General features: G+C 73.0%; 59 protein-coding genes and 1 CRISPR repeat array (1 of these 60 cut by a window edge). Of the genes, 26 read left to right on the top strand and 33 right to left on the bottom strand.

Translation table 11 applies throughout. The annotated features are described in order from the left end of the window. The 3 genes from ACIBPC_RS20555 to ACIBPC_RS20545 all read left to right on the top strand — a co-directional run. On the top strand, window positions 1-754 hold the 3' portion of the coding sequence (locus ACIBPC_RS20555; protein ID WP_398846511.1) for a serine/threonine-protein kinase. It extends 833 nt beyond the left edge of the window; 754 of the gene's 1,587 nt are visible here — the last part of the coding sequence; its start codon lies beyond the left edge, outside the window; its stop codon occupies window positions 752-754. Between the two features lie 36 nt (window positions 755-790). Continuing rightward, on the top strand, window positions 791-1,777 hold the full coding sequence (locus ACIBPC_RS20550) for a bifunctional lytic transglycosylase/C40 family peptidase (protein WP_362965703.1): 987 nt from the start codon (window positions 791-793) through the stop codon (window positions 1,775-1,777). A 172-nt stretch (window positions 1,778-1,949) separates the two neighbouring features. Continuing rightward, on the top strand, window positions 1,950-2,627 hold the full coding sequence (locus ACIBPC_RS20545; protein WP_362965701.1) for a phosphatase PAP2 family protein: 678 nt from the start codon (window positions 1,950-1,952) through the stop codon (window positions 2,625-2,627). A 40-nt stretch (window positions 2,628-2,667) separates the two neighbouring features. Here ACIBPC_RS20545 and ACIBPC_RS20540 read toward each other — a convergent pair whose 3' ends face one another. Then, window positions 2,668-3,264, bottom strand: a complete 597-nt coding sequence (locus ACIBPC_RS20540; protein ID WP_362965698.1) for an ADP-ribosyltransferase — start codon at window positions 3,262-3,264, stop codon at window positions 2,668-2,670. Between the two features lie 115 nt (window positions 3,265-3,379). Continuing rightward, entirely contained in the window at window positions 3,380-3,565 is a 186-nt protein-coding gene (locus ACIBPC_RS20535; protein ID WP_362965696.1) for a hypothetical protein, read from the bottom strand. An 80-nt stretch (window positions 3,566-3,645) separates the two neighbouring features. Between ACIBPC_RS20535 and ACIBPC_RS20530 the strand changes: the two genes are divergently transcribed. Next, complete coding sequence (locus ACIBPC_RS20530; protein WP_398846508.1) at window positions 3,646-4,476, top strand: hypothetical protein; 831 nt, start codon at window positions 3,646-3,648, stop codon at window positions 4,474-4,476. Between the two features lie 39 nt (window positions 4,477-4,515). Here the strand turns inward: ACIBPC_RS20530 and ACIBPC_RS20525 are convergent, their stop codons facing one another. After that, window positions 4,516-4,863 carry a metal-sensitive transcriptional regulator gene (locus tag ACIBPC_RS20525; RefSeq protein ID WP_362965692.1) on the bottom strand — a complete coding sequence of 116 codons (348 nt, stop codon included), beginning with the start codon at window positions 4,861-4,863 and terminating at the stop codon, window positions 4,516-4,518. A gap of 196 nt (window positions 4,864-5,059) precedes the next feature. Here ACIBPC_RS20525 and pstS point away from each other — a divergent pair, with 196 nt between their 5' ends. The 6 genes from pstS (at window position 5,060) to ACIBPC_RS20495 (ending at window position 10,522) form a co-directional block, all read left to right on the top strand. Continuing rightward, complete coding sequence (gene pstS / locus ACIBPC_RS20520) at window positions 5,060-6,163, top strand: phosphate ABC transporter substrate-binding protein PstS (RefSeq protein ID WP_362965690.1); 1,104 nt, start codon at window positions 5,060-5,062, stop codon at window positions 6,161-6,163. Then, on the top strand, window positions 6,160-7,143 hold the full coding sequence (pstC, locus tag ACIBPC_RS20515; protein WP_398846505.1) for a phosphate ABC transporter permease subunit PstC: 984 nt from the start codon (window positions 6,160-6,162) through the stop codon (window positions 7,141-7,143). Before pstS ends, pstC begins: the two co-directional genes overlap by 4 nt. Next, window positions 7,140-8,222, top strand: coding sequence for a phosphate ABC transporter permease PstA (pstA, locus tag ACIBPC_RS20510; RefSeq protein WP_398846504.1), 1,083 nt, complete (start codon window positions 7,140-7,142; stop codon window positions 8,220-8,222). Before pstC ends, pstA begins: the two co-directional genes overlap by 4 nt. A gap of 42 nt (window positions 8,223-8,264) precedes the next feature. Further along, window positions 8,265-9,044 (top strand): phosphate ABC transporter ATP-binding protein PstB, encoded by a 780-nt coding sequence (pstB, locus tag ACIBPC_RS20505; RefSeq protein ID WP_362965684.1) that lies wholly within the window; start codon window positions 8,265-8,267, stop codon window positions 9,042-9,044. Window positions 9,045-9,140: 96 nt separating this feature from the next. Next, complete coding sequence (locus ACIBPC_RS20500) at window positions 9,141-10,013, top strand: aldo/keto reductase (protein ID WP_398846501.1); 873 nt, start codon at window positions 9,141-9,143, stop codon at window positions 10,011-10,013. 11 nt (window positions 10,014-10,024) lie between these two features. Then, window positions 10,025-10,522: a hypothetical protein gene (locus ACIBPC_RS20495; protein WP_398846499.1), complete on the top strand. Its 498-nt coding sequence runs from the start codon at window positions 10,025-10,027 to the stop codon at window positions 10,520-10,522. A gap of 58 nt (window positions 10,523-10,580) precedes the next feature. Here ACIBPC_RS20495 and ACIBPC_RS20490 read toward each other — a convergent pair whose 3' ends face one another. The 3 genes from ACIBPC_RS20490 to ACIBPC_RS20480 form a co-directional block, all read right to left on the bottom strand. Next, complete coding sequence (locus ACIBPC_RS20490) at window positions 10,581-10,724, bottom strand: hypothetical protein (protein WP_398846497.1); 144 nt, start codon at window positions 10,722-10,724, stop codon at window positions 10,581-10,583. 161 nt (window positions 10,725-10,885) lie between these two features. Continuing rightward, window positions 10,886-11,821, bottom strand: coding sequence for a CehA/McbA family metallohydrolase (locus ACIBPC_RS20485; protein ID WP_398846495.1), 936 nt, complete (start codon window positions 11,819-11,821; stop codon window positions 10,886-10,888). A 25-nt stretch (window positions 11,822-11,846) separates the two neighbouring features. Further along, on the bottom strand, window positions 11,847-12,542 hold the full coding sequence (locus ACIBPC_RS20480; protein ID WP_398846493.1) for a flavodoxin family protein: 696 nt from the start codon (window positions 12,540-12,542) through the stop codon (window positions 11,847-11,849). A gap of 142 nt (window positions 12,543-12,684) precedes the next feature. On the opposite strand from ACIBPC_RS20480, the gene ACIBPC_RS20475 reads away from it, so the two are divergent. Continuing rightward, window positions 12,685-13,569 (top strand): LysR family transcriptional regulator, encoded by an 885-nt coding sequence (locus ACIBPC_RS20475; RefSeq protein ID WP_362965780.1) that lies wholly within the window; start codon window positions 12,685-12,687, stop codon window positions 13,567-13,569. 39 nt (window positions 13,570-13,608) lie between these two features. Here the strand turns inward: ACIBPC_RS20475 and ACIBPC_RS20470 are convergent, their stop codons facing one another. After that, window positions 13,609-14,061, bottom strand: coding sequence for a hypothetical protein (locus ACIBPC_RS20470; RefSeq protein ID WP_398846492.1), 453 nt, complete (start codon window positions 14,059-14,061; stop codon window positions 13,609-13,611). A 338-nt stretch (window positions 14,062-14,399) separates the two neighbouring features. On the opposite strand from ACIBPC_RS20470, the gene ACIBPC_RS20465 reads away from it, so the two are divergent. The 3 genes from ACIBPC_RS20465 to ACIBPC_RS20455 all read left to right on the top strand — a co-directional run bounded on the left by ACIBPC_RS20465 (window position 14,400) and on the right by ACIBPC_RS20455 (window position 17,154). Beyond that, complete coding sequence (locus tag ACIBPC_RS20465) at window positions 14,400-15,236, top strand: alpha/beta fold hydrolase (protein WP_398846490.1); 837 nt, start codon at window positions 14,400-14,402, stop codon at window positions 15,234-15,236. Beyond that, window positions 15,229-15,810 (top strand): TetR-like C-terminal domain-containing protein, encoded by a 582-nt coding sequence (locus ACIBPC_RS20460; protein ID WP_398846488.1) that lies wholly within the window; start codon window positions 15,229-15,231, stop codon window positions 15,808-15,810. Before ACIBPC_RS20465 ends, ACIBPC_RS20460 begins: the two co-directional genes overlap by 8 nt. Window positions 15,811-15,879: 69 nt before the next feature. Next, window positions 15,880-17,154: an MFS transporter gene (locus ACIBPC_RS20455; protein ID WP_398846487.1), complete on the top strand. Its 1,275-nt coding sequence runs from the start codon at window positions 15,880-15,882 to the stop codon at window positions 17,152-17,154. Here the strand turns inward: ACIBPC_RS20455 and ACIBPC_RS20450 are convergent. Together ACIBPC_RS20450 and ACIBPC_RS20445 are read right to left on the bottom strand one after the other, a co-directional pair. Next, window positions 17,093-17,935 carry an SDR family NAD(P)-dependent oxidoreductase gene (locus ACIBPC_RS20450; protein ID WP_398846485.1) on the bottom strand — a complete coding sequence of 281 codons (843 nt, stop codon included), beginning with the start codon at window positions 17,933-17,935 and terminating at the stop codon, window positions 17,093-17,095. The genes ACIBPC_RS20455 and ACIBPC_RS20450 overlap by 62 nt on opposite strands. Before the next feature lie 29 nt (window positions 17,936-17,964). Beyond that, a complete protein-coding gene (locus tag ACIBPC_RS20445) occupies window positions 17,965-18,324 on the bottom strand; it encodes a nuclear transport factor 2 family protein (RefSeq protein WP_398846483.1) in 360 nt (119 codons plus the stop codon). 77 nt (window positions 18,325-18,401) lie between these two features. On the opposite strand from ACIBPC_RS20445, the gene ACIBPC_RS20440 reads away from it, so the two are divergent. Next, complete coding sequence (locus ACIBPC_RS20440; RefSeq protein WP_398846481.1) at window positions 18,402-18,923, top strand: winged helix-turn-helix transcriptional regulator; 522 nt, start codon at window positions 18,402-18,404, stop codon at window positions 18,921-18,923. Here the strand turns inward: ACIBPC_RS20440 and ACIBPC_RS20435 are convergent. From ACIBPC_RS20435 to ACIBPC_RS20410, 6 genes are all read right to left on the bottom strand, one after another. Beyond that, the gene (locus ACIBPC_RS20435; protein WP_398846479.1) at window positions 18,872-19,384 is read right to left on the bottom strand and encodes an AAA family ATPase; all 513 of its coding nucleotides are present in this window, start codon (window positions 19,382-19,384) and stop codon (window positions 18,872-18,874) included. The two genes, ACIBPC_RS20440 and ACIBPC_RS20435, sit on opposite strands and share 52 nt — an antisense overlap. A 46-nt stretch (window positions 19,385-19,430) precedes the next feature. Then, the gene (locus ACIBPC_RS20430) at window positions 19,431-20,300 is read right to left on the bottom strand and encodes a glycosyltransferase family 2 protein (protein ID WP_398846478.1); all 870 of its coding nucleotides are present in this window, start codon (window positions 20,298-20,300) and stop codon (window positions 19,431-19,433) included. A 273-nt stretch (window positions 20,301-20,573) separates the two neighbouring features. Then, complete coding sequence (locus tag ACIBPC_RS20425) at window positions 20,574-20,798, bottom strand: DUF397 domain-containing protein (protein ID WP_398846476.1); 225 nt, start codon at window positions 20,796-20,798, stop codon at window positions 20,574-20,576. Between the two features lie 18 nt (window positions 20,799-20,816). Then, a complete protein-coding gene (locus ACIBPC_RS20420; RefSeq protein ID WP_398846474.1) occupies window positions 20,817-21,041 on the bottom strand; it encodes a DUF397 domain-containing protein in 225 nt (74 codons plus the stop codon). Between the two features lie 22 nt (window positions 21,042-21,063). Then, window positions 21,064-21,288, bottom strand: a complete 225-nt coding sequence (locus ACIBPC_RS20415; protein WP_398846472.1) for a DUF397 domain-containing protein — start codon at window positions 21,286-21,288, stop codon at window positions 21,064-21,066. Beyond that, window positions 21,285-22,151 carry a helix-turn-helix transcriptional regulator gene (locus tag ACIBPC_RS20410; protein WP_362965637.1) on the bottom strand — a complete coding sequence of 289 codons (867 nt, stop codon included), beginning with the start codon at window positions 22,149-22,151 and terminating at the stop codon, window positions 21,285-21,287. Before ACIBPC_RS20410 ends, ACIBPC_RS20415 begins: the two co-directional genes overlap by 4 nt. 85 nt (window positions 22,152-22,236) lie before the next feature. On the opposite strand from ACIBPC_RS20410, the gene ACIBPC_RS20405 reads away from it, so the two are divergent. From ACIBPC_RS20405 to ACIBPC_RS20385, 5 genes are all read left to right on the top strand, one after another. After that, window positions 22,237-22,815, top strand: a complete 579-nt coding sequence (locus tag ACIBPC_RS20405; protein WP_398846469.1) for an ATP-binding protein — start codon at window positions 22,237-22,239, stop codon at window positions 22,813-22,815. Further along, window positions 22,812-23,045 (top strand): hypothetical protein, encoded by a 234-nt coding sequence (locus ACIBPC_RS20400; protein ID WP_362965632.1) that lies wholly within the window; start codon window positions 22,812-22,814, stop codon window positions 23,043-23,045. Before ACIBPC_RS20405 ends, ACIBPC_RS20400 begins: the two co-directional genes overlap by 4 nt. Further along, window positions 23,042-23,245: a hypothetical protein gene (locus ACIBPC_RS20395; RefSeq protein ID WP_398846467.1), complete on the top strand. Its 204-nt coding sequence runs from the start codon at window positions 23,042-23,044 to the stop codon at window positions 23,243-23,245. The genes ACIBPC_RS20400 and ACIBPC_RS20395 overlap by 4 nt, the downstream gene beginning before the upstream one ends. 83 nt (window positions 23,246-23,328) lie before the next feature. Further along, window positions 23,329-23,532, top strand: coding sequence for a DUF5708 family protein (locus ACIBPC_RS20390; RefSeq protein ID WP_398846465.1), 204 nt, complete (start codon window positions 23,329-23,331; stop codon window positions 23,530-23,532). Next, window positions 23,529-24,542, top strand: a complete 1,014-nt coding sequence (locus tag ACIBPC_RS20385) for a protein kinase family protein (RefSeq protein WP_398846463.1) — start codon at window positions 23,529-23,531, stop codon at window positions 24,540-24,542. Before ACIBPC_RS20390 ends, ACIBPC_RS20385 begins: the two co-directional genes overlap by 4 nt. Here the strand turns inward: ACIBPC_RS20385 and ACIBPC_RS20380 are convergent. From ACIBPC_RS20380 to ACIBPC_RS20320, 13 genes are all read right to left on the bottom strand, one after another. Beyond that, window positions 24,526-24,996, bottom strand: coding sequence for a GNAT family N-acetyltransferase (locus ACIBPC_RS20380; RefSeq protein WP_398846461.1), 471 nt, complete (start codon window positions 24,994-24,996; stop codon window positions 24,526-24,528). The two genes, ACIBPC_RS20385 and ACIBPC_RS20380, sit on opposite strands and share 17 nt — an antisense overlap. 90 nt (window positions 24,997-25,086) lie before the next feature. Beyond that, window positions 25,087-25,638, bottom strand: a complete 552-nt coding sequence (locus tag ACIBPC_RS20375) for an EF-hand domain-containing protein (protein WP_398846459.1) — start codon at window positions 25,636-25,638, stop codon at window positions 25,087-25,089. 116 nt (window positions 25,639-25,754) lie between these two features. Beyond that, a complete protein-coding gene (locus ACIBPC_RS20370) occupies window positions 25,755-26,291 on the bottom strand; it encodes a GNAT family N-acetyltransferase (protein ID WP_362965620.1) in 537 nt (178 codons plus the stop codon). A gap of 73 nt (window positions 26,292-26,364) precedes the next feature. Next, window positions 26,365-29,655 (bottom strand): S8 family peptidase, encoded by a 3,291-nt coding sequence (locus ACIBPC_RS20365; protein WP_398846457.1) that lies wholly within the window; start codon window positions 29,653-29,655, stop codon window positions 26,365-26,367. Window positions 29,656-29,817: 162 nt separating this feature from the next. Further along, window positions 29,818-33,084, bottom strand: a complete 3,267-nt coding sequence (locus ACIBPC_RS20360; RefSeq protein WP_398846455.1) for a S8 family serine peptidase — start codon at window positions 33,082-33,084, stop codon at window positions 29,818-29,820. Window positions 33,085-33,250: 166 nt separating this feature from the next. Next, the gene (locus tag ACIBPC_RS20355; protein WP_398846453.1) at window positions 33,251-36,502 is read right to left on the bottom strand and encodes a S8 family serine peptidase; all 3,252 of its coding nucleotides are present in this window, start codon (window positions 36,500-36,502) and stop codon (window positions 33,251-33,253) included. 160 nt (window positions 36,503-36,662) lie between these two features. Then, window positions 36,663-39,920 carry a S8 family serine peptidase gene (locus ACIBPC_RS20350; protein ID WP_398846451.1) on the bottom strand — a complete coding sequence of 1,086 codons (3,258 nt, stop codon included), beginning with the start codon at window positions 39,918-39,920 and terminating at the stop codon, window positions 36,663-36,665. A gap of 214 nt (window positions 39,921-40,134) precedes the next feature. Further along, on the bottom strand, window positions 40,135-41,133 hold the full coding sequence (locus ACIBPC_RS20345; protein ID WP_398846449.1) for an anion permease: 999 nt from the start codon (window positions 41,131-41,133) through the stop codon (window positions 40,135-40,137). Window positions 41,134-41,141: 8 nt separating this feature from the next. Continuing rightward, on the bottom strand, window positions 41,142-41,762 hold the full coding sequence (locus ACIBPC_RS20340) for a DUF47 family protein (RefSeq protein ID WP_362965608.1): 621 nt from the start codon (window positions 41,760-41,762) through the stop codon (window positions 41,142-41,144). Window positions 41,763-41,902: 140 nt separating this feature from the next. Further along, the gene (locus ACIBPC_RS20335; RefSeq protein WP_362965606.1) at window positions 41,903-42,247 is read right to left on the bottom strand and encodes a DUF2516 family protein; all 345 of its coding nucleotides are present in this window, start codon (window positions 42,245-42,247) and stop codon (window positions 41,903-41,905) included. Between the two features lie 107 nt (window positions 42,248-42,354). Next, the gene (locus ACIBPC_RS20330; RefSeq protein ID WP_398846447.1) at window positions 42,355-42,870 is read right to left on the bottom strand and encodes a hypothetical protein; all 516 of its coding nucleotides are present in this window, start codon (window positions 42,868-42,870) and stop codon (window positions 42,355-42,357) included. After that, window positions 42,870-43,232 carry a helix-turn-helix transcriptional regulator gene (locus tag ACIBPC_RS20325; RefSeq protein ID WP_362965602.1) on the bottom strand — a complete coding sequence of 121 codons (363 nt, stop codon included), beginning with the start codon at window positions 43,230-43,232 and terminating at the stop codon, window positions 42,870-42,872. Before ACIBPC_RS20325 ends, ACIBPC_RS20330 begins: the two co-directional genes overlap by 1 nt. 382 nt (window positions 43,233-43,614) lie before the next feature. Next, window positions 43,615-44,511, bottom strand: a complete 897-nt coding sequence (locus ACIBPC_RS20320) for a hypothetical protein (RefSeq protein ID WP_398846445.1) — start codon at window positions 44,509-44,511, stop codon at window positions 43,615-43,617. 251 nt (window positions 44,512-44,762) lie between these two features. On the opposite strand from ACIBPC_RS20320, the gene ACIBPC_RS20315 reads away from it, so the two are divergent. Then, window positions 44,763-45,419, top strand: coding sequence for a maleylpyruvate isomerase N-terminal domain-containing protein (locus ACIBPC_RS20315; protein ID WP_398846444.1), 657 nt, complete (start codon window positions 44,763-44,765; stop codon window positions 45,417-45,419). 13 nt (window positions 45,420-45,432) lie between these two features. Here the strand turns inward: ACIBPC_RS20315 and ACIBPC_RS20310 are convergent, their stop codons facing one another. Together ACIBPC_RS20310 and ACIBPC_RS20305 are read right to left on the bottom strand one after the other, a co-directional pair. Beyond that, on the bottom strand, window positions 45,433-46,017 hold the full coding sequence (locus ACIBPC_RS20310) for a DinB family protein (protein WP_398846443.1): 585 nt from the start codon (window positions 46,015-46,017) through the stop codon (window positions 45,433-45,435). Window positions 46,018-46,210: 193 nt separating this feature from the next. Then, window positions 46,211-46,864: a TetR/AcrR family transcriptional regulator gene (locus ACIBPC_RS20305; RefSeq protein ID WP_398846442.1), complete on the bottom strand. Its 654-nt coding sequence runs from the start codon at window positions 46,862-46,864 to the stop codon at window positions 46,211-46,213. 143 nt (window positions 46,865-47,007) lie between these two features. Between ACIBPC_RS20305 and ACIBPC_RS20300 the strand changes: the two genes are divergently transcribed. Further along, entirely contained in the window at window positions 47,008-47,616 is a 609-nt protein-coding gene (locus ACIBPC_RS20300; protein ID WP_398846587.1) for a CatB-related O-acetyltransferase, read from the top strand. A gap of 116 nt (window positions 47,617-47,732) precedes the next feature. Here ACIBPC_RS20300 and ACIBPC_RS20295 read toward each other — a convergent pair whose 3' ends face one another. Continuing rightward, the gene (locus ACIBPC_RS20295) at window positions 47,733-48,083 is read right to left on the bottom strand and encodes a winged helix-turn-helix transcriptional regulator (RefSeq protein ID WP_398846440.1); all 351 of its coding nucleotides are present in this window, start codon (window positions 48,081-48,083) and stop codon (window positions 47,733-47,735) included. A gap of 68 nt (window positions 48,084-48,151) precedes the next feature. Here ACIBPC_RS20295 and ACIBPC_RS20290 point away from each other — a divergent pair, with 68 nt between their 5' ends. Next, window positions 48,152-49,057 carry an NAD(P)-dependent oxidoreductase gene (locus tag ACIBPC_RS20290; RefSeq protein ID WP_398846438.1) on the top strand — a complete coding sequence of 302 codons (906 nt, stop codon included), beginning with the start codon at window positions 48,152-48,154 and terminating at the stop codon, window positions 49,055-49,057. 9 nt (window positions 49,058-49,066) lie between these two features. Here the strand turns inward: ACIBPC_RS20290 and ACIBPC_RS20285 are convergent, their stop codons facing one another. Together ACIBPC_RS20285 and ACIBPC_RS20280 are read right to left on the bottom strand one after the other, a co-directional pair. Beyond that, complete coding sequence (locus tag ACIBPC_RS20285) at window positions 49,067-49,711, bottom strand: LysE family translocator (RefSeq protein ID WP_398846436.1); 645 nt, start codon at window positions 49,709-49,711, stop codon at window positions 49,067-49,069. Next, complete coding sequence (locus ACIBPC_RS20280; protein WP_398846434.1) at window positions 49,708-50,160, bottom strand: DinB family protein; 453 nt, start codon at window positions 50,158-50,160, stop codon at window positions 49,708-49,710. Before ACIBPC_RS20280 ends, ACIBPC_RS20285 begins: the two co-directional genes overlap by 4 nt. A gap of 126 nt (window positions 50,161-50,286) precedes the next feature. On the opposite strand from ACIBPC_RS20280, the gene ACIBPC_RS20275 reads away from it, so the two are divergent. The 3 genes from ACIBPC_RS20275 to ACIBPC_RS20265 all read left to right on the top strand — a co-directional run bounded on the left by ACIBPC_RS20275 (window position 50,287) and on the right by ACIBPC_RS20265 (window position 53,335). Beyond that, window positions 50,287-51,663, top strand: a complete 1,377-nt coding sequence (locus ACIBPC_RS20275; protein WP_398846432.1) for a PLP-dependent aminotransferase family protein — start codon at window positions 50,287-50,289, stop codon at window positions 51,661-51,663. Window positions 51,664-51,711: 48 nt separating this feature from the next. Beyond that, window positions 51,712-52,288: direct repeats of the CRISPR family, unit length 29 nt; unit sequence GGGGACACCCCCGCGCGTGCGGGGAGCAG. Between the two features lie 251 nt (window positions 52,289-52,539). Further along, a complete protein-coding gene (locus tag ACIBPC_RS20270; protein WP_362965580.1) occupies window positions 52,540-53,166 on the top strand; it encodes an XRE family transcriptional regulator in 627 nt (208 codons plus the stop codon). Window positions 53,167-53,179: 13 nt separating this feature from the next. Then, window positions 53,180-53,335, top strand: a complete 156-nt coding sequence (locus ACIBPC_RS20265; RefSeq protein ID WP_362965578.1) for a DUF6126 family protein — start codon at window positions 53,180-53,182, stop codon at window positions 53,333-53,335. Window positions 53,336-54,109: the final 774 nt, after the last annotated feature.

Genomic DNA, 54,109 nt, shown 5'->3' with positions numbered 1-54,109 from the left:
CGCGGCGGCGCCAGCGTTGGACGTGCCGCCGGACGTGCCGTCCGGCGTGCCGGTCCCCGGGACCGTCCCGCACGACGCGCCTCCCCTGACGGCGCGGACCGTGCCGCAGGACGCCCCGCCCGCCGTGACCGTCACGCCCCCGACCCCGACCCCGACCCCGCCGCCCGCCGCGCCCGCGCGGAGGCGCCGGTGGCTGCGGCCGGTGCTGCTGCCCGTCCTGATGGCCTCGGCCATCTTCGTCGCGGCCAACTTCGTCATCCCCCGCCTGACCGCGCCCGGCACGGACCCGGGCGGGCAGGCAGGCGGCGCGACCCCGACCGTGTCCACGGAACCGACCGACCCCGCCGCCGAGTTGCCCTCCGACTCCCTCATGGGCGACCTCGACTGGCTGGCCTCCGACCACACCTGCGAGCCCACCGCCGACGCGCTCTCCGGGCTGTCCACCAGCGTCGCCTACACCCGGGGCACCACCTCCGCCGAGATCGGCTGGCGCATGAACGACGGGTTCGTCCCCGGCGATTCGCCGTACCCCGTGCTGGTCGCCGTCCGCGCGCCGGGTTCCGCGGCCCCTGTGATGTCCGCGCCGCTCGACCTGGCCGCCGACCCCGCCGCCGGACACGAACTCACCTACCCGGGCGACTTCCCGGGCGCCACCGCGCTCGCCGACACCCCGGGCGACTGGACCGTCGTGTTCCTCCACGCGGGCACCGGCGGGATCAGCACGATCGGTTGCAACGGTTTCACCGCACCGTAGTGGCGCATCACCCCTGCCATGCGCGACAGTTGACGCATGCGGAAGGTCCTGTTGGCGGTGGGCGGCGGCTTCGCGCTGCTGGCGTGCTTCATGGCGCTGCTCGTCGTCGGGGTGTACGGCGCCGCCGCCGGGCTGCTCAGCGGCGGCAACGGCGGTACGGGCGGCGGGCGGTTGGCGCCCAACGCGGTACCGGCCGCGTACGCGCCCCTCGTCCAGCGGTACGGCGCCTCCTGCCCGGCCCTCTCGCCCGCCCTGCTCGCCGCGCAGCTCAACCAGGAGAGCGGCTTCCAGGCCGACGTCACCAGTTCGGCCAACGCGCAGGGCCTCGCCCAGTTCATCCCCGCCACCTGGGCCGCCTACGGCACCGACGCCAACGGCGACGGCCGGGCGAACGTCTGGGACCCCGCCGACGCCATCGCCTCCGCCGCCCGCTACGACTGCGCGCTCGCCGAGCAGGTGAAGGACGTCCCCGGCGACCCGGTGGCCAACATGCTGGCGGCCTACAACGCGGGCCCGTACGCCGTCATCCGCTACAACGGCGTGCCCCCCTACGCCGAGACGCAGCACTACGTGGACGTCATCACCACCTCCGCCGCGAGCTTCGCGGCACCCGACGAGGAGACCGGCGTCCCGCCCCTCGAACAGGCGGCGGGCGCGGTGCACTTCGCGCAGGACAAGCTCGGCACCCCCTACCTGTGGGGTGGCAACGGCACGCCCGAGCAGGGCGGCCGGTTCGACTGCTCCGGCCTCACGAAGGCCGCGTACGAGTCGGTGGGCATCGAGCTGCCGCGCGTCGCCAACGACCAGTGGACGGCGGGCCCGCACCCGTCGCGCGACCAACTCCTGCCCGGCGACCTGGTGTTCTTCGCCTATGATCTTCAGGATTCGCGGAGCATCCACCATGTCGGCGTCTACGTCGGCGGCGGGTACATGATCAACGCCCCCTACACCGGCGCTGAGATCCGTTTTGACCCGATTGATTCTCCCGATTACTTTGGGGCGACCCGCCCGACGGCCGCGTGACCCACGCGCCGCGCGCCGCCCCCGTTGCTGTTCGATAACGCTGTCGTGCTCCTTCGGTGGACACCGGCACGGACGGGGACGTTCTTGGCGTTACCTGTAGTGGTACAGGGGCTCCTCCGCCCTGCCTCCCCCCGGCAGGGTTCCCCCACAGCATGAAGGGGCCGCATCGGCAATGGCTGCACTCGATAACCCCGACGTCGAGTTGGACATCCTCTACGGCATCAACGGTCTCGCCGACCGCCTCCCAGGACCCGTCGCGGACGCCGTCGCGTTCCTCGGCGAGTACGGCATCCCCCTCGCCCTGGTCGCCCTCGTCTGCTGCGCCTGGTTCGCCGTACGCCGCCGCGCCGACGCGGCGACCGCCGTCGCCGGGCTGCTCTGGGCCGGGCTCGCCGCCGGGATCGCCCGGCTGGTGAACATGCCGATCGCCGACTTCGTCGCCAGGCCGCGCCCGTTCGTCGACCATCCGGGCGAACTCACCGTGCTGGTCGACGGGAAGGACGGCTGGTCCTTCGTCAGCGACCACGCGTCGGCGGCGATGGCCATCGCCATCGCGCTGTTCCTCGTGCACCGCGGCATCGGCATCGCCGCCCTCGCCCTGGCGGCCTGCCAGGGCTTCGCGCGCGTCTTCGTCGGCGTGCACTACCCCAGCGACGTCATCGGCGGCTTCGCGCTCGGCACCGCCGTCGCCCTGCTGCTCGCGCCCGCCGCGATGGCGGTCCTGACGCCCCTGGTGCGCGGCGCCGGGCGCACCCGCGCGTTCGCCTGGCTCACCCCCCGCCCCGGCGCGGGCGACGACCCGCGCCCCGAGCCGCGCCCGACGACGGCCGACCCGGGCCTGGCCGCGTAGCGGGACGGGGCCCGGCCGACCGCGGCCTGGCCCCGTCGCGTCAGCGGCGGCGCCAGGGCTCGTAGTGCGGGTTGTCCACGCAGTCGGCCATGATCTCGGTGCGCGTCTCCGGATCGACCGGGCAGGCGCCGGCGATGAACGCGCTGGCGATGCCGCCCGGGAACGCGACCTCCTCCTGGTCGGCCCAGCGGTGCTGGTCGCCGATGGTCGCGTTGACGTCGATGCCGCCCGGGGCGTCGATGTAGTAGTTGAAGCTGCCGGAGCTCCACTCCTTGTACAGGTCGTGGTCGTAGGTGGTGGAGACGAACGGCGACGGCTGGTTGACCAGCACGTACTGCTCCAGGTCGTACTGCCCGTCCACCACGTCCCTGGGCGCGAAGCCCTCCGCGAAGACGACGGCCGGGTCCCTGCGGTCGGCCCGGTAGAGCTGGCGGCAGTCGGTGCGCCAGGCCGGGTCGGGGGAGATGCGGTCCACGTCCACGCCGGGGGTGGCCGCGGCGTACAGCGGATCGTCGACCGTGGGGCAGGCCACGGCCGCGCCCGCGGTGGGCGCGGCGGTCAGGGAGACCGGGGTGAAGAGCAGGCCGAGGGGCAGCGCGACGGCCGCGACCCGGCGGAGAACTCGCTTGAATGCCATGCCGCCCACCCTGGCGACGCGCGGGCGGGCGGCACGGCAATGTCACCCGATCAGCGGCGTGGCGCGTGCGTGAACTGGACGGCGCCCGGCGGGAGTTCCCGCCGGGGCCGACCGCTCAGGGCACGCCCGCCGCCTGCACGTGGGCCGCCGCCTCGTTCCGCGCGAGCGGCCGGGAGCGGCGCGCCGGCCCGTACCAGCCGCAGCTGCACTCCGGCGCCAGGAACGGGCCACGCTCGGTGAGCACCACGCGGTGTCCGCGCTCGTGTGCCGACGGCGTGCTCTCTTCACCCTCGTCCTCCACGTCTCCACCGTAACGGCCGTCCCAGGGTCTCGTTAGGCGTGACGAGTCCGATACGACGGTTATGGGGGTGTCGGCAGGTCATGGCTGCGCGGCGCACGCTCAGGAACGGGAAGGTCGCCCTCTTCGCGGCCGGGGTGACGCTGGCGGCCTCCGGGTGTTCCGGCACCGGGGCCGCGGCCGAGGGCGGCGGTGGCGCGGCGGACGCCCGCGAGGTCGTCCGGCAGGCCCCCGACGTGCTCGCCGCCTCCGGCACGTCCCACGCGTTCACCGCGCTGCGGATGGCGTCCGGCGGGACGCGGATCACCATCGAGGGCGAGGGCGCGTTCGACTACGGGGAGCGCACGGGCGAGCTGCGCCTGACGCTGCCGGAGGGCGGGCCCGTCACCGAGGTGTTTGTGCCGGGCCTGCTGTACATGAAGAACCGCGGCGCGGGCGTGCCCGAGGACAAGTGGGTGCGCATCGAGACGGACGCGGTCCGTGACGGCAATCTGGTGACCGGCGGCGCGACCGACCCGATCACGGCGGCCGAGCTGCTGCGGGGCGTGGCGTACGCGACGGACCTCGGCTGGTCCGAGGAGGACGGCGAGCGGCTGCGGCACTACCGGGGCGTCACCGACATCGCCGCCGCCGCCGAGCTGGCGACGGGCGGCGTGCGGGAGCAGCTGGCGACGGCGGTGGGGGGCTTCACGCGCACCCAGGTGCCGTTCGACGTGTACTTCGACGCCCGCGGGCTGCTGCGGAAGATCAGGCACCAGTTCAGCTTCGCGGGCGGCGGCAGCAGCGGCGGCGGCGGCGGGGAGGCGGAGGCGGCGGTCGAGGTGGCCTCCACGGTGATCCTGCGCGATTTCGGGGCACCCGTGGAGGTGGCGCTGCCCGCGTCGGACGACGTGTTCGAGGGAGCCGTGGCGTAACGGTTCAGCACACCGGGTGCCCGGGTCGGCCGCGCCGTGTCAGGACCGCAGCAGCCGTGCGATGGCGGCCGTCGCCTCCTCGACCTTCGCGTCGATCCCGGGCCCGCCCTCCTGGGCCGCGTGCGCCACGCAGTGCCGCAGGTGTTCCTCCAGGAGCTGGAGGGCGAAGGACTGGAGGGCCTTGGTGGAAGCGGAGACCTGGGTGAGTATGTCGATGCAGTACACGTCCTCCTCGACCATCCGCTGGAGGCCGCGGACCTGCCCCTCGATGCGGCGCAGGCGCTTGAGGTGCGCGTCCTTGTCCTTGCTGTACCCGTGCGGTCCGTCCGCGTGCGCCGCCTCGTGTGCCGCGCCCGGGTCCGCCGTGAATGCGCTCGAACTGGTCATATCGGTACTCCCGGACTCTTATACCCCTGATGGGTATAGCGTAACGAATACGCGCCGGGGCAGGCAGTAAGGTGCACCTTCCGGGCAACCTCCCTGCCCGCTGGGGTTCATCTCCTCTTCACTTACGCCCATCGATGACTTCACCTTGGCTGCCTACTTTCGAACGTAAGTGGCAACGGGAAGGAACGACACGACAGTGAAGCTACGCCTCGGCGCGGCGGTCCTGGCCTTTGCGGGCCTGGGCCTCACTGCCTGCGGTTCGGACGACAACTCCGGCCTCCCCGGTGCCGTGCGGTTCTCCCCCAAGGACGTCGCCTGCGCCCCCGGCGACGGCACGCTCCTCGCCTCCGGCTCCAGCGCCCAGGCGAACGCCATGGAGATCTGGGTGAACAGCTACCAGGCGAACTGTGAAGGCGGCCGGATCAACTACAAGGCGACCGGCTCCGGCGCGGGCGTGCAGGAGTTCCTCCAGGGCACCACCGCGTTCGCCGGCTCGGACTCCGAGCTGTCCCCGCGCGAGATCGAGGAGTCGCGCTCCGTGTGCCGCGACGGGGGCCGTGCGATCCACCTGCCGATGCTGGCAGGCCCGATCGCCATCGGCTACAACCTGCCGGGCGTGGACGACCTGGTCCTGGACGCGGAGACCCTCGCGCTGATCTTCGACTCGGAGATCGGCCGCTGGGACGACCCGGCCATCGCCCGGCTCAACCCGGACACGGACCTCCCGGACCTGCCCATCACCCCGTTCCACCGCTCCGACGGCTCGGGCACCACCGACAACTTCACCGCCTACCTGCACGAGGCCGCCCCCGACGCCTGGCCGCACGAGCCGGACAAGGCGTGGCGCGGACGCGGCGGCCAGTCGGCGGACGGCTCGTCCGGCCTCGTCGGCCAGGTGCAGCAGAACGAGGGCGCGATCTCCTACTTCGAGCTGTCCTACGCCCACCAGAACGGGGTGGACACCGCCCGCGTCGACACCGGCGCCGACGAGCCCGTCCCCGCCGACGTGGACACGGCGTCGAACGCCCTCGCCGAGGCGGACGTCACCGGCGCGGACGGCGACCTCGTCCTCAGCCTGGACTACGCGACGCGCGAGCCCGACGTCTACCCCATCGTCCTGGTCACCTACGAGATCGTCTGCGACCGGGGCAACGCCCCCGGCACCCTGCCGCTGACCAGGGCGTTCCTGGAGTACACGGCCGGTGAGCAGGGGCAGCGCGACCTCGCCGAGATCGATTACGCGCCGCTGTCCGACGGCATCGTCGAGCGGGTACGCGCGCGCGTCGAGGAGCTGTCATGACGCCGAGCGCCCAGCGGAACGAGGAGCGGCGCGCCGACCGCGACGCCGACCGCAACGCCGAGCGCCTCGGCGACCGCGTCTTCAGCGGCCTGTCCCGCGGCTCGGGTATCGCCCTGCTCGCGATCATGGCGGCCATCGCCGTCTTCCTGGCCATCCGGGCGGTCGTCGCGATCTCCCGGAACGAGGGCAACTTCCTCACCACCTTCCAGTGGGACGCGAACGCCGACCCGCCCGTCTTCGGCATCGCCGTCCTCCTCTTCGGCACGGTCGTCAGCTCCGTCATCGCGATGGTGCTGGCCGTGCCGGTGGCGATCGGCATCGCCCTGTTCATCTCCCACTACGCGCCCCGCCGCGTCGCCGCGACGTTCAGCTACCTCGTGGACCTGCTGGCGGCGGTGCCGAGCATCATCTACGGCCTGTGGGGCGCGCTGTACCTGGTGCCGCACATGACGGGCCTGTACGAGTGGCTCGACCAGTTCTTCGGCTGGACGGGGATCTTCGCGTACGACGGGACGCCCGCCCGTTCCCTGATGACGGTCGGCATCCTGCTGGCGGTCATGATCCTGCCGATCATCACGAGCGTGACCCGCGAGGTGTTCCGCCAGACGCCGAAGGGGCACCAGGAGGCGGCGCTCGCGCTGGGCGCGACGCGCTGGGAGGTCATCAGGATGACGGTCCTGCCGTTCTCCCGGTCGGGCGTCATCAGCGCGTCGATGCTGGGCCTCGGGCGCGCGCTCGGGGAGACGATGGCGGTGGCGACGGTGCTGTCGCCGAGCTTCCTGATCAACGCGAGCCTGCTGGAGTCGGGCGGCGCCACGTTCGCGCAGAACATCGCCAGCCAGTTCAAGGAGGCCGGTTCCATGGGCCGTGACGCGCTGATCGCCTCCGGTCTGGTGCTCTTCCTCCTCACCCTGCTCGTCAACGGCGCGGCGCGGCTGATCATCGCGCGCCGCAAGGAGTACTCGGGGACCGCCGCATGACCGGATCCAGCTCTGTCACCGACGCCACGGCGGACGCCCCGCTCGTGGCCCCCGCGGCGCTGCGCCCGCCGCGCCTGCCGCGCTGGGCGACGGGCGCGCTGCTGGTCGGCGCGGTCGCGTTCGCCGTGGTCGTGGGCGTCGTCGGCCGCCTGCACAGCCACCTCCAGTGGGGCCTGATCGCGGCGGTCGTCTTCGTCGCCGCGACGTTCGGCCTGGCCTGGCGCGTCGAGGGCAGGCGGCGGGCGGTGGACCGGCTGGCGCTGCTGCTCGTGTGGGCGTGCTTCCTCGTGGCGCTGCTGCCGCTGGCGTCGCTGTTGTACGAGACGATCAGGCGCGGCGTGCCGCATGTGGACTGGTACTTCCTCACCCACTCGATGAACGGCGTCCTCAGCTGGCAGGCGGGCGGCGGCATCTACCACGCCATCCTCGGCACGCTCGAACAGGTCGCGATCGCCTCGGTGATCGCCATCCCGATCGGCCTGCTGACGGCCGTCTACCTGGTGGAGTACGGGCGCGGGCGGCTGGCGAAGGCGATCACGTTCTTCGTGGACGTGATGACGGGCATCCCGTCGATCGTCGCGGGCCTGTTCATCCTCAGCCTGTGGATCATGATGCTGGACTTCGGCTACTCGGGCTTCGCGGGCGCCATGGCGCTGGCCATCCTGATGATGCCGATCGTGGTCCGCTCCACCGAGGAGATGCTGAAGCTGGTCCCGGCGGAGCTGCGGGAGGCGTCGCTCGCGCTGGGCGTGCCGAAGTGGCGCACGATCCTCGGCGTCGTCCTGCCGACCGCCATCGGCGGCATCGCGACCGGCGTGATGCTGGCGCTGGCGCGCATCGCGGGCGAGACCGCGCCGATCATCCTGCTGGTCTTCGGCACCAACATGATCAACGGCAACGTCTTCGAGGGCGCCCAGTCGTCGCTGCCGCTGTACGTGTACGAGCAGTGGTCGTTCGGCACCGAGGCCGCGTACGACCGGGCGTGGGCGGCGGCGCTCGTCCTCATCGCGTTCGTGATGGTCCTGAACCTGGCGGCGCGCGCCGTCGCCCGCTGGAAGGCACCGAAGTCCGGTCGCTGACGCCCGGCCGCCCCTCACTGAGAGAAAGAAACGACACCGATCATGGCCAAACGCATCGACGTGAACGGCCTCACCGCCTACTACGGGACGCACAAGGCGATCGAGGACATCACCATGCACGTGGAGCCGGGCGCGGTCACGGCCTTCATCGGCCCGTCCGGCTGCGGCAAGTCCACGTTCCTGCGCACCCTGAACCGCATGCACGAGGTGACGCCGGGCGGCCGCGTCGAGGGCAAGGTGCTGCTGGACAACGAGGACCTGTACGGGCCCGGCGTGGACCCGGTCTCGGTGCGCCGCACGGTCGGCATGGTCTTCCAGCGGCCCAACCCGTTCCCCACCATGTCGATCTACGACAACGTGGCGGCCGGCCTCAAGCTCAACGGCACGCGGTACAAGAAGTCCGAGCTGGACGGCATCGTGGAGGAGAACCTCCGCGCCGCGAACCTGTGGAACGAGGTCAAGGACCGCCTCGGCCGCCCCGGCGCCGGCCTGTCCGGCGGGCAGCAGCAGCGGCTGTGCATCGCGCGCGCCACGGCCGTCGAGCCGGACGTGCTGCTGATGGACGAGCCGTGCTCCGCGCTCGACCCCATCTCGACGCTGGCCATCGAGGACCTGATCGACAAGCTGAAGACGCGGTACACGATCGTCATCGTCACGCACAACATGCAGCAGGCGGCGCGTGTCTCGGACCGCACCGCGTTCTTCAACCTGGCGGCGATCGGGCAGCCGGGGAAGCTGATCGAGGTGGACGCGACGCAGAAGATCTTCCGCAACCCGTCGGTGCAGGCCACCGAGGACTACATCTCGGGCCGCTTCGGCTGAGGGCCCTTCGGGCGCGGTGATGCCGGGGAACAGCGCGGGCGCTCGTTAGGTTGCGGTCGTGGTACGACGAACGACCGACGAAGGGCACGGACACCCATGACCGACGACCAGCGCCTCGCGGCGGCATCCGGCACGTTCTCCCTCGGCGGCGACCTGCCCGTCACCCGCCTCGGCTTCGGCATCATGCAGCTGCCTGGCCCGGGGGTGTGGGGCGAGCCGAGGGACCGCGACGAGGCCCTGCGCGTCCTGCGCCGCACGCGCGAGCTGGGCATCACGCTGATCGACACCGCCGACGCGTACGGCCCGTACATCGCGGACGAGCTGCTGCGCGAGGCGCTGCACCCGTACGACGACGAGCTGGTGATCGCGACGAAGGTCGGCTTCACGCGGCAGGGCCCAGGCCAGTGGGCGCCGGTCGGCCGCCCGGCCTATCTGCGGCAGCAGACCGAGCTGAACCTGCGCAACCTCGGCGTCGAGCGCATCGACCTCCTCCAGCTGCACCGCATCGACCCGGACGTGCCGCTCGCCGACCAGATCGGCGAACTGGCCGCGCTGCGGAGCGAGGGCAAGATCCGGCACATCGGCCTGAGCCAGGTGAGCGTCGCCGAGATCGAGGCGGCCCGGGAGATCGCGCCGATCGTGTCCGTGCAGAACCGCTACAACCTCGGCGAGCGCGCGGACGAGGACGTGCTGGAGTACGCGGAGGCGAACGGCATCGCGTTCATCCCCTGGCACCCGCTGGCCACCGGCGGCCTCGCCGGTACGGACAGCCCGCTCACGCGCATCGCCGACGAACGCGGCCTGCGCCCGTCCCAACTGGCCCTGGCCTGGCTGCTGCACCGCTCCCCGGTGATCCTCCCGATCCCGGGCACGTCCTCGGTGCAGCACCTGGACGAGAACACGGCGGCGGCCGGAGTGAAACTCTCCGACGAGGAGTTCACAGCATTGTCCGACGCCACAGCATCCTGAACACTGCGTGTGTGAGGCGGACTTGGCGGATGACGGCCACGGCGGCGGCGCTGCTCGCCGCCGTGGCCGCCTGCTCAGGCGGTGGCGGTGACGAACGGGCGGCGCTCACCGTCCCGTCACCGCTCGGCCCGCCGTCCGCCGACGCTCTGGTGCCCGCCGCACCACCGGACGGCCCCCCGCAGGACATCTCCGCCGCACCACGGGCCACACGGGCGGACCGGCCCGGCGCGGCCGTCCTGCCCTGGGAGTTCGCGGCCCTGCGGGACGGCGGACGGGAGGTCGTCATCCGCTACACGGAGGGCATCGCCTGCCGCTACAGACCGCTCGGCGTCCTGGTCGAAGAGGGCCCCGACGGCGTGGAGATCGCCCCCCTCAGCGCCGAACTGCACCCCGACCCGGCCGAGATGTGCGCCGCCGTCCAGCCCTTGCCCGTCTCTCGCATGATCGCGCTCACCGAACCCCTGGGCGACCGCCCCCTGTTGCACGCCCCGACCACTCCCCTGACGTAGACCGGGCCTACGGCAATCCGCGTCGGCAGCGGACGGCGCCGACCGGCGGGCAGCCGGGCTAGGAGCAGCGTTCGCCGCGCAGCAGCGCGAGGTGGTCCTCGATCGCCCGCCCCATCGCCTCCACTTCGGCGCTGAGGTCCCGCACGGACGCCCGCTTGTTCCCCTCCTGGCCGTCCCCGTCCACGGCCGTACTCTCGTTCACCGCTCGTCCGCCCGTTCGGGAACACCCCGCAGCACGGCCAGCAGCCGGACGGCCGTGGGTGTCATGCCGCTGCGCGACTCGAAGGTCCCGCACGGCCCGGTCATGGCCGTCCGCTGTGCCGCGTGGGGGGCGCGCCGGGTTGGGCTGAGAGCGCGGGCCTCTCAGCGAAGTACGACGGGGTTGGTCAGGGCGGCCATCTTGCCGTTGGGAAAGCGGACTTCGGCGCGTACGAAGGCCGCGTCCGTGTGCCATTCGACGGTCTTTGCCGTGGTGCGGTGTGCCGGGCCCTGCTCGGTGTGCAGGGTGACGGTCCCGCCGGGTACGCCCGCCACGGTGACGCGTACCAGCGCTTCGCCGTCCGCCGCCAGCCGTTCCCCGATGCCCGCGACGCGGCCCGACGCCTCGGCGGAGACGGTCAGTTCGACGGCGGCCGAGGCGGCGATCCAGCTGCGTCCGGCGCGCAGGCCCGACAGGACGGCCGCTGTCGTCAGGTCCTCGGCGTGCACGACGGTGTGCGGATGGGCGAGTTGCCCCGGCAGGTGGGCGTCGCTGCCGCCCGTCGCGGGCCGCCACCGGCCGCCGCCGGGGATGTCGGCGGCCAGTGCGCGGGCCCATTCGGCGAGCGCCGCCTCGTTGTCCGCCTGCCACGGCACGTCCGACGACCAGGCGCCGTTCCACACCTCCACGGCGTCGAAGCCGTCGTAGGGGTAGCGGAATGTGCCGGTCGGGTACGGCGCGTGGGGGTGTGCGGCGACGCACAGGCCGCCGACGCGGCGCACCTCGTCCACCTGCCGCTCGACACGGCCGTCGCCGACTCCGTAGTCCCAGTCCACCAGTTGACCTGGGCGCAGGCCGAGCGCGAGCCAGTGCCCGGTCCTGGTGGTGACCTCCTCGCCGAGCACCACCAGCAGGTCGTCACCGGCGTACGGCGACCACGCGCCGTGCGGGGCGGGGGAGTTGTGCTCGGTGGTCGCGAGGAAGTCGAGCCCGGCGGCGCGGGCGTCGGTGGCGAGCCGCTCGGGCGTCAGCTCGCCGTCCGAGTGGACGGAGTGCACATGGCAGTCGCCCCGGTACCAGCCGCGCCCACGTCGTGCCATGGCCCCAGCGTAGAGGCGGGGGCGGTCAGGCGGCCCCGGCCGTCTCGCGGAGGGATGCCGAGAGGGCGCGGGCCTCGTGTTCGGTCATGCGGGGTGTCTCGTACGGCACGCCGTTCACCCAGCGCTGGGCCAGGCGCGCGATGCGCTCGCCGTAGCGTTCGGCCGTGATCATGTCGCCGAGCGATCCCGCCCGGTCGGCGTCGTGGTCGGCGTGGCTCTGGCTCATCAGGCCGAGCCACGAGCCGAGGCGGTTGAGGTCGTCGCGCGAGCCGCCGCTCCAGTTGTTGCCCGGCATGTCGCCGACGCCGACCCACTGCATGCCGAGCTGCGCGCCGAAGACGGACAGCTGCTGGAGGACGGTCAGCTTGTCGCCGCTCTGCGAGGCCGACATGGTGAACCCGCCGGCCAGCTTGTCCTTCCACGCCTGCGTCGTGAACGCCGTGAACGCGGCCTCCATGAACGCCTTGAACACCGCCGACACGCTGCCCATCAGCGTCGGGCTGCCGAGGACCAGCGCGTCGGAGCGTTCGATTAGCGCCATCGCCTCCGCGTCGTACCAGCGGCCCGCGTTGACGTCCTCGGCGCGCACCTCGACGAGGTGCACCTCCGCGCCCGGGACGGTCCGCGCCCCGGCGGCGATGTGTTCGGCCAGGGCCTGGGTGTGGCCGTGGACCGAGTGGTAGACCACGGTCACGGTGACGGTGACGTCGTTGGCTGTCATGTGCTTCTCACTGCTTCCGGTCGAGCCTGCTCCTGCCTGCCCTCCCATCACAGCGCGTGCGCGGCCAGGCATCAACGAGAGACTTCGACGTGCAGCGATCGGTGACGCCGATCGATCGCGTTAGCCTGGCGGGGTGGACAGGATGGAACTGGAGGCGTTCGTCGCCGTCGCCGAGGAGCTGCACTTCGGCCGCGCCGCCGCGCGCCTGCACCGGGGGCAGCCGACGGTCAGCGACGCCGTGCGGCGGCTGGAGAGCACGCTGGGCGGGCGGCTGTTCCACCGCACCAGCCGCCGCGTCGCGCTGACCGGCCTCGGCGAGGCGCTGCTGCCCGACGCCCACGCCGCCCTCGCCCAGCTGCGCCGTTTCCAGCAGCGCGGCCGCGCCCTGGCCGCGGGCGACGGGACGGGCACGACCCTCGTCGTCGGGCACGCCGAGTACACCGGCCACCGGCTGCTGCTGCGCTGCCTGCCCCGGCTGCGCGACCGCTTCCCCGACGTGACGATCGTCCCCGAGCCGATGCCGACCACCGCCCAGCTCACCGCCCTGCGGGCCGGGGCGATCGGGCTCGGCGTCGGCTGGGCGACGGACGGGGTGACGGGCGTACGGGCGCGGGTGCTGTCCACCGAGCGGTTCACGGCGCTCGTTCCCGAGGCCCATCCCCTCGCCGACCGCGCCGAGTTGAGCGCGGCGGAGCTGTCCACGACCGCCCTGCTCACCTGGCCGCACCAGATCAACAGCGGCCTGTGCGACCGCCTGCTGGCCGCGTTCCGTATCGGCGGGGCGGACCTGCGGATCATCAGGACGGCCGACAGCGTGCAGGCCATCGCCGCCCACGTCGCGGCCGGGACGGGCATCGGCATCACCGTCGCGTCCGCGCTCGACCACCGGCCGCCGGGGCTGCGCGTCATCCCGCTCACCGGCCCCTCGACCACCGCGGACCAGGTGATCCTGACCCCCGCCGAACCGTCCGGCGCGGCCGAGGCGCTGCACGACCTGCTGCTGGACGCCGCCTCGGCGGAGCGCTGACCGGGGGGCCGGCCGTCGGCAGGACCCGGCGGGTGCGGGTCAGTCCGTCGCGGGGACGAGGCGCGGTAGCGCGACGGTGACGGGCACGGTCGCCCTCGCGCTGTCGTACAGCGTGTACTCGAAGTCGGTGGACTGCGGGCCGAGAGGGCTGGCGCCGACGTGCGGCCACAGCGTGAACTTGATCGTGTAGAGGCCGGAGATCTCCAGCGTCAGCATCTGCCGCCGGTACTTCAGCGAGTAGATCTGGCAGAACGCCGTGACCGGTGTCGTGCCCGCCGGAAGGAGGCTGTGCAGCAGCCGGAACTCCGGCTGGTTCATGATCCTCAGCTGCTCGTCGGCGGAAGTCCCGCCGAAGACGATGGAGTTGTAGTCGTTCCTGACGTCGTCCTTCGGGTAGGCCCAGAAGGCGTCCTGCCAGCCGGCGAAGAAATCGGCGAATTCGGTGAAGCCGGGCGGCAGGGCATCACCCAGGCGCCTGACGATGACACTCATGCGGTCTCTCCTTCGTCTTGTCCGCCCTCGCGCTGTGCCGCCGTTGGCGTACCGGGCGTGGAGGCCGCCGCCGCTGTCGCGCGGTGCGGCGGTGTGGCGGCACACAGCGCCGTGAACGTGCCTGCCCCTGGACGGCGGGACCGTGTCGGCGCGTCGTCGGTGAGGCCTGATCCCGGCGGAGCACGACGCGATGTGCCCTCTTGCGCGCCGGTGTGTCGATGCGCGTAGGCCGACCGTGGCGGCCTGCCCGGCAAGACCGTCCCGGGCAGCGGGCTTGACAGCGTTGGCTATCGGGCATAGCTTTTTGGCTATAAGCAATAGCGAGTCCTGGAGGGGCCATGGCCGAGTACCTCGCCGTCGACGGCGGCACGATCGCGTACGAGGTGGCGGGGACCGGCCCGCTGGTCGTGCTCGCGCACGGCCTGGGCGACAGCCGCGCCGCGTACCGCTCGGTGGTCCCGCCCCTGGTGGCCGCCGGGTACCGCGTGGCCGCCGTCGACCTGCGCGGCTGCGGCGAGTCCAGCGCCGACTGGTCCGACTGGAGCCGCACCGCCATCGCGGGCGACCTGCTCGCGCTGGTCCGGCATCTCGGCGGCCCGGCCGTGCTCGTCGGCCACTCGATCGCGGGCGGCGCCGCCACCATCGCCGCCGCGCGGGAACCCGAACTGGTCAGCGGACTGGTCGAGTTGGCCCCCTTCACCCGCAAGCAGTCGATCCGCCCCGGCGACCTGCGGATCAAGCGCGTCCGGCAGGGCATGCTGCGCCTCCTGGGCGCGACGGTGTCCGGCAGCACGCGGCAGTGGCGCGCGTACCTCGACGTCGCGTACCCCGGCGTGCGCCCGGCCGACTGGGCCGGGCGGCTCGACCACATCGACGCGATGCTGCGCGAGCCGGGCCGGCGGAAGGCGTTCACGGGCATGCTCCGCGCCGCCCCGGCCGACGCGGGCGCGCAGCTCGGCGGCGTCCGCGCGCCCGTCCTGGTCGTGATGGGCACGCTCGACCCCGACTGGGCCGACCCGCACGCCGAGGGCGCGGGCATCGTGGCCGCCCTGCCGCCCGGCCTGGGCCGCGTGGAGCTGGTCGAGGGCGCCGGGCACTACCCGCACGACCAGTTCCCGGAGCAGGTCGTCTCGCTGATGCTCCCGTTCCTGAAGGAGAATGCCGCCCGTGCCTAGAGCAGGACTGAACACGGAACGGGTCGTCGCCGAGGCCGCCGCGATGGCCGACGAGACGGGGACCGACCGGCTCACCCTCGCGGCCCTCGCCGCCCGCCTGGGGGTGCGCCAGCCGTCGCTGTACAAGCACATCGACGGCCTCGCGTCGCTCCGGCAGCGCATCGCCGTGCTGACGAAGAACGAGCTGGCCGACGTGCTGGGCCGCGCCGCCATCGGCCGCGCCCGCGCCGACGCCCTGGTGGCGGTGGCGCACGCGTACCGCGCCTGGGCGCTGGAGCACCCCGGCCGCTACCAGGCCGCCCAGCGGGCCCCCGTCCCCGGCGACGCCGACGACGAGGCGGCGAGCGCCCGTGCCGTCCAGGTGCTGGCGACGGTGATGGGCGGCTACGGCTTCGGCGGCGACGACGCCGTGGACGCCATCCGGTCCTTCCGGGCGGCGCTGCACGGGTTCGTCGCGCTGGAGACCGGCGGCGCCTTCGCGCTGCCCGTCGACATCGACCGCAGCTTCGACCGCCTCGTCCGTACTCTGGCCGCGGCGCTGGCGGACTGGGGCGGGGACGCCGGGGCGCGGTAGGCGCGACAACGGGCGGTTGTCGCCCGCGCGGGAACAGTTGTTTGATTTCGCCCCCTGCCTGCGGCTTGGATGCCGGGCGTGAGAGGTACGGCGGGCAGGCGGGCGCTGGGGCGCCGGTTCGGGTGGCTGTGGGCGGCGTACGCGGTGAGCGCGTACGGCACGGCGCTCGGCTTCGGGGCGTTCACTCTGGTCGCGGTGGAGGTGCTGGACGCCGGACCGGCGCGGGTGGCGCTGCTCGCGGCGGCGGGGCGGGCCGTGGGGGCGGTGCTGGCGGTGCCGCTCGGGCCGTGGGTGGAGTTCCGCCGCAAGCGGCCGGTGATGGTGGCGACGGACCTGGTGCGGTGCGCGGCGCTGCTGACCGTACCGGCCGCGTACGCGCTGGGGCGCCTCGGTTACGCGCATCTGCTCGCCGTCGCGGTCGTCGTCGCGGCGGCCGACATCGCGTTCCGCGCGGCGAGCGGCGCGTACCTGCGGCACCTCCTGCCGCCCGGGGACCTGCTCGCCGCCAACAGCCGCTTCGAGGCGACCGGTTGGACGGCCACCATGACCGGCCCGCCCGTCGGCGGCGCGGCGGTCGCGCTGTCAGGCCCGGTGGCGACCGTGGCGGCCAACGCGGTGAGCCACCTGCTGTCCGCCCTCGGCATCCGCGCCATCGGCGGCACGGAACCGGCCCCGGCCCGGCCGCGAGCGGCGCGGCCCCGGGCGGGCGACCTGCTGGCGGGCTGGCACCACATCCTCGGCCACCCCGTGCTGCGCCCGCTGTTCCTCAACGCCCTCGCCGTCAACGGGCTGATCATGGCGTCCGAACCGCTCCTCGCCGTCCTCCTGCTGCGCGACCTCGGGCTCGAACCCTGGCAGTACGGGCTCGTGTTCGCGCTGCCGTGCGCCGGTGGCCTCGCCGGCTCGCGCCTGGCGCCCCGCCTCGTGGCGCGGTACGGCCGCGACGCGGTGCTGCGCGCCTCCGGGTGGCTGCGGGTGTGCTGGCCGCTGGGGCTGGCGTTCATCCCGGCGGGGGTGCCGGGGATGGTGCTGTTCGTCGCCCTGCAGCTCGGGCTGGTGACGTGCTGCGCGCTGTTCAACCCGGTGCTGGCCACGTACCGGCTCCAGCACACGGACGGCGGCCTGGTCGCCCGTACGCTCGCCGCGTGGTCGGTGAGCGCGGGGCTCACCATCGCGGCGCTGACGGCGGGTTGGGGCCTGCTGGCCGCCGCCACGAGTCCGCGCACGGCCGTCGCCGCCGCCGGACTCCTGCTGCTGGCCACGCCGTCGCTGCTCCCGCGTGCTACGGGCCGGGCGGGAAGTCCGCGCCGCGCGAGGCGGCCTCGTGGGCGCGCAACTCACTGAGCATGCCGTTCAGTTGACCGTGCACGGCGTCGTAGCCGCCGGAGCCGAGGACGAGCCGGTGCGGCGGCGTGTCCTGCTCCATCGCGTCCAGGACCGCCCGTACTCCCCGCCGGGGATCGCCCGGCTGCCGCCCGTCCTGCCCGACCATGGCGGCGCGCACGTCCTCCACCAGCGGCACGTACGCGTCCACCGTCTCCGCCACCGGCTCGTCGGCGAAGCCGGAGTACGCGCGGGTGCGGAAGGCGCCGGGCTCGACGGCCAGCACGCGGATGCCGAACGGCGCCACCTCCCGCCGCAGCACCTCGGTCAGGCTCTCGACGGCGGCCTTGGCGGCGCTGTAGTAGCCGAAGCCGGGCACGCCCCGCAGCCCGGCGACCGAGGACATGCTGACGACCCACCCGCCGCCCCGGGCCCGCATGCCCGGGAGGACGGCGCGCAGGACGTCGGCGACGGCGAAGAAGTTCAGCTCGAACGACCGCCGCACGTCGGCCTCGGGCGTGCCTTCGACGGAGCCGTACCAGCCGCGCCCCGCGTTGTTGACGAGGACGTCGATGCCGCCGAACCGCTCCTCGGCGGCGCGGACGGCCTCCCGGACCTGCCGGGCGTCGGTGACGTCCAGCGGCAGGACGAGCGCCCTGCCGTCGTGGGGGCGCGCCCAGTCGGCGAGCAACTGGGGGCGGCGCGCGGTGAGGACGACGTTGTCGCCGCGTCCGAGCGCGGCGTCGGCGTAGGCCGGGCCGAAGCCGCCCGGGGTGCCGCCGGTGATGAACCAGGTCTTCATGCTTCCTCGTCGCTTACGGGCCGTGCTGTTCAGGGGGCGATGACGAGCGCGCTGATCAGGCCGTCGTCGTCGAGGACGAACCGGTGGCGCAGATCGACGGTGCCGCCGGGGAAGTCGCCTTCGAGGTGCTGGACGACGGTGTACGCGCCGGGCCCGTCGTGCGTGGCCCCGACCGGGGTGGCGGTGTACGTGAACCGGGAGGTGGCCTCCTCGAACCACTCCCCGATGGCGGCGTGGCCCCGGTGGGTCCTGCCGTCGTCGGTGACGGTGGCCTCCGGCGCGAACGCGGCGAGGGCGGCGGCGGCGTCCCGCGCGTCGTGGGCCAGCAGGTGGAGCCGGACGGCCTTGGGCAGGGCCGCGATGTCGACCGGTTCGGGCTGGTGGGTCATGGCTGCCTCGCACGAGTAGGTGACTGCTAGAATAGAAGCAAGTGACTTTCACTTTAGCAGTGACTCGGGAGGGTGCCATGGCGAGCAGGGTCAGGCTGGAGGACCGCGAGTGCCCGCTGTCCACGACCGTGCAGCACGTCGGCGAGTGGTGGACGCTGCTGATCCTCCACGACGCGTTCGACGGCTACACGCGCTTCGACCAGTTCCAGCAGAGCCTGGGCATCTCCACCAGCATGCTCACCGCACGCCTGAAGACCCTCGTCGCGGACGGCCTGCTGGAACGGCGCCCGTACCAGGAGAACCCGGTCCGCCACGAGTACGTCCTCACCGAACGCGGCCGTTCCCTGCGCCCGGTGATCGTCACCCTGGCCGCCTGGGGCAACCGGCACCTGGCCCCGGAGGACCGGTCGATGATCCTCGTGGACGCGGCGACCGGCGAGGAGACGGACCCGATCGTGGTCGACGCGCGCACCGGCAAGCCGCTGGACGACAGCGGGACCTACGTGTTCACGGCGGGCCCGGCCGCGAGCGCGGCAATGCGCGCCCGCTACACCGAACTCGACCGCCGCCGCGCCTCCGGAGGCACCGGACGGGCCTGAAGCGCGTCGAGCCGCCGCACCACCTCGTCCAGGGGCGCGGACGCGTCGATCTCGACCGTGGCCCCCGCGCGCAGCAGGGGTTCGACGTGGGCGAGATGGGACAGGACGAGGGCCCGTTCCTCGTCGGTCTTGCCGTACGGGTTGGTGGTGCGTCCCGCGATCCGGGCGAGGAGGACTTCGGCAGGCGCGCTCAGCAGGACGACGTGCTCGAACCACCGGTAGAACGCGCCCTGGTTCGTCTTGCAGCCCGAGACGAACAGCTTCCCGCTGGAGTGACCGGTCAGCAGCTCGGCCATCGCGTCCTCACGCCACACCCAGTCGGCCGACCCGTCGGGTTGGGTGACCCAGCGGCTCCACTCGTCGGTGTCGGTGTCCACCACACGATGCCCGAGCCGCCCGAGCCGCCGCAACGCACTCGACTTGCCGGTCCCGGACATGCCGGTGACGAGAACTCTCAACACCCGCGCACGCTACCTCGCCCCCGACGGTCGGCGACGAGCCCAGGTGTCACAGCACCGGGGGGCGGCCGAGGCGGGTCATGGTCCACACCGTGGACCACCGCATCGGGCGGCGCGTGCCGCAGGGGGTGCGCCAGCCCTCCGCGAAGCCGCCGAACCAGGCCCGCAGCCCAGCCGCGTCGCGGGTGCGCAGCAGGGTCAGCGCCGTCCACACCCCCAGGTAGAGCGGTACGAGCACGGCGGGCAGATGGCGCCGGGCCAGGTAGACGCGGTTGCGGGCGGTGGTCCGGTGGAAGAACGCGTGCCGGGCGGGCGAGGTGCGGGGGTGCTGGAGGAGGAGGTCCGGCGCGTAGACGATCTTCCAGCCCGCGTCCAGCGCGCGCCAGGCCATGTCCGTCTCCTCGTGCGAGAAGAAGAACGCGTCCGGCCAGCCCCCGACCTGCGCCAGCATCCGCCCGGACAGCACATGCGCGCCGCCGAGGAACGTCGTCACCCGCCCGCCGCGCAGCGGGTCACCGGCCCGCAGGCGCGGGACGTGGCGGCGCTGGGTGAATCCCGTCTCGTCCGCGATCCGGAAGCCGACGATCCCCAGCGCCGGGTCCGCCTCGTACAGCCGCACGATCCGCGCGAAGTCGGTGTCGGAGACGAGCAGCCCGTCGTCGTCCAGGTCGAGCACCAGGTCCATGTCCCGCAGGTGCGCCAGGGCGGCGTTCCGCCCGCCGGTCACGCCGAGGTTCTCCGGCAGCTCCACCGCCGTCACCCAGGACGGCAGCCCCAGCCCCGCGAGGGAACAGCCGCTGCCGACGACCACGACACGCGCGGCCGGTACCGTCTGCGCCCGGACAGAGGCGAGCAGCGCGGTCAGCTCCCGAGGCCGATCCCCCATCGTGAGGATGGCAACGCCCAACGTCAGGCTCATCCGTGGCGTCCTTCCAGCAGACGAGAGGTGAACACGGGCCACGAAGCGTAGCGTTCCGGGGTAGCACCCACGCCTCAGCCGGTCGGCGCGGAGATCCGGGGCATCCCCGAATGCCGAAGACGCCGGTGGCGGTCGGCAGCGCGGCGAATCGGGCGGTCGCTGAACGCTGGGTGCACCAGGACCGCCCGGACCGGTGAGGTTCACGGGCGGCGGATCGCTGGAAGTCTTCCGGTGGAAGTCAGCTCCCCACGACCTCGCCGCCCGGAGGCCGGCTCAGGGGAGCAGGAGGTTGGCCTGTCCGTTGCGGATGCCGCCGGTGTAGGCGCGGTAGTCGTCCTCGGAGAGGAGGAGCACGGCGGCGTCGGGGTTGCCGACGTCCTTGGAGTCGCGAAGGGCGACAACCCCGTCCACGAAGGCGACCTCAAGGCAGTTGTCACCCCCATTGCTGAGCGTGCTCCTTGCCCAAACGGCCTGGGTGAGATCGACATTACGGATCACAGGGTCTCTCCGAGTTCGTCAGGGGAGGACGAGGTTCGTCTGTCCGTTGCGGATGCCGCCGGTGTAGGCGCGGTAGTCGTCCTCGGAGAGGAGGAGCACGGCGGCGTCGGGGTTGCCGACGTCCTTGGAATCGCGGAGGGCGACAACCCCGTCCACGAAGGCGACTTCGAGGCAGTTGTCACCCCCGCTGCTCAGCTCGCTCTTTGCCCAAGTGGCGTCGGAAAGGTCTACTTTCCTGATCACATCGAACCTTTCGGACGCTGGATCAAGGGAGCAGGAGGTTGGCCTGTCCGTTGCGGACGCCGCCGGTGAAGGCGCGGTAGTCATCCTCGGACAGAAGAAGGGTGGCGGCGTTCGGGTTGCCGACGTCCTTCGAGTCCCGCAGAGCCACAACGCCATCGATGAACGCGACCTCCAGGCAGTTGGTGCTGCCACTGCTCAAGGCGCTTTTGGCCCAGACAGCGTTGGAGAGGTCAACTTTCTTGATCATCTGTAGCGTTCCTTGATCACTTTGTGGATGTAGGCCAGCGTGGCTCGCGTGTCGAGTGCCTCGGCTCTCAAATGGTCGAACTGCATCTCGTAGCGCGCCAAGTGGACATCCTCCTCCAGGTAAAGAGAAGTTGTCACCTGCTCCAGGACGGCCACCGGAGGACCGGCGGCGAAGTGCAGCAGCTGGAAAGGGCCGTTGATGCCCGTATGCGCCCCTTGGTCGAAGGGCAGCACCTGGATGTCGACGTTGTCGTGTTCCTCCGACACGTTCAGGAGATGCTGAAGTTGCTCTGTCATCACGGCGTTGCTCCCGACGCGCCGCATGAGCGCTGCCTCATCGACGATGCACCACAGTCGGAGAGGGTTGTCTCCGGTGAGCAGCTTCTGTCTGGCCAGCCGTAGCTGGACAAAGTTGCGGATCTCTCGCTGGTAGTGCCACGAGCGCCCACCCTCAACGATCGCGTACGCGTAAGCCTCGGTCTGGAGCAGCCCGGGAACCACGGCTTCGAAGGTTTCGCTCTTCGTCGCCAGTTCCTCCAGCTGGAGATACTCGGCGAACGGACCGGGGATCGCGCTCTGGAACTCGTTGAACAGGTTGTTCCGGCGGCCGTTGGCGGCGAGTTTGGCCAGTTCGCGGATGTGTGCGCGGCGTACCTCGTCCGTCAGGCCGTAGATCTCGAAGTAGCCGAAGACCGAGGTCGGCGGTACGCGTTGCTTGCCGTTCTCGATGCGGCTGAGTGACGGGCCGCCCGGCAGGTCGAGCCGTTCGGATGCCTCGACCAGGGACAGGCCGGCGGCCTTGCGGAGTGCCCGCAGTTCGAGGCCGAGGCGTCGGCGGTGCAGGTTCGGCTGTGCGTCAGTCATGGGGTGACCTCCCTCGGCCGCAGCCTAGCGATCAGGGGAAGGTGCCGAGAAGGGCAAACATAGGTTCGGTCAACCTTTTGGGTACATGGCGTTGCGGACAACATTCCCGCCGTGCCACAGTGTGCCGAGCCTACGTTGCGTATCTGTCCGGCGACTCTCCATGAGAACGCCTGGCGGGCTCGTTCGCCGCCACCCCCACCCCGGTGTGGTGCCTGACAGCTCTGGAGGTGCGATGAAGCCCCCGCAGGAACTTCGCCCGGAGACGCAGTGCGCGTACGCCTGGGCCTTAACGGCTCGTGAGAGGGAGATCGGGGTCTGGCGGCGTGTTGTCGCGGATGTGTTCGGTGGGTGGGGGGCGGCTGAGGAGGCCGTGGAACTCGCGCGGCTGGGTGTCTCCGAGCTGCTGACCAACGTCTGCCGCCACGTGGACGACCCCGCCTGCTACCTCCAGGTCGTCCGCGACGCCGGGCAGGCCGTGGTCCTGGTGATCGACCGTTCGCGGCGGATGCCGAAGAACACCGAGGAACCCGACTGGGCGGCGGCGACCGGGCGCGGGCTGTGGATGCTGCGCGAGATGGCGGGCGAGTTCGGCGTGCAGACGCTGCCGTACCGGCAGGGGAAGGCCGTCTGGTTCGCCTGCGACCTCGGGGAGGTCGTGAAGTGACGGCGCGGGGGCGGACGTTCAGGTTCAGGGAGTGGACGGTCCGGCCGGAGAACGGCCAGTTCCACTTCTCCGCCGAGTGCGTCGTGTGCGACCAGTACGGGCCGGAGGAGGAGTCGTCGGACGCCGCCCTGCGGTGGGTCTTCGGGCACCTCCGCGACAACCCGGGGCACCACGCGTACCGCGAGCGGATCACCCGCCCCTACCGCGCCGTCCCCGGGAGGTGGCTGTGAGGCAGTACGCGCTGGTCGTGGCGACGGCCGCTGTCGTGGCCGGGGCGGCGGTGTTCGCCTGGCGGCGTGCCCGTCCGGCCCCCGGCGGCCGCTGCGTCGCGTACACCGGCGACCCGCCCCCGGCGCCGTTCCCGCCCCCGGCCGTCATCAACGTGCCTACCGAAGAGGCGCTGTTCCGCCGGATGTTCCCCGACGGCTGACCCCGCCGCGTACGACGAAGTGTGCAGGCCGGGTCAGCCGTCGGGGGGAGGATCGCCGCCGGGCCGGCTCGTAGCGTCGCAGCATGAACAGTGCTGGAAGGAACCTGGTCGAAGGCGTGGTCACCGGTCTTGGCGGGCTCGCGCTGTGGCAGTTCACGGACGGGGTGGACACACCCGTCGTGACGCTGACCAAGGTCGGGGTGGTGATGATGTGGGTCGGTGGCGCGTTGGTCCTGTGGGGGGCCGCCCAGGCCGCCTATGTCATACGCACCAGGAGCGGAACGTGAACGAACGGGCGCGCGTCCACCGGAAGGTGGCGGCGGAGCTGGCCGGGCTGGACGATGGGCGGCTCGATGCGCTGGTGCGTGGCGCCGAGCCGCTCGGCTCCGGGATCGGGGGGCGTTCGGCGGCGCTCGACGTCGCCGGGACGCGGGTGTTCGTGAAGCGGGTGCCGCTGACGGACGTCGAGCTGGAGCCGGGGAACGCGCGGTCCACCCGCGACGTCTTCGGCCTGCCCCTGCCGTACCACTACCGGGTCGGGTCCTGCGGGATCGGGGCGTGGCGTGAGCTGGCCGTGCACGAGATGACGACCGCCTGGGTCCTCGGCGGCGCGTACGGCGGCTTCCCGCTGACGTACCACTGGCGCGTCCTGCCCGACACGCCGCCGCCCGGGTTCGTGGACGAGTTCGGCGGGATCGACGGCTCGGTGGCGTACTGGGGCGGTTCACCCGCCGTACGGGCGCGACTTGAGGCGATCGCCGGAGCCCGGCACAGCCTCGCGCTGTTCCTCGAACACATCCCGCACACGCTCGCCGCCCACCTCGCCGGGCAGTCCGACGCGGCCGAGTGGGCGCGGGTGGAGCGGGACGTGATGCGCGGCGCGGACTTCATGGCGGATCGCGGACTCATCCACTTCGACGCGCACTTCGAGAACGTCCTCACGGACGGCGGCGCGGTCTACTTCGCGGACTACGGGCTTGCGCTCAGCGACCGGTTCGCGCTGGCGCCGGACGAACGGGCGTTCCTGGCAGACCACTTGGGCTACGACCGTGCCACCGCCGCCTCCCAACTCCTGCGCCAGCCCGTGGTGGACGGCGTACGCACGCTGGCCGAGCAGCGCGCGTTCCTCGACCGCTGGGCGGCGGGGGACAGGCCGCCCGGGACGCCGCCCGAGGTGGCGGCGATGATCGACCGGCACGCCGGGCCCGTACGCGCCCTCGGTGACTTCCACCTGCGGCAGTTGGCGGACAGCCCGTGGGTGCTCTACCCGGCCGCCGACATCAGCGGGGCAGCCTGACCTCCATCAGCGGCAGCACCCGGCCGGGGATGGACCCGGACGGCGTCTCGCCGATCCGCACGGCGCCCATCGCCTCGTAGAACCCCACGGCGTGCGGGTCGGCGTCGAAGACCAGGCGTGTGCAGCCGGAGGCGCGCGCGGTGTCCGCCGCGTGCGCGAACAGCAGGCGCCCGACGCCCGCGCCCATCGCCTCGGGCGCCACGAACATCATCCCCAGCACGGCCTGCGGCGGCGCGCCGTCCACCGTGGTGAACCCGACGAGCGCGCCGTCCGCCCGCTCCGCCACGGCCGAGCGCTCCGTGCGCTCGGCCGTGATCGTCAACTCCTCGCGGCAGGCCGCCATGAACGCCTCGTCGTACCCCCAGTGCGCCTTGGAACGGAGGGCGAGGTCCGTCAGCGCGGCGGCCTCGTCGCGGCGCGCGGGCCTGATACGTACGGTGTCGGTGCCGGTCATCGCGTGGCCTCTCCGGTGGGGGCGCCTGTCCGGCGCACCCTACGGACAAGGGCGCGAGCCGTCACCGGAATTACCGGCGGCCGGGCGGACTCAGTCCGCGATCGGGCCGAACAGCAGGCTGCCGGGGGCGTTCAGGTCGGACGAGTAGTGGAACTCCCGGGTCGCGCGCAGGAATTCCTGACGGCTCACACACCCGTCGCCGTCGAGGTCCAGCCTGTCGAACGTGTCCACGGCGTCCGGGTGGGCGATGCCCCATACGGTGAGGTACTGCTGGAACTCCGACCTGCCGATGCCGTTGTCGCCGTCGCTGTCCATGACGTCGAAGACCGCGTGCGACAGGCCCTCGACCAGGTTGAAGCGGCTGGTGTCCACGCTCGCCAGCCGGTGCGTCTCGATGAACTGCTCACGGCTCAGGCGGTCCTTGCCGTCCGCGTGCCGCAGCAGCTCCAGCCAGTACATCTGGTAGCCGGCCGTCAGGGCACGCGCCCGGCGGTCCTCCTTGGCGATCCCGTAGCCGGTCAGGAAGCGGTCCACGATCCGCTGGAAGTCGGACCAGTCGGCGAACCCGTCGCCGTCGGAGTCGACGGCGGTGAACATCCGGTCCAGCTTGAGCGTGATCGGGTCGGCGGTGGCGGTGGCCATGGGCGTGTTCCCTCCCGGGGTGTGGGGTCCGGGCATTCCGGACACGCGTCACGCTAGCCACGCCCGCACCGGCCGCAGGGGAAGAAGGGCGGGCGGTCCCTCGATGGAGTGAACGGTCAGGCGCGCCCCGCCGTCCACTGGTCGCGCGTCACCGCGTACTCCACCTCGCCGTGCTCCGAGCCGGGGATACGCTCCGGCCAGTCGCCGTGGTAGGCGCGGACGAACGACAGGCCCGCCTTTTCCATCACGCGGCGGGAACCCGCGTTCACCGCCATGGTGTTGGCTGTCACGCGCCGGACGCCCAGCTCCGTGAAGCCGTGCGCGACGAGCGCCCGCGCGCCCTCGGTGGCGTAGCCGAGGCCCCAGGCGGCGCGGCGCAGCCGGTAGCCCAGCTCCACCGTGCCCGGCTCGCCGTCCACCGCGACCAGCTCGAACCAGCCCGCGAACGCGCCCGTCCCCCGTTCCCGCGCCGTCCAGTAGCCGGGCCGCCTCAGCCGGGGGAGCGCCACGGCCAGGACGTCCGCGCGGGACTCGGGGACGCCGCCGGTCAGGAAGCGCATCACCTCGGGGTCGGCGTGCAGCGCGGCGATGTCGTCGGTGTCCGCGTCGGTGACGGGCCGCAGGTCGAGACGGTCGGTGGTGAGGGTGCGCATGGGCCGATCCTGGCCGTGAACGGGCCGGGCCCGCCACGATGTTTCGTGGCGGGCCCGGCGGACTGCGGTGCTTTTACTTGGTGCGGTAGGCGTCGATGACGGTCTGGGTGCTGGTGTTGCCGTCCTCGTCGGTGACGGTGGCGCGGAACGACACCGACCCGCCTGCCGCCGGGTTGGTGACCTTCACCTTGCCGTTGCGGACGCGGACGTCGTCCCAGGTCTCGCCGCTGTCGTAGGAGACCTCGACGGCCGGGGTCTCCCCGGCGGCCGGGCCCTCGACGGTGACCGGGACGCGGTAGGTGCGGTCGGCGGGCGCCGTGCTGTCCACCGCGAGGCGCGGCGAGAAGCGGACAGCCGAGGCGGGCAGGCGTACGTACTCGTCCTCCGCCGTATGCGCCGACGTGAACGTCCACGACGAGGTGACAGTGGAGGAGACAGCCGCGGGACCGGCGCGTTCCACCGTCGTCACCAGCTCGTACTCGGCCTCTTCTGCGGGCAGTTCGAACGTCGTCCAGTCCAGCGGGACGGTGCTGGTCGCGAACTCCTCACCGTTCCGGTAGAGGGTGGTCGCGTAGGTGTCGGACCAGCCGGTGTACGCGTGGCCGCCACTGTCGCGGATCGGCGGGAAGGTGGCGAAGAGGTAGTCCCCGCTGCGGTAGAGGCCTTCCTCGTCCGACGCGATCGACGTCCCGAGGACACCGACGTTGAACGTCTCGCTGACCCGCTCGCGCGGCGCGTACTCCCGGAAGGAGCCGACGAGCGAGCCCTCCGCACCGTCCGCCGCCAGGTGGTCGAGCTGCAGCTGCCACGCTCCGGCCGCCGCCTCGACGTACACGTCCACGGTCCGGGGCAGCGGACGCGGCGCGGCACCGGCCACCCAGATGTTCTCGTTGAACGCGTAGAGGAAGCCCTCCGCGTCCGGGGACGGGGAGCCGAGCGTCGTGCGGACGCGCGCCATGTCGCGCTTGCGCAACTGCTCCTCGAAGCCCGTGTAGAGCGGGCCCTCGCGGAAGTCGGCGCCGTGGTACTCGGCGCTGTCCGTCTCCCAGGTGGCGCTGTAGAACGTGTCGGCGAACCAGTCGTCGGGCACGTCGCCGATCGTGCCGGTCGCGAAGCCGTCCTCAAGGCCCACGGCCCCGAAGCCGGAGCTGAAGCTGTTGCCGTCGGCGTCGGCGATGTCGTAGCCCACCGTCAGGTCGGTGAGTTCGGTGTCCCGCTCGGGCGCGGTGACCTCGAACGGGCGGGCGTCGGCGGAGTCGGTCGAGACGGTCGTGTCCTCGGTCAGCGACAGGCGGGGCACGGACAGCCAGTCGGCGCCGACCGGGCTGTCGTCCTCGGGGTCGGCCCAGTCCCAGATGACGTTGTCCACCACGTAGTCACCCTCGGGCAGGCGCAGGGTGGCGGTGCCGTCCTCCGACGGGTCCACCCAGAAGAAGTCGCCCGTCACGAGGTTGAGGACCGAGCCGCTCCAGTCGGCGGTGGGCTCGCCGTCGCGGCCGGTGGCGGTGAGCGTCAACTCGTGGCGCTCCGACTCGCGTTCGACGCCGCCCGCGGTGCGGACGGTGGTGCCGTCGTCGCCGGTCGCGGTGACCCACAGGCCGTAGCCGCCGAACGCGTCGCCGAGGCGCGCGTCCGCCGTGACCTGGACGGTGGCCGTGCCGCCCGCCGGGACGGTCACGCTGTCCTGGGCGAGGGTGAACAGGCCCTCGGGCGCCGGGCTTCCGTCCGGGCCGAGGGTCGTCGTCGCCAGGTCGAGCGTCACGTCGGCGTCGCCGAGGTTGCGGTAGGTGAGGTCGCGGGTGACGGGCTCGGCCTCGTCCTGCGGGTAGGGGACCACGCCGAAGCTGAGGGGGCCCGACTCGGCGATGACGTTCTGCGCGATGGCGGCGGGGACGTCGATGCGTCCGGTGCCCTGCTGGTACGGGGAGTAGTAGGCGCCGGTGGAGACGGCGGATGAGGTGAGGGCCGCGCGGATCTGCTGGCCGGTCCAGTCCGGGTGGGCCTGGGCGAGGAGCGCGGCGGCGCCGGAGACGTGCGGGGTGGCCATGCTGGTGCCGCTGATGGCGACATAGCCGTCCGTGACGGGCGTGCCGTAGTCCCAGATGGCGGCGCCTTCCGCGCCCGCGGCGGCGATGTCCACGCCGGGGGCCGTCACGTCCGGCTTGACGAAGCCGTCGCCTGCCGTGGGTCCGGCGGAGGAGAAGTCGGCGAGGACGTCCTCCTTGTCGACGGCGCCGACCGTGAGGGCGGAGGCGGCGGTGCCGGGGCTGCCGACCGTGCCGGCGCCGGGGCCCTCGTTGCCCGCCGCGATGACGAACAGGACGCCGGACTCGGCGGACAGGGTGTCCACGGCCTCTTCGAGGAGGTCGAGTTCGGGCGTCGCGGTGCCGCCGAGGCTCATGCTGACGATGTCCGCGCCCTCGTCCACGGCCCACTGCATGCCTTCGACGATGTCGGACTCCCAGCCGGAGCCGTAGTCGTCGAGGACCTTGCCGTTGATCAGGTCCGCGCCGGGGGCGACGCCGGTGTACGTGCCGTCCGACATGGCGCCGGTGCCGGTCGCCGTCGAGGCCACGTGCGTGCCGTGGCCGTCGCGGTCCTCGGCGTCCTCGGCGTCGGAGAAGTTCTCGGCCGCGACGACGTGGTCGGCGACGTCGGGGTGGGTGGTGCTGATGCCGGTGTCGAGGACGGCGACGGTGACGCCCGTGCCGTCGTAACCGGCCTCCCACGCCTCGGGGGCGCCGATCTGCGGGACGCTCTCGGCCAGTGTCTTGGTGACGATGCCGTCGAGCGCGATCGCCTCGATGCCGGGCGCGGCCGTCAACGCCCGTGCGCCGTCGGCGGGTTCGGTGAGCTGCTGCCACAGGGCGCCCGCCTGGCCGGCGTCCACGGTGAGCGCCTCGCCGTCGATGGCGGGGAGGTCGGCGCGTACGTCCACCGACCGCAGGGTCGCCGGGCGGTCGCCGGTGTAGGTGACGATCAGCGGCAGCCCCTCCGCCTGCCGGTACGCGTCACGGCTCAGCTCGGTGACGTCGAACAGCCGCCGGTCGAGGGTCCCTTCGGCGAGGAGGCGCTCCGCGTCGGACGGGATGACGTACGTCGCCTCCCCGGCGCGCAGGACGCGGAAGGGTATGCCCTCCCTGCCCTCGGCGGGTATTAACCGCACGGTTCCTTCCGGGCCGTTCGTCAGCACCCGGTCACCGGTGACGAGCGTGACCAGCGTGGACGGGCCCTCGGCGGCGGACTGCCCGCCCGGCCGCTCCGCGGGACCCGCGGCGCCCGCGGGCCCGGCCGTGAGCGCGGCGGCGACGGCGGCGCAGGCCGCCACGGCGGCGACGCGCGCGCGGTGTCGTTTCGTTGTCAAACGTCTCTCCTGACGTGCACGAACTGTTTCGATCGGGTTCCGATCCGTCAACAAACACGCGCAGGGGGCCACTTCTGTCCCGCGAAGCGGCGTGAAGGTCTTGTGAAGAACGCGGACGGCCCGCGCCGGAGCGGGCGCGGGCCGTCGTCGTGCGGGCGGTGTCTACCTGGTGCGGTAGGCGTCGATGATGGTCTGGGTGCTGGTGTTGCCGTCTTCGTCGGTCGCGGTGGCGCGGAACGACACCGAGCCGCCTGCCGCCGGGTTGGTGACCTTCACCTTGCCGTCGCGGACCGGGGCGTCCGTCCACGTCTCACCGCTGTCGTAGGAGACCTCCACGGCCGGGACCGTCCCGGCGGCCGAGCCCTCGACGGTCACCGGCACGCGGAACGCGCGGTCCGCCGGTGCCGTGCTGTCCAGCGCGAGGCGCGGCGAGAAGCGGACGGCGGAGGAGGGCAGGCGCACCTCTTCGTCGTCCCCGGTGCGCGCCGAGGTGAACGTCCACGCCGAGGTGACAGTGGAGGAGACAGACGCCCCGCCGCGTTCCACGGTCGTGACCAGCTCGTACTCGGCCTCGTCGGCGGGCAGTTCGAGCGACGACCAGTCCAGCGAGTCCCTGGTGGAGACGTACTCCTCGCCGTTCCGGTAGAGGGTGGTCGTGTAGGTGTCGTACCAGCCCGAGTGGGTGTTGCCGCCGCCGTCGCGCAGCGTCGGGAAGTTCGTGTACAGCCAGTCGCCGCCGCGGTACAGGCCCTCGTCCGGCGAGAGGAACGACGGGCCGAACACACCCGTGTTGAACGTCTCGGTGGTCCGCTCGCGCGGCGCGTACTCCCGGTACGGGCTCTCGAACGAGATCGAGGCCCCGTCCGCCGCGAAGTACTCCACCTGCTGCTGCCAGGCCCCGGCCGCCACCTCCACGTACACGTCCACGGTCCGCGGCACCGGCAGCGCCACGGCGGCGCCGCCCCACACGTTCTCGTTCATCGTGTAGAGCATGCCCTCCGCGTCCGGGACCGGGGAGCCGATCTCCGTCCGGACGCGCGCCAGGTCGCGGGGGCGCAGCCGCTTGTCCAGGCCCGTGTACAGCGGGGTCTCGCGGAAGTCCACGGAGTGGTACTCGGCGCCGCCGGCCCCCCAGGTGCCGGTGTAGTACGTGTCGGCGGACCAGCCGCCTGGCAGTCCGCCGATCGTGGCGGTGCCCAGGCTGTCCGCCGCGTCGAGGCCGCCGACGGACGCGGACCAGCTGACGCCCGCGGTCGTGACCAGGTCGTAGCCCACCGTCAGGTCGGTCGCCTCGGTGTCCGGGTCCGGGGTGCGGACGTCGAACGGGCGGGCGTCGGCGGCGTCCACCGTGACCGACGTGTCCTCGGTCAGCGACAGGCGGGGCTGGACGATCCAGTCGGTCGACGCCGGGTTCGCGTCCTCGGGGGAGTCCCAGCCGCGGATCGTGGTGTCCACCACGTAGTCACCCGGGGTGACGCGGAGGCGGGCGGTGCCGTCCCAGTCGGGGTAGACCCAGTACCCGTCACCCGTGGACGTGTTGTAGAGGACGCCGCCCCAGTCGAGGGCGGTCTCGCCGTCCCGGCCCGTCGCGGTGATGTCCAACTGGACCTGTGTCGCCTCGCGTTCGACCACGCCCGCGGTGCGGACGGTGGTGCCGTCGTCGCCGGTCGCGGTGACCCACACGCCGAAGGCGCCCGACCCGTCGCCGAGCCGTCCATCGGCTGTCACCTGGACGGTGGCGGTGTCACCCGCCGGGACGGTCACGCTGTCCTGGGCCAGGGTGAACATGCCGTCGGGCGCCGGGTTCCCGTCCGGGCCGAGACTGGTCGTCGCCAGGTCGAGCGTGACGTCGGTGTCGCCGAGGTTGCGGTAGGTGACGTCCCGGGTGACGGGCTCGGTGTCGTCGTAGGGGTAGGGGACGACGCCGAAGTTCAGCGGGCCGGTCTCGGCGATCACGTCCTGGGTGAGGGCGGCGGGGACGTCGATGCGTCCGGTGCCCTGCTGGAACGGGGTGTACGCGCCGGTGGAGACGGCGGAGGAGGCGAGGGCGGCCTTGAGCCGTTCGCCGTCCCAGTCGGGGTGCGCCTGGGCGAGGAGCGCGGCGGCGCCGGAGACATGGGGGGTCGCCATGGACGTGCCGCTGATGGCGACATAGCCGTCCGTGACGGGCGTGCCGTAGTCCCAGATGGCGGCGCCCTCGGCCCCGGCGGCGGCGATGTCCACGCCGGGCGCGGTCACGTCGGGCTTCACGAGGCCGTCACCGGCCGTGGGGCCCGCGGAGGAGAAGTCGGCGAGGACGTCCTGCTTGTCCACCGCCCCCACCGTCAGGGCCGCCTCCGCCGTCCCGGGGCTGCCGACTGTACCGGCGCCGGGGCCCTCGTTGCCCGACGCGACGACGAAGAGGGTGTCCGAGTCGGCCGACAGGGTGTTGACGGCCTCTTCCATCAGGTCGAGTTCGGGAGTGGCGGTGCCGCCGAGGCTCATGCTGACGATGTCGGCGCCTTGGGCGACGGCCCACTGCATCCCGGCGACGATGTCGGACTCCCAGCCGGAGCCCTCGTCGTCCAGGACCTTGCCGTTGAGGAGGTCCGCGCCGGGGGCGACACCCGTGTAGGTGCCGTCCGACAGGGCGCCGGTGCCCGTGGCGGTGGACGCGACGTGCGTGCCGTGGCCGTCGTGGTCCTCGGCGTCCGCCGCGTCGGAGAAGTTCTCGGACGCGATGACATGGTCGGCGACGTCCGGGTGGGTGGAGCTGATACCCGTGTCGAGAACGGCGATCGTCACGCCCTCGCCGTCGTAGCCCGCCGCCCAGGCTTCCGGCGCGCCGATCTGCGGGACGCTCTCGGCGAGGGACTTGGTGACGATGCCGTCCAGCGCGATCGCCTCGATGCCGGGCGCGGTCGTCAACGCGCGGGCGTCGTCGGCGGGTTCGGTGAGCTGCCGCCAGAGGGCACCGGCCTGGCCGGCGTCCACCGTCAGGGCCTCGCCGTCGATGGCGGGCAGGTCGGCGCGTACGTCCGCCGACCGGAGCGCGGCGGGGCGTTCGCCGTCGTAGGTGACGATCAGCGGCAGCCCGTCCGCCTCGCGGTACGGGGCGCGGCTCAGCTCGGTGACGTCGAACAGCCGCCGGTCGAGCGTCCCTTCGGCGACCAGGCGTTCCGCGTCGGACGGGATGACGTACGTCGCCCCGTCCGCGCGCTGGACGCGGAAGGGTATGCCTTCGCGGCCCTCCGCCGGTAGGAACTGCACTGGCCCGCTCGTGCCGTTGGTCGCCACGCGGTCACCCGTGACCAGCGTGACGAACGCGGACGGACCCCCGGCCGCGGGCCGTTCGCCCGCCCCCTCCGCCGGTCCGGCCGTGAGCGCGGCGGCCACGGCGGCACACGCCGCCACGGCCGTGACGCGCGCGCGGTGTCGTTGCGTCGACAAGATCTCCCCCACTTCCCCGGGCTGTCCCGATCGGGTCCCGGTCTCTCAACAGACACGTGTGGAACGGGAGTTCGGTGTCACGCCCGAAGTCAAGGTTTGGCAAAGGGGCGGAACGCGCGCCGGCCCGCGCCGTGGCGGGCGCGGGCCGACGTGCTGTGCGGGGTGGTTACTTGGTGCGGTAGGCGTCGATGACGGTCTGGGTGCTGGTGTTGCCGTCCTCGTCGGTGACGGTGGCGCGGAAGGAGACCGTGCCGCCTGCCTCGGGGTTGGTGACCTTCACCTTGCCGTTTCGGACGCGGACGTCCTCCCACGTCTCGCCGCTGTCGTAGGAGACCTCCACGGCCGGGGTCTCCCCGGCGGCCGAGCCCTCGACGGTCACCGGGACGCGGAACGTACCGTCCGCCGGGGCTGTGCTGTCCGGCGCCAGGCGCGGCAGGAAACGGACCGCCGAGACGGGCAGCGACACCGGCTCGTCCCCGGCGGGGCGCGCCGACGTGAACGTCCACGCGGAGGTGACGCGGGAGCTGAGGACCGCTCCCGGCTCACCCTGGTCCACGGTGGCGACCAGCTCGTACTCCGCCTCGTCGGCGGGGACTTCGAACGTCGTCCACTCCAGCGTGTAGTCGCTCGTCGCGTACTCCTCGCCGTCGCGGTAGAGCGTCACCCGCTCCTCGGCCGCCCAGCTGCTGTACGCGTTCCCGCCGCCGTCGTTCAGCGCCGGGATGGTGACGGAGAGCGTGTCGCCGACGCGCTGGACGCCCTCGCCCGCGGCGGGGTCGACCGACGTGCCGAAGACGCCCACGCCGAACGCCGCCCGGGTCCGCTCGCGCGGCGCGTAGGAGCGGAGGCCGCTGAGAAAGTGGCCGCCCATGCCGCCGGACGCTGAGAAAGCCGCGTACGACTGCCGCCACGGGCCCGAGGTCGCGTCGAGCCACACCTCCACGGCCCCCGGCACGGCGTAGCTGAGGTCGCTGAGCTGCGGAATCCCGTCGATCCCGGCGCTCAGCATGCCGTCCCCGCCCGCCTCGGGCGAGCCCAGCGTGGTGGTGACGCGGGCCAGGTCGCGCCGGGCGACGTGCCGGGTCAGCCCGTCGTAGAGCGTGGTCGGGCGGACGTCGGCCGTGTGGAACTGCACGCCCTCGCCCGCCCATTCGGCGGCCATGTGCGTCGACGGCTCCCAGCCGGGCGCCGGTTCGCCGACCGTGCCGCTGCGGAAGCCCTCCGGCAGGTCGCCGGTGGAAGCGCTCAGCCCGATGCCGGCGTCCCCCTCGGTCGCCGCGCTGTAGCCGACGGTCAGAACGCTCAGTTCGGCCCCGTCGGCGGCCAAGCTCACGTCCACCGGGCGCGTGTCGGCGGAGTCGAAGTCGACGGCGGTGTCCTCCGTGAGCGCGAGGTGCGGCATGGAGAGGAAATCGCTGCCGAGGAGGTCGCCGGTCTCCGGGTCCCAGATGTCGGTGATGTTGTCGAGGGCGTAGTCGCCGACGGGCAGGCGGAGGGTGGCCGTGCCGTCCTCCTCGGGTCCGGCGAAGAGCGGCTCGCCGGTGGTGAGGTCCCAGACGGTGGCCAGCCAGTCGGCGGACGGTTCGCCGTCGCGGCCGGTGGCGGTGAGGGTCAGTTCGGCGTGCTCCGCCTCGCGCTCGACGCCGCCCACCGTGCGGACGGTGGTGCCGTCGCCGCCCGTCGCGGTGACGGTGAGGCCGTACGCGCCGTACGCGTCGCCCGTGCTGGTGTCGGCGGTGACCTGGACGGTGGCGGTGCCGCCCGCCGGAACGGTCACGGTGTCGGTGGCGAGGGTGAAGAGGCCTTCCGGCGCCGGGTTTCCGCCCGGGCCGGTGGCTTCGGTGGTGAGGTCCAGGGTGACGTCGGTGTCGCCGAGGTTGCGGTAGGTGAGGTCGCGGGTGACGGGCTCCGCGTCGTCGTGTGGGTAGGGGACGACGCCGAAGTTCAGCGCGCCGGGCTCCGCGATGACGTTCTGCGCGAGGGCGGCGGGGACGTCGATGCGTCCCGTGCCCTGCTGGAACGGGCTGTAGTCGCCCGTCGACACGGCGGAGGAGGTCAGGGCGGCCTTGATCTGCTCGCCGTCCCAGTCGGGGTGCGCCTGGGCGAGGAGCGCGGCGGCGCCGGAGACGTGGGGGGTGGCCATGGACGTGCCGTTGAGCGCGACATAGCCGTCCGTGACGGGCGTGCCGTAGTCCCAGATGGCGGCGCCCTCGGCCCCGGCGGCGGCGATGTCCACGCCCGGGGCCGTGACGTCGGGCTTCACGAAGCCGTCGCCGACCGTGGGTCCCGCGGAGGAGAACTCGGCGAGGACATCCTGCTTGTCCACCGCGCCGACCGTCAGCGCGGAGGCGGCGGTGCCGGGGCTGCCGACCGTACCGGCGTCCGGGCCCTCGTTGCCCGACGCGACGACGAAGAGGGTGTCCGAGGAGGCGGAGAGGCTGTCCACGGCCTCTTCCAGCAGGTCGAGTCCGGGGGTGGCGGTGCCGCCGAGGCTCATGCTGACGATGTCGGCGCCCTGGTCGACGGCCCACTGCATGCCTTCGACGATGTCGGAGTCCCAGCCGTAGCCGTAGTCGTCCAGGACCTTGGCGTTGATCAGGTCGGCGCCGGGCGCGACGCCCGTGTACGTGCCGCCGGACTGCGCGCCGGTGCCGGTCGCCGTCGAGGCCACGTGGGTGCCGTGGCCGTCGCGGTCCTCGGTGTCCTCCGAGTCGGAGAAGTTCTCGGCCGCGACGACGTGGTCGGCGACGTCCGGGTGCGTGGAGCTGATCCCGGTGTCGAGGACGGCGATCGTCACGCCCGTTCCGTCGTAACCGGCCTCCCACGCCTCGGGGGCGCCGATCTGCGGGACGCTCTCGGCCAGCGTCTTGGTGACGATGCCGTCCAGCGCCACGGTCTCGATGCCGGACGCCAGGGTGCGCGGCCCGGTCAACTGCTCCCAGAGAGCCGCCGCTTCGCCCGGCGCGACGGTCAACGCCTCGCCGTCGATCGCCGGCAGGTCCGCGCGTACGTCCGCCGCCCGCAGCGTGGCGGGGCGTTCGCCGTCGTACGTGACGATCAGCGGCAGCCCGTCGGCCTCGCGGTACGGGGCGCGGCTCAGCTCGGTGACGTCGAACAGCCGCCTGTCCAGGGTCCCTTCGGCGACCAGGCGCTCGGCGTCGGACGGGATGACGTACGTGCCGCCGGTGCCGCGCGCGATGCGGAAGCCGATGTCGTCCCGGCCCTCCGCCCGTATGACGCGGAGCGTCCCGTCGGGGCCGCCGCTCGTCACCACGCGGTCGCCGGTGATGAGGGTGATCGTGGTCGCCGGTCCTCCCGGCGCGGCCTGCCCGCCAGGACCGGGCTGCGGCGCGGCGGCGCCCGCCGGCAGCGCGGTCAGCGCGGCTGCCACGGCGGCGCAGGCCGCGACGGCGGCCACGCGCGTGCGATGTCTTCTCGTTGTCACGTCTCTCCTGACGTTCTCGAACTACGGTTCCCCACTTACTTGTTCGGCCGGGGGAGAAGGGTTACAGGAGAGGCGTGGCGGACGGCCCGCGCCGGGTGAGGCGCGGGCCGTCCTGTGGGGGGTGGGGGAAAGGTCAGCGGGTGCGGTAGGCGTCGGTGATGGTCTGTGTCGTGGTGTTGCCCGCCGTGTCGGTCGCGGTGGCGCGGAACGACACGGTGCCGTCCGCCGCCGGGTTCTCCACCGTCACGGCGCCGTCCTCCACCGGGGCCGCCGCCCAGGTGGCGCCGCCGTCGTAGGACACCTCGACGGCCGGGGTCGTCCCGGTCGCCGCGCCCTCGACCGCGACCGGCACCCGTACCGTCTCCCCGGCGGGTCCCGTGCTGTCCAGGGCCAGTTCGGGCGTGAACCGGACGGCGGACGCGGGCAGCGCCACCGTTCCGCCGTCCGCGACGGCCGCCGACGTGAAGGCGTACGAGACGGTGACGCGCGTGCTCACCGACGCGGCGAGACCCGTGCGGTCCACCGTCGCGACCAGTTCGTACGCCGCCTCCTCGGCGGGCAGCGCGAACTGCGCGGCGCCCAGCGGATCGGTGCTCGCCGCGTACTCCTCGCCGTCGCGGCTGAGGGTCGTGGCGGCGGAGACGTACGCGCTGTCGCCGCTGTTGCCCGCGCCGTCGGCGAAGAGGGGGAGGACGGCGAACAGCGTGTCGCCCGACCGGAACAGCCCCTGGTCCGCGCCGATACGCGGCCCGAACACGCCGACGTTCAGCACCGTCTCGTAGCTCCCGCCCGCCTCGTACGGCACGAAGCCCGTCGTGTGCAGCGTCTCCGGCGTGCCGTCCGGGGCGTCCTGCCACAGGTCCTGGCTCCACGCGCCGGAACCGGCCTCCACCAGCACGTCCGTCGTCACCGGCAGCGGCTCGCCGCGCGCCGACGACCAGGGGACCACCTCGGACGCGGCGAACAGCGAGCCCGTGCGCTCCGGCAGCGAGGCGCCCGCCGAGGTCGCGATGCGCGCCAGCTCGTCCGCGCCGGCCCGGTGCGTCAGTCCGGTGTAGAGGGTGCCGGGGCGGCTCTCGGCGAGGTGGTAGCGCGCGCCCTCGCGCTCCCAGGTCGCTCCGGCGTACGCCGTGCCCGTCCAGCCGTCGGGGACGTCGCCGAGCGCGGCGGTGCGCAGGCCGTCCGGCAGCCCGGCGGCCACCCAGGTCGTGCCGAATCCGGCGCCCTCGGGGGACAGCAGGTCGATGCCCACGGTGAGGTCCGTCTGCTCGGTCGCGGCGTCGGGGCCCGTCACGTCGATCGGGCGGGCGTCGGCCGCGGCCGCGGCGACGGTGGTGTCCTCGGTGAGGTCGAGGACGGGGTGGAGCAGCCAGTCCCAGCCGGTCGGCTCGGCGGCGCCGTCGGGGAGGTACGGGATGCTGGTGTCCACGGCGTAGCTGCCCGCGGGGAGGCGGAGGGTGGCGGTGCCGTCCGGGCCGGGCGTGACGTTGTGGAACGCGCCGGCGGACAGGTCGTAGACCATGCCCGTCCAGTCGGCGGCGGGTGCGCCGTCGCGGCCGGTGGGGGTGAAGGCGAGGTCGAACTTCTCCTCCTCGCGCTCCACCGCGCCGACGGTGGTGACCGCCGTCCCGTCGTCGCCGGTGGCGGTGACGGTGAGGCTGTGGGCGCCGTACGCGTCGCCCGTGCTGGTGTCGGCGGTGACCTGGACGGTGGCGGTGCCGCCCGCCGGGACGGTGAGGGTGTCGGCGGCGAGGGTGAAGAGACCCTCTGGCGCCGGGTTTCCGTCCGGGCCCGTCGCTTCCGCGCTGAGAATCAGGGTGGTGTCGGTGTCGCCGAGGTTGCGGTAGGTGAGGTCGCGGGTGACGGGCTCGGCCGTGTCGTGGGGGTACGGGACGACGCCGAAGCTGAGCGGGCCGGTCTCCGCGATGACGTTCTGTGCGAGGGCGGCGGGGACGTTGATGCGTCCGGTGCCCTGCTGGAACGGGGTGTACGCGCCGGTGGAGACGGCCGATGAGGTGAGGGCGGCCTTGATCTGCTGGCCGGTCCAGTCGGGGTGGGCCTGTGCGAGGAGTGCGGCGGCTCCCGAGACGTGCGGGGTGGCCATGGACGTGCCGCTGATCGCGACGTACCCGTCCGTGACGGGCGTGCCGTAGTCCCAGATCGCGGCGCCCTCGGCCCCGGCGGCGGCGATGTCCACGCCGGGCGCGGTCACATCCGGCTTGACCAGTCCCTCACCCGGGGTCGGCCCCGTGGACGAGAAGCTGGCCAGGACATCCTGCTTGTCCACCGCGCCGACCGTCAGCGCGGAGGCGGCGGTGCCGGGGCTGCCGACCGTACCGGCGCCGGGGCCCTCGTTGCCCGCCGCGATGACGAACAGCGCGTCCGACGACGCCGACAGGCTCTCCACCGCCTCCTCCAGCGGGTCGACCTCCGGCGTGGCCGTGCCGCCGAGGCTGAGACTCACGATGTCCGCGCCCTCGTCCACGGCCCACTGCATGCCCTCGACGATGTCGGACTCCCAGCCGCTCCCGGTGTCGTCGAGCACTTTGGCGTTGATCAGGTCGGCGCCGGGCGCGACGCCTGTGTACGTGCCCCCGGAGTGCGCGCCGGTGCCCGTGGCGGTGGACGCGACGTGCGTGCCGTGGCCGTCGCGGTCCTCGGCGTCCGCCGCGTCGGAGAAGTTCTCGGACGCCACGACGTGGTCCGCCACATCCGGGTGGGTCGAGCTGATCCCGGTGTCCAGGACGGCCACGGTGACGCCCTCGCCGTCGTAGCCCGCCGCCCAGGCTTCCGGCGCGCCGATCTGCGGCACGCTCTCGGCCAGCGTCTTCGTCGCCACGCCGTCGAGCGCCACGGTCTCGACGCCGGACGCCAGGGCGCGCGGCCCGGTGAGCTGCTCCCACAGGGCGGTCGCGTCGCCCGGCGCGACGGTCAGCGCCTCACCGTCGACGGCGGGCAGGTCGGCGCGTACGTCGGCCGCCCGCAGCGCCGCCGGGCGCTCGTCCGTGTAGGTGACGATCAGCGGCAGCCCGTCCGCCTCCTGGTACGGGGCGCGGCTCAGCTCCGTCACGTCGAACAGGCGGCGGTCCAGCGTGCCCGCCGCGATCATCGGGAGCGCGTCCGCCGGGATCGTGTACGTCGCGCCGTCGTCCTCGAAGACGCGGAACGGCACGTCCTCCCGGCCCTCGGCCCGGATCAGCCGCCCGGCCCCGCCGCCGTCGCGGACGACGACGCGGTCGCCCGTGACCAGCGTGACCGTCGTCCCCGTGGCGGCGGCGCCCGGTGGGGCGGCGTCGGGGCCCGCGGCGCCCGCGGGCCCCGACAGCGCGGCGGCCACGGCGGCGCAGGCGGCCGTGACGGCGATGCGTGAACGGTGTCGTGAAGTTCTCAACGTGTCCCCTTCGGCTCGTCGGTCCGCGCTCCCGTATCGATTCACGCACCGGGCGCGCGCCATGGGCGCAGAGGGGACAGTGAGAGTTGTGTGGCAGTGGGACGCGGCGCGCGCACGGGTGTGCGCGCCGTCCGGAGGATGGGGAAGTGTCGCCGAGGAGGTGCGGCAAGCGTCGACGCGGGTTTGGCGGCGGCCCCGGGGGACGGGGGCGGGCTCAGCCGACCGTGAAGTGGACTCCCAGGTAGCACAGCGCCGCGACGATCCCCGCCGCCGGCATCGTGATGAACCACCCGGCCACGATGCTCTTCGCCACGCCCCAGCGCACCGCGCTGATCCGCCGCGTCGCGCCCGCGCCCATGATCGCCGACGTGATGACGTGCGTCGTGGAGATCGGCGCGTTGAACACGTACGACGCCGAGTACAGCACCGAGGCCGCCGTCGTCTCCGCCGCGAAGCCGCGCGGCGGGTCCAGCTCGATGATGCGGCGCCCCAGCGTCCGCATGATGCGCCAGCCGCCCGCGTACGTCCCGAGGGACAGCATCGTCGCGCAGGACAGCTTCACCCACAGGGGGATCGCGTCGCTCTCGTCCTCGACGTCCGCGATGATCAGCGCCATCACGACGACGCCCATCGTCTTCTGCGCGTCCTGGAGGCCGTGCCCGAGCGCCATGCCCGCCGCCGAGACGGTCTGCGCCATGCGGAAGCCGCGCTGCGCCCGGTGCGGGTTCGCGCGGCGGAAGATCCACAGGATCGCGACCATCACGAGGTAGCCGAGGATCAGCCCGATCAGCGGCGAGGCGAACATCGGGATGACGATCTTGGTGACCACGCCGTCCCAGTGCACCGCCGAGCTGCCCGCCAGCGCCGCGCCGATCATGCCGCCGAACAGGGCGTTCGACGACGACGAGGGCAGCCCGTAGTACCAGGAGACGAGGTTCCACACGATCGCGCCGAGGAGCGCGGCGAACAGGATCGTCATGCCCTGCTTGCCGGTCGGCGTGTCGATGATCCCCTCGCTGACCGTCTTCGCCACCCCGCTGCCGAGGAAGGCGCCGGCCAGGTTCATGACGGCGGCCATGCCGAGGGCGACACGCGGGGTGAGCGCCCGGGTCGAGATCGAGGTCGCGATGGCGTTCGCGGAGTCGTGGAAGCCGTTCGTGTAGGTGAAGAACAGCGCGGTCAGGACCACGACGACCAGGGCGAAGGTGTCCACGGGCGGGTTCAGGACTCCTTGACGACGATCGTCTCGACCGTGTTGGCCACGGCCTCGAACGCGTCCGCGGCCTCCTCCAGCACGTCCACGATCTGCTTGAGCTTCATGACCTCTATGGCGCCGTAGCTGCCGTTGAAGAGGTGCGCGAGGAGGCGGCGGTGGATCTGGTCGGCCTGGTTCTCCAGGCGGTTGACCTCGATCCAGTACTCGTTCAGGCGCTCCATGGTGCGGAGGTTCGGCATCGCCTCGGCGGTCAGCTCGGCCGCGCGGCCCAGGACCTCGATCTGCTGCTCGACACCCTTCGGCAGCTCGTCGATCTCGTAGAGGACGACGAGGTCGACGGCCTCCTCCATGAAGTCCATGATGTCGTCGAGCCGGGAGGCCAGCCGGTAGATGTCCTCGCGGTCGAACGGGGTGATGAAACTGGAGTTCAGCTGGTGGAAGATCGCGTGGGTCGTGTCGTCACCCGCGTGCTCGGCGGCGCGCATCCGGTCGGCGATCTCCACGCGCGTAGCGGGTTCGGCGCCGAGCAGCTCCATGAGCAGTTTCGAGCCACTGAGCACATTGTCGGCCGCTGCGGCGAAAAGTGCGTAGAAGCTTGTCTCCCGTGGTGTCAGGCGAAAGCGCACTACTTTTCCTCTGGCGTTCATCAAGCGGGTGTCCCCGTTGATGCTAAGGGCTGTTTCCGGCCACGGCTAACCCTCGGTACGTGGGCTTTTTCTCACCCGCCGCCCCTCCGCGCCGTGTGCGGACGGGCCACGGAGGGGTCTCAGCGGTTGCCGTTGTACGGACCATACGGCCCGTCGCTGCTGCTCCAGCCCCCGCCCCTGCTCCCGCGCCCGCCGCCGCTGACCGCGCGCAGGGCCGGACGCACGTCCACCAGGTACACGATCGTCGCGACGGCACCCGCGAGCACCAGCAGCAGCATGCCGAGGAAGAGCTGCACCGCGACCGTCACGCCGAGGATCAGCAGCCAGAAGCGCTTGGTCTGCTTGTCCGCCGCGCGGTAGGCGTCCTCCCGCTGGAGCGCCGCGTGGACCAGGGCGTAGACGCTGAGGATCAGGAGGCCAAGAAAGATGAAGCCCACTACGGAGTTGAAGCTTCCCAACAGCATTCCGTCACCACCATGTCGATTGACCGACCGTCTCCATCCACGCTACCGGCCGGAAGCCTCGGTGCGTAATGCCCGCTCGACCGGCCGGTACCCAAGCGTGGGGACGGTCATGCCTGCGGCGGAGTCTTCTTGGCCGCGGGCTTGCGCGGCGCGCTGCGGCGCTGCCGGGGCACGGCCTTCTCCTGGGAGGCGGCGGGCTCGGTCACGGGCTCGGTGACGGGCTCCGAGACGGGCTCGGGGACGGATGCGGCGACGGTCGGGGCGACCGGCTCGGTGACCGGCTCGGTGACGAGCGTGTCGGCCGTGCCGGCCGTGTCGGTGGCGTCTGCCTCGTCCTTCTCCTCGCGGCGCCGCTCCACCACGGTCCGGCCGCGCTCGGCCAGCCCGTCGTACGTCTCGCGGGCCTTCACGGCGTACTCGAGCGCGATGCCCGCGCCCTGGAGCGCGAGGGTCTGCGCGCGCTCCCGCAGCTTCGGCAGCCGCTCCGGCGCCTCGCTGCGCAGCCGGTCGAACGTGGCCGGCAGGTCCCGCAGCTTCTGGGCGGCGAGGTCGGCCGTGCCCGCGGCGAAGTAGAGCGGCGAGGCGTTGGCCAGGGACTTGCGGAGGTCGTCGGTGAGAGGCATCAGCGGTTCTCCTTGCGGAACGATTCGTAGATCTGGAGCAGTGCCTGCTTCTGCGGTTCGGTGAGGGCGGGATCGGCCAGCACCGCTTCCCGCACCCCGCCCGGCGGTTGCCCCCCGGCGGCGTCCTGCACACGTTCGTCGAGGATTCCGGCCTGGACGTAGAGCGTCTCGGCGGAGATCCGCAGGCCCTTCGCGATCTGCTGGAGGATCTCCGCGCTGGGCTTGCGCAGCCCGCGCTCGATCTGGCTCAGATACGGGTTCGAGACCCCCGCCGCCTCCGCGAGCTGCCGCAGCGACAGCTTCGCCTGCCGCCGCTGCTCCCGGAGAAACGCCCCGAGATCCCCCATACCGATCGAAGCCATGCCCCCAGCATGCACCCATCTGCTAACTGTTGCAAGCGCCCGCTTGCGCCAGGCTATCCCCCTGGGGTCCGGCGGACTGTGATCGAGCACGACAGGTGTCGCATCCGCTGGACATCTGTCGTAGACGCGCCCTTTCTCGGCGCGACGTGCGGCGGCTGGAGCGCCGCCCGGCGTGGCAAGTCAGGCGACATACTCACGCTGAGCGGCTCCATTCCTGCGTCGGAGAACACCTCAACGGTGACCGACGACGCCACCACCAGAGCGGTAGGCAGTGGAACTCGCCGTCTTCGGATCACCTTGACTGCCCACGCACCGAGCATGATCAGTCCGGTGGCGACCAATGCGCCGAGGCATTCCACGCCGACTGGGACCAGAAACCCTGTCACCGGGATGCGCCGCCCTCGGCCGGGGTCCACAGGCCGGTGGGACCGCCGGTGCGCTGTCCGTCGCGGCGCCGTAGTTCTGCGACGGTGCGGCGGACCGTACGGCGTACCCGTTCGCCGTCCTCGTCTGGACGCTCGCTGCCGCTGAGCGCCGCGGCCTCGGCCCAGGTCGCCACGCCGCTGTGGCCGCGGGCGAGGACGACAGCCCGGTCGGCCGGTCTCAGTGCGGCCAAGACAGCGGCCAAGCGGCGATCGCCAGGTACCTGATCAAGCACTGGGTCGTCGGGGAGGGACCGGTCGGCGAGCAGGTCTCGCAGCGTCGTGCCGTTTCGGAAGGGTGTCTCCAGTGGGAGGACTCTGTTCTTGCCGGGACGCCGCTCCCACAGCGGAACCAGCTGAGCATGAAGCCTCCGGGCCTCTGAACGCAGGCGGTCGAGTGAAGGTCGACCGATTCCGTTGCCGTCGTACAGCGGGGCGACCCAGTTGCCGAGCAGCGCCGTGGAAAGTGCCTCGGTCCAACGGTCACTGCGGTTCAGGCCCAACACGACCCGCCCGAACTGAGCCAGGTCGGGGCTTCCCCCGGTGTGAACCGCCTCCGTGCGGGCGGCGATGGCGGCCCGGAGCCGACTGATTGAGTGGTCGGGCCACTCCGGCGCCACGAAGGGCAGCCACCTGCTCAAGCCCACCTCCCCCATGGCATCGCCCACCTGCCCCTCGTCGCTGACCGTCACGGTGCTCACCACGTCATAAGTTCTGCAACCTTCGGGGGTGTCGAACATCAACAGCGTTCGGCCGTCCCGCAGATGGAAGCGATGCGACCCCGCCTTGACCGCAGGGGGGAGGAAAGGGTGCTGCCCATACGAGCCGCTGGGGGGTGAGGCATGCGAGCCGGTCATCAGGTGTCCTCCGTGGGAGTAGGTTCACCCTCATGGCGTGGGACAGCAGGAGAGCGGCAACGAAGTTCGCCGACGAAATGTGATCTGCGCCACTTCACGCTGTCAAGAGCCTGTCCACTCCCCAATGACCCCGTGGGCGGGAGCCGAGGCAAGTCGGTTGTCGCGCGGGGCGAGCTTCCCGTTACCGGGTGGCTCCCGGGAATTTCCGAGCATCGGCCAGGCGGGCGGGCGGGCGCTGCTAGCTTGCGGGCGTGGATCTCTTCTCACGCTCCTGGGCGGCGCTGCTCGCGGCGGTCGCCGGACTCCCGGACGAGGACTTCGCGCGGCCGTCCGGCTGCACCGGCTGGCTCGTGCGGGACCTGGTGTGCCACCTGGTCATCGACGCGCAGGACGTCCTGATCACCCTCGCGACCCCTGCCGCGACGGAACCGACCCGCGACGCGGTGACCTACTGGGACGTCTCCGACACACCGCCGACCGGCGACGACCCGCTCGACGCGCTGACCGTCCGGCTGGCCGCCGCGTACGGGGAGCCGTGGCTGCTCAGGTTCCACCTCGACGACGTCGGCTCCGCCGCCGGACGGGCCGCCGCGCTCGCCGACCCGGGCCTGCGGGTCGGCACCCGCGACGAGGTCCTCACCGTGGACGACTACCTCTCCGCGTACGTCCTGGAGTGGACACTGCACCACCTCGACCTGGTCGCGCACCTGCCCGGCGCGGCCGGGCCGCCCGCGGAGGGCCTGCGCCGGTCGCGCGAGCTGCTGGAGGCCATCGCCGGAGCCGCGTTCCCCGCGTCGTTCCCGGACGAGGACGCGCTGCTGGTCGGCACCGGACGGCGTGCCCCGACCGGCGCGGAGCAGGCGGCACTGGGCGAGCTGGCCGGACGGCTCCCGCTCGTCCTCGGGTGACCGGGGAGGGGCGTCAGCCGGTCGCGGCCGGCGGTTCCTCGGGCCGCGCGGCCCTGGCGGCGCGTTCGACCGCCGCGCGCCGGTCGGCCCAGAACGCGGCGTCCCTGCCCCTCGACGCCACCGTGCCGTCGAGCCGCTCGCGCAGGATGTCGGCGTGGCCCGCGTGCCGGCTGGTCTCGGTGAGCATGTGCACCAGGACGTCGAACAGCGTCACCTCGGGCCGCGGCCACCACGGCACGTGTCCACGGGCGTCGACGGCCAGGGCCTCGATCGTCGCGTCGGCGTGCTCCGCCGCCCGGCGGTACCGCCCGGTGATCTCCGCGCGCGTCTCGTGCTCGGTCGCCCACATGTCGGCGCCGCGCGCGGCCGCGTCGTCCCACCGGGGCAGGGGCTCGGGGAACGGGCGGCCGAAGACCTCGCCGAAGTACCTGGCCTCCCACAGCGCCAGGTGCTTGACCAGGCCGAGGAGGTTGGTCCCGGTCGGGGTCAGCGGGCGGCGGGAGTCGTAGGCGGAGAGCCCGTCGAGCTGGGAGAGCACCGCCTGCCGGGTCCCGCGCAGGTCGGCGTGCAGGCGGGTCTTCGCGTGGGCGTCGATCATCGCGTCCCACCGCCGGTCGTGGTGGGGGACGCGGTCCCGTTGGCGCGCCGGGTGACGCCCCCGACGCCGCCCGTGAACGCGCCCGCCACGCAGATGAAGTCGACGGAACTCACCGCGCCTGCCCCCGGGTTGCCGCGCCGCCGGTCTCCTCCGGCGGCTCCGGAGCCCGAACGATACGGCTCGCCCCGCCCGGTCAGGCGCCGCCCCCGCCCTCCGGCGGGACGGCGAAGGCACCGGCGGCGGCCGCGAGGGCGGCGGCCCTGGCCGCGCGCCGGGGGAGCGCGGGGTCGGGGGGCGTGCGCAGGAGCACGAGGTGGTGGTACACCGGCGCGGTCGCGGCGATGAGCAGTCGGCGCGCGTCGGTGCGCGCCGGGAGTTCGCCGCGCCGGACGGCCCGGCCCACGATGACCTCGCAGCGGCCGTACCGGTCGTCCCAGAGCCGCCGCTGGGCCTCGGCGGCCTGCGGGGAGCGGAACGAGGCGGCGATCAGGGCCTCCATCACTGGCGGGTCCGCGGTCATGGCGGCCTGGATCTCGTCGCCCAGCGCCGTCAGGTCGTCCTCCAGCGAGCCTGTGTCGGGCGGCTGCCAGTCGTCGTCGCCCGCCGCGTCGAGGACGTCGGCGAGCAGGCCGCCGACGTCCTTCCAGCGCCGGTACACCGTCGTGCGGTGCACCCCGGCGCGGGCGGCGACGGAGTCGGGGGTGAGGCGGTCGTAGCCGTGCTCGGTCAGCTCGGCGAGCACGGCGTCGAGCACCTGCGCGCGGACGCGTGCGCTGCGGCCGCCGGGGCGGGTTCTCGGCGGGCGCGGCCGGTTGTCCTGGGGTGCGGGGTCCTGGGGTGCCGTCATCTGGTGATCCCGATTGCTCGGCGGGCTGAGGTGTGCCATCTTAATGCATCAGTTGTAGCGATAGTGGGCCGGTCGGTCCGCCGCCGGAGAGGAAGCACCCCGTGACACACCCCGTCCCCGCCGACCCGACCGTCGTCCACCCCATGCCGGACCAGCCGCGCGTGGTCCTGCTCAAACCGCTGATCACCTCACCGCTGATCGACGTCGGCGACTTCACGTACTACGACGACCCCGACGACCCCACCGCCTTCGAGACGCGCAACGTCCTCTACCACTACGGGCCCGAGAAGCTGGTCATCGGCAAGTACTGCGCGCTCGGCGAGGGCGCGCGCTTCCTCATGAACGGCGCCAACCACCGCATGGACGGCCCCTCCACGTTCCCCTTCCCGATCATGGGCGGCTCCTGGGCCGACCACTTCGACCTCATCACCGGCCTGCCCGGACGGGGCGACACCGTGGTCGGGAACGACGTCTGGCTCGGCTACCGAAGCCTCGTCATGCCCGGCGTCCGTATCGGCCACGGCGCGATCGTCGCCTCGGGGTCCGTCGTCGTGGACGACGTGCCCGACTACGGCGTCGTCGGCGGCAACCCGGCCCGCCTCATCCGCCGCCGCCACCCCGACGCCGACATCGAACGGCTCCTGGCCCTCGCCTGGTGGGACTGGCCGCTCGCGCACATCACCGCGCACCTGCGCACGATCATGTCCGGCAGCGTCGACGACCTGGAGGCCGCGGCACCCCGGGCCCGCTGAGCGGCGGCACAGCGGCACCACCCACTTTTTTGTGGGTACTTGGCGGCCTCCCCCGCGCCGGGACAGGGTGGGGGAGGCGAACGGAACGATGGACGGGCGGACGGAGCGGTGGTGGTTCAGGTGGCGGGCCGGTCGCCGGCGAGGGCATCAAGGCGCCGGTGACCCCAGTCGGACAGCGGGGCCAGCGCGTCCGCGAGGTCCTGCCCGAACGGGGTCAGGGAGTACTCGGTCCGCAGCGGCAGACCGTCGTACACCTCACGGTGCACCAGGCCGTCGTGCTCCATCTCGCGCAGCGCCTGGGTCAGCACCTTCTCGGTGAGGCCGGACAGCCGCCGCCGCAGCTCACCCGGGCGGCGCGGGCCCGACTCCAGCTGCCACAGGAGGACGGTCTTCCACTTGCCGTCGATCACCGCGATCGCGGCGGTCACCCCGCACACGTCGCGGTCCCGCGCCCGACTGCGCGTCATCACCGTCCTCCTCGCCCGTACGCCGCCGCACGCCGTTGTCGAAACCATGTCCCCAAGGGAGTCGCGCGATGTCCTCGCACACCGAACAGTCTGAAGTCTCCGCCGAGACCGACGTCACCGTCATCGGCCTGGGACCGATGGGCCGCGCGCTGGCCGCCGCGTTCGTCGGCGCCGGGCTGCGCACCACCGTCTGGAACCGCACGCCCGGCCGCGAGGGCGACCTCGCCGCGCGGGGCGCCGCCGTCGCGCCGTCGCCCGAGGCGGCCGCCGCCGCGAGCCCGCTGACGGTCGTCTGCGTCGTGGACTACGACGCGTCCGACGCCGTCCTGCGGCGCGACGCCGTCACCGCCGCGCTCAAGGGCCGCACGGTCGTCAACCTCAGCGCCGACACCCCGGACCGGGCCCGCGACACGGCGCGCTGGGCCGACGCGCACGGCGTCCGCTACCTCGACGGCGCCATCATGACGCCGACACCGACCATCGGCACCCCGCACGCCATGCTCCTTGTCAGCGGCCCCGCCGCGCTTTACGAGGCCCACCGGCCTGTGCTGGATGCGCTCGGCGGCACCCACACCCACCTGGGTGAGGACCCGGGGCGGGCGGCGGCGTACGACATCGCGCTGCTCGACGTCTTCTGGACCGCCATGGCGGGCTGGGCGCACGCGCTCGCGGTCGCGGAGGCGGAGGGGGTCGGGCCGCGGGAGCTGGCGGCGTTCGCCGGGGGCATCGCGGCGATCCTGCCGCCGCTCTTCACGGAGACGGCGGCCGAGACGGCGGAGGGACGTTTCCCCGGCGACGGCAACCCGCTGACGTCGGCGGCCTCCTCGATGGCGCACATCGTCCACACCTCGGAGGCGCACGGGATCGACGCGGGCGTGATGCGGGCGGCCGAGGGCTGGGCGCGGCGGGCGATCGGGCTGGGGCACGGCGCGGACGGGTTCACGCGCGTGGCGGAGGTCATCGCACGCCGCTGAGCCGCGGGGTCAGCTGGTCCGCGCGGGGGCGCTGTCGGTGGCCAGCTTCACCGCGAGGACGCCCAGGGCCGTACCCATCACGTACCGCTGCACGCGCAGCCAGGCGGGGTGGCGGACGAGGAAGACGGCGATGGTCCCGGCGGCGAGGACGATGCAGAAGTTGACGCTCACCGCCACGGCGATCTGCACGCCGCCCAGCGCGAAGCCCTGGAGCAGCACGTTCCCCGCCTCCGGGTCGATGAACTGCGGTATCAGCGACAGGTACATGACGGCGATCTTGGGGTTCAGCAGATTCGTCATCAGGCCCATGGTGAAGAGCCGCCGGGACGAGTCCACGGGCAGGTCGCGCGGGGCGAACGGGGAGGATCCGCCGGGCCTGACCGCCTGCCAGGCCAGCCACAGGAGGTACGCGGCTCCGGCCAGTTTCACGGCCGTGTACAGCTCGGGGACGGCGACGAGGACCGCGGACAGCCCCAGGTTGGCGGCCAGCAGGTAGCAGAGGAAGCCGACGGCGACGCCGCCCAGGGAGACGACCCCGGCGCGGCGGCCCTGGGTGATGCTGCGGGAGACGAGGTACACCATGTTCGGCCCGGGGGTGAGGACCATGCCGAGGGCGACCATGGCGACGCCGGTGGCGCCGTGCTGGCTGATCATGCGGGGAGTGCTTCTTCCGTGAGCAGGTGCGCGAGGGTGCGCAGCAGTTGGGCGGTGAGGGTCTCGACCGTGAAGGGGGCTGCCGCGGGGCGGGGGTCGTGGCGGCTCCAGTCGGCGGGGGAGAGGAGCGCGAGGTGGTCGGCCAACGCGTCGGCGGCGGCCCGGAGTTCACGCGCCACGCGGTGGGGGTCCTCGTCCCGGTAGGCGCGGGGCTCGTGGGGCGGGGTGCGGGGGAGCGCGGTGGCGGGCGGGAGTCCGAGGGTGATGGCGAGCCGGGCGCGGAAGGCGAGGCAGATGTCCCGGGCGTGGCAGGCGCGTTCGAGCAGCGGGCGGCCGGCTGGGGCGTACGGGTCGGTGAGGGCGCGCTGCGCGTGCGCGGCGTAACGGCGCAGCCGGGCGGGCGCGCTGGCGGGGTCGAACGGCGGGTGACGGCCGGGGAACGGGCGCACGGATACCTCGGGCAGGGGTCGCGGGATGTCGTCGCGGCGGCCGGGAGGCCGGAGCAATGCGAGCTTATGGACGCCTGATAGTCGGTGCAATACTTCCCATTGATCTCAGTGCAATGATGTGCTTCGATGACCCCCGTGCAGGACATCCAGGGGCAGGACATCCACGGGCAGGACTTCCGCAAGGTGGCCGACCTCGTCGCGGCGCGGATCCGCGACGGCGCGCTGCGGCCGGGCGACCGGCTCCCGACCCAGCGGGACTTCGCACGCCGCCACGCCCTCGCCCCCTCGACCGCCGCCCGCGTCTACCGCGAACTCGCCCGCCGGGGCCTGACGGTCGGCGAGGTCGGACGCGGCACCTTCGTCCGCGCCGCCGCCGCGCCCGACGTGCCCGCGCTCACCGAACCCGCCACGGCCCGCGTCGACCTCGAACTCAACCACCCCGTCGCTCCGGACCAGGCCGCCCTCCTCGCTCCGGGCCTCGGCCCGCTGCTGCGGCCCGACGTCCTGGCGGACGCGCTGCGCCCGGTCGGCGTCGCCGGGACGCCCGCCGCACGCCACGCCGCCGCCACCCTCCTCGCACGCGGCGGCTGGCACCCCGACCCCGGCCGTGTCCTCTTCGCAGGGAACGGCCGGCAAGCCACCGCCGCCGCGATCGCCGCCCTCGTACCGCCCGGCGCGCGCCTCGGCATCGAGGAGCTGACGTACCCCGTGGTCAAGGCGGTCGCCGGGCGCCTCGGCGTCACCCTCGTCCCCCTGGCCATGGACGGTGAGGGCGTGGTCCCCGAGGCCGTCGAGGAGGCGCACCGCCGGGCGCGCCTGCACGCCCTCTACATCCAGCCGACCCTGCAGAATCCTCTCTCCCTCACCATGCCCGCCACCCGCGCCCACCGCCTCGCCGACGTCCTGCACCGCACCGGCGTCCACGCCATCGAGGACGGCGTGTGGGGCTTCCTCCGGGACGACCTGCCGCCGCTCGCCGCCCACGCGCCCGAACGCACCGTCCTCATCGACAGCCTGACCAAACGCGCCGCGCCGGGCCTCACGACGGGCTTCGCCGTCGCCCCCGCCGGGGTCGCCGACGCGCTGGCGGCCGCGCTGCGCTCCGGCGGCTGGATGCCGCAGGGCTTGGCGATGGAGGCGGCGGCGCGCTGGCAGGCGGACGGCACGCTCGACGCCCTCGCGCGCGCCAAGCGCCGGGAGGCGGCCGCGCGGCAGGAGACCGCCGCCCGGCGCCTGGACGGCTTCGCCGTGCGGGGCGACCGGCACTCCTACTACTGCTGGTGGGACCTGCCGGAACCGTGGCGGGCCGACACCTTCGTCGCGGCGGCGGCACGCCGCGGGATCGGCGTCACCCCGGCCGCCGCCTTCGCGGTGGGCCACCACCGCACCCCGAACGCCGTACGCCTCGGCCTGGCCTCACCCCCCGCCGCCGAACTCGACCGCGCCCTCACCACCCTCGCCACAATCGCCCGCTCCACACCAGACGACACCATGGCCGACTGACCCCCTCGACACCCCCACAGCCCCACTTCCTGGATGGACGCCAGACTGAGAACGTCCCCCGCGCGTGCGGGGAGCAGGGTTTGTTGTCCGCGGACAACAAACACGCCGCAGGAACACCCCCGCTGTGCGGGGAGTAGGAGACCATCACCCGCGACCGCGGCGAGGCGTGGGGAACACCTCCGCGTGTGCGGGGAGCAGTCGTCAGCGCCGGCGTGCAGGAGGCCGCAGCCGGGGACACCCCCGCGCGTGCGGGGAGCAGCCCAACGCCGGAATCCGCGCGGTCTGGCGCGGGGGGACACCCCCGCGCGTGCGGGGAGCAGGAGGAAGGCGCGCACCGGCCGGTAGTCGGGAAGGGGACACCCCCGCGCGTGCGGGGAGCAGGCTGCCCGGCTCCCCGTCACCACCCGACGCCGGGGGACACCCCCGCGCGTGCGGGGAGCAGGCCGCGATCAACCTGTGGCACGGACTCCACGCGGGGACACCCCCGCGCGTGCGGGGAGCAGAGGGCTTCGACCACGCGGTCGTCGTGCGGGGTGGGGACACCCCCGCGCGTGCGGGGAGCAGACCAGACCTTCTGGAACTGGTGGACCATCGGAGGGGACACCCCCGCGCGTGCGGGGAGCAGAGTGCTTGACCTGCGGGTTCAAGGATGGGGCAGGCGGATTTTGCTTAGCTTTGCCAAAGCTCGTGCTCCATGTGCAGGGAAAGGGCGGTGCGCTCCAGGGGTGGGTGGCCCGCCCCACCTTCGCACCGGACGGGGACGGTGCGCGCCCGCGCTGGGCGCCCCGTAGCCTGGTAGCCGCGGCACCAAAAGGAATTTTGCCTTAGAGGCAAGGCCGTTTGCCCGGCGGGAAAGTCTCTGGCTCAATCGGAGACATGACCCCCGTCCCCGGCGGCACGGCCCACGGCCTTCCCGGCCACGACAGCCCCGCACCCGACAGCGTCGCCCCGCAGTTGCGGGCCCTGCGCCACCGCGCCGGACTGACGCTGGAGGAGGCCGCCGCCACCGCCGGACTCTCCCCCGCGCACCTGTCACGCCTGGAGACCGGCCAGCGCCAGCCCTCCCTGCCCATGCTGCTGAGCCTCGCCCGCGTCTACGGCACGACCGTCTCGGGACTGCTCGGCGAGACGGCCCCCGTCCCCGACCCGGTGATCAGGGGCGGCACCTCCGGCGCCCGCGAGGCGGACGGCTGGACCTACCGCCGGGCGGGCGGCTCGGGCCGCGCCATGCAGGCGCTGCACGTCCACGTCCCGTACGGCGGCCCCCAGGACTCACTCGTCCGCGTCCACCCGGGCGAGGAGTGGCTGCACGTCCTGCGCGGACGGCTGCGGCTCTTCCTCGGCGAGGCCGAGTACATCCTCGACGAGGGCGACAGCGCCCACTTCGACTCGCTCACCCCCCACCGTCTCGGCGCCGTCCACCCGACAGGAGCCGAGCTGCTGTTCGTCCACACCCTGCTGCGCAGTGCCACGAGCGCCCTGTGCCTCGGGCCCGGGACCTGAAGGAGACACGACCATGGAACGACAGCAAGAGACCCAGGCGACGCCCGGTCAGCGCCGTTTCATCAAGGACCGCATCCCGCGCGGACTGTGGGTCCGCGTCATCCTCTACGGCCTCGCCGGACACGTCTTCGCCGCGTTCCTGCTGCTGCTCTTCCAACTCGGCGAGTAGACCTCCCTACCCGGCGCGCGAGCCGGTCCACCGCCACCAGGCCGCGGAGGAACCCGACCATCCCGCCGACGAGCAGGAGGCGCGCGGCCGCGGCGACGCGGTCGGCGGGTCCCGGCCGGACGGCGATCCGGTCGTCCGGCACGTCGTCCAGGTGCGCGGTCTCCCGGTGCCGCCCGCGGTCGGTGCCCGCCGCCACCCCGGTCGGCCGCTCGGGCCCGGTGAACGGGCAGTCGGCGCAGTGGTAGACGTACCGCACGGTCGGCCTCCCCCTCGGGTCGCGGGCCCCACCGGCCCGTCCGCTGACGCTGCTGTCCATGAGCCGCCCGGCGGCCGTTCCCCCGCCACCCCCGGCCCTGGCCCCTGTCCCGGGCTGACAGGCCCGGCCCGCGCCCAGGTCCCGCCGGTCACCCGGCCGACCGCGCGCCGTGCCCGTGCCCGGTCCGTGGCAATCCCCCTCCTGGCGCGGGCGAATGGCCCCGGACCGCACGGAGGCGGCTCCGGCGACGGGCCCGGGACCGCCGCCGGGCGGATCGCCGTACCGGCCACGCCGCTCGGCCGGGCGACCGCGCGCCGTGCCCGTGTCTCCGTCGGCGCCGGACCGGGCCGCCGCGTCCCCCGAACCGATCTGTGACTCTGCGTAAAGATTCATGCCGCCACCGTAAGCGGAACGTAGCGGGGAGCGGTATCGCTCGTGCGGGTGAATCCGCCCGGCGTCACCCGCCCTGCGCGCCCCCAGGATCCGCGCGCTTGACCCCGACACGGATGTCAGGCCCT

Source organism: Streptomyces sp. NPDC049879, assembly GCF_044461265.1.
GTDB lineage: Bacteria > Actinomycetota > Actinomycetes > Streptomycetales > Streptomycetaceae > Streptomyces.
The sequence above is the reverse complement of the archived record's forward strand: the minus strand, read 5'-3'. Positions and strand labels throughout refer to the sequence as shown.

Excerpts from the sequence above, each read along its gene's own strand:
- ACIBPC_RS20270 (WP_362965580.1), top strand. The coding sequence starts at position 52,540 with ATGACCCCCGTCCCCGGCGGCACGGCCCACGGCCTTCCCGGCCACGAC.
- ACIBPC_RS20290 (WP_398846438.1), top strand. The coding sequence starts at position 48,152 with ATGTCCTCGCACACCGAACAGTCTGAAGTCTCCGCCGAGACCGACGTC.
- pstA (WP_398846504.1), top strand. The coding sequence starts at position 7,140 with ATGACCGGATCCAGCTCTGTCACCGACGCCACGGCGGACGCCCCGCTC.
- ACIBPC_RS20430 (WP_398846478.1), bottom strand. The coding sequence starts at position 20,300 with ATGAGCCTGACGTTGGGCGTTGCCATCCTCACGATGGGGGATCGGCCT.
- ACIBPC_RS20330 (WP_398846447.1), bottom strand. The coding sequence starts at position 42,870 with ATGCCTCTCACCGACGACCTCCGCAAGTCCCTGGCCAACGCCTCGCCG.
- ACIBPC_RS20320 (WP_398846445.1), bottom strand. The coding sequence starts at position 44,511 with ATGACCGGCTCGCATGCCTCACCCCCCAGCGGCTCGTATGGGCAGCAC.
- ACIBPC_RS20450 (WP_398846485.1), bottom strand. The coding sequence starts at position 17,935 with ATGAAGACCTGGTTCATCACCGGCGGCACCCCGGGCGGCTTCGGCCCG.
- ACIBPC_RS20550 (WP_362965703.1), top strand. The coding sequence starts at position 791 with ATGCGGAAGGTCCTGTTGGCGGTGGGCGGCGGCTTCGCGCTGCTGGCG.
- ACIBPC_RS20285 (WP_398846436.1), bottom strand. The coding sequence starts at position 49,711 with ATGATCAGCCAGCACGGCGCCACCGGCGTCGCCATGGTCGCCCTCGGC.
- ACIBPC_RS20310 (WP_398846443.1), bottom strand. The coding sequence starts at position 46,017 with ATGATCGACGCCCACGCGAAGACCCGCCTGCACGCCGACCTGCGCGGG.
- ACIBPC_RS20440 (WP_398846481.1), top strand. The coding sequence starts at position 18,402 with ATGGCGAGCAGGGTCAGGCTGGAGGACCGCGAGTGCCCGCTGTCCACG.
- ACIBPC_RS20500 (WP_398846501.1), top strand. The coding sequence starts at position 9,141 with ATGACCGACGACCAGCGCCTCGCGGCGGCATCCGGCACGTTCTCCCTC.
- pstC (WP_398846505.1), top strand. The coding sequence starts at position 6,160 with ATGACGCCGAGCGCCCAGCGGAACGAGGAGCGGCGCGCCGACCGCGAC.
- ACIBPC_RS20470 (WP_398846492.1), bottom strand. The coding sequence starts at position 14,061 with ATGAGTGTCATCGTCAGGCGCCTGGGTGATGCCCTGCCGCCCGGCTTC.
- ACIBPC_RS20370 (WP_362965620.1), bottom strand. The coding sequence starts at position 26,291 with ATGCGCACCCTCACCACCGACCGTCTCGACCTGCGGCCCGTCACCGAC.
- ACIBPC_RS20445 (WP_398846483.1), bottom strand. The coding sequence starts at position 18,324 with ATGACCCACCAGCCCGAACCGGTCGACATCGCGGCCCTGCCCAAGGCC.
- ACIBPC_RS20455 (WP_398846487.1), top strand. The coding sequence starts at position 15,880 with ATGCCGGGCGTGAGAGGTACGGCGGGCAGGCGGGCGCTGGGGCGCCGG.
- ACIBPC_RS20525 (WP_362965692.1), bottom strand. The coding sequence starts at position 4,863 with ATGACCAGTTCGAGCGCATTCACGGCGGACCCGGGCGCGGCACACGAG.
- ACIBPC_RS20410 (WP_362965637.1), bottom strand. The coding sequence starts at position 22,151 with ATGACTGACGCACAGCCGAACCTGCACCGCCGACGCCTCGGCCTCGAA.
- ACIBPC_RS20530 (WP_398846508.1), top strand. The coding sequence starts at position 3,646 with ATGGCTGCGCGGCGCACGCTCAGGAACGGGAAGGTCGCCCTCTTCGCG.
- ACIBPC_RS20300 (WP_398846587.1), top strand. The coding sequence starts at position 47,008 with ATGCCGGACCAGCCGCGCGTGGTCCTGCTCAAACCGCTGATCACCTCA.
- ACIBPC_RS20325 (WP_362965602.1), bottom strand. The coding sequence starts at position 43,232 with ATGGCTTCGATCGGTATGGGGGATCTCGGGGCGTTTCTCCGGGAGCAG.
- ACIBPC_RS20335 (WP_362965606.1), bottom strand. The coding sequence starts at position 42,247 with ATGCTGTTGGGAAGCTTCAACTCCGTAGTGGGCTTCATCTTTCTTGGC.
- ACIBPC_RS20465 (WP_398846490.1), top strand. The coding sequence starts at position 14,400 with ATGGCCGAGTACCTCGCCGTCGACGGCGGCACGATCGCGTACGAGGTG.
- ACIBPC_RS20405 (WP_398846469.1), top strand. The coding sequence starts at position 22,237 with ATGGCGTTGCGGACAACATTCCCGCCGTGCCACAGTGTGCCGAGCCTA.
- ACIBPC_RS20540 (WP_362965698.1), bottom strand. The coding sequence starts at position 3,264 with ATGGCATTCAAGCGAGTTCTCCGCCGGGTCGCGGCCGTCGCGCTGCCC.
- ACIBPC_RS20375 (WP_398846459.1), bottom strand. The coding sequence starts at position 25,638 with ATGGCCACCGCCACCGCCGACCCGATCACGCTCAAGCTGGACCGGATG.
- ACIBPC_RS20265 (WP_362965578.1), top strand. The coding sequence starts at position 53,180 with ATGGAACGACAGCAAGAGACCCAGGCGACGCCCGGTCAGCGCCGTTTC.
- ACIBPC_RS20390 (WP_398846465.1), top strand. The coding sequence starts at position 23,329 with ATGAACAGTGCTGGAAGGAACCTGGTCGAAGGCGTGGTCACCGGTCTT.
- ACIBPC_RS20475 (WP_362965780.1), top strand. The coding sequence starts at position 12,685 with ATGGAACTGGAGGCGTTCGTCGCCGTCGCCGAGGAGCTGCACTTCGGC.
- ACIBPC_RS20415 (WP_398846472.1), bottom strand. The coding sequence starts at position 21,288 with ATGATCAAGAAAGTTGACCTCTCCAACGCTGTCTGGGCCAAAAGCGCC.
- ACIBPC_RS20305 (WP_398846442.1), bottom strand. The coding sequence starts at position 46,864 with ATGACGGCACCCCAGGACCCCGCACCCCAGGACAACCGGCCGCGCCCG.
- ACIBPC_RS20545 (WP_362965701.1), top strand. The coding sequence starts at position 1,950 with ATGGCTGCACTCGATAACCCCGACGTCGAGTTGGACATCCTCTACGGC.
- pstB (WP_362965684.1), top strand. The coding sequence starts at position 8,265 with ATGGCCAAACGCATCGACGTGAACGGCCTCACCGCCTACTACGGGACG.
- ACIBPC_RS20275 (WP_398846432.1), top strand. The coding sequence starts at position 50,287 with ATGACCCCCGTGCAGGACATCCAGGGGCAGGACATCCACGGGCAGGAC.
- ACIBPC_RS20380 (WP_398846461.1), bottom strand. The coding sequence starts at position 24,996 with ATGACCGGCACCGACACCGTACGTATCAGGCCCGCGCGCCGCGACGAG.
- ACIBPC_RS20480 (WP_398846493.1), bottom strand. The coding sequence starts at position 12,542 with ATGACAGCCAACGACGTCACCGTCACCGTGACCGTGGTCTACCACTCG.
- ACIBPC_RS20485 (WP_398846495.1), bottom strand. The coding sequence starts at position 11,821 with ATGGCACGACGTGGGCGCGGCTGGTACCGGGGCGACTGCCATGTGCAC.
- ACIBPC_RS20295 (WP_398846440.1), bottom strand. The coding sequence starts at position 48,083 with ATGACGCGCAGTCGGGCGCGGGACCGCGACGTGTGCGGGGTGACCGCC.